Source organism: Azospirillum agricola, from assembly GCF_017876095.1.
Taxonomy (GTDB): Bacteria; Pseudomonadota; Alphaproteobacteria; order Azospirillales; family Azospirillaceae; genus Azospirillum; species Azospirillum agricola.
Genome location: NZ_JAGINM010000011.1, coordinates 164,523 through 219,190 on the forward strand (window position 1 = coordinate 164,523; position 54,668 = coordinate 219,190).

The window sequence follows — 54,668 nt, forward strand, 5'->3', positions numbered from 1 at the left end:
GCGGCTGCGCGTGCTGGTGCCGGCGGTCGAGAACGTCGTGTCGGGCGACGCCTTCAAGCCGCTCGACGTGCTGAACACCCGCAAGGGCCTCACCGTGGAGGTCGGCAACACCGACGCCGAGGGCCGCCTGATCCTGTGCGACGCGCTGGCCGAGGCGGATTCGGAGAAGCCGGCCCTGCTGATCGACTTCGCCACCCTGACGGGTGCGGCCCGCGTCGCGCTGGGCCCGGAGTTGCCGGCGCTGCTGTGCAACGACGACGCTCTCGCCGCCGATCTCCAGGCGGCCGGGGGCGAGGTGGACGACCCGCTGTGGCGCCTGCCGCTGTGGGCGCCCTACCGCAAGGGGCTCGACAGCAAGGTCGCCGACATCAACAACGTGACCAGCCACGGCTTCGCCGGGGCGATCACCGCCGGCCTGTTCCTTCAGGAGTTCGTGTCGAAGGAGACACCCTGGGCGCATCTCGACACCTACGCCTGGAACGGCTCGGCCCGTCCCGGCCGGCCGGAGGGCGGCGAGGCGCTGGGCCTGCGCGCCGCCTACGCGGTGATCGCCAAGCGCTTCGGCTGAGGCGGACAGGCGGGCCGGAGGGGGAAGGGGGCTTTTGGTTAAAATTGTCTCTTCTTTGGCCCGCCGAAGGGATGGCACGGCGAATCGGATCGTATTACAACATAAGGGGTGGGTGGTTGCCGGCCGGGCCTTGAGTCCCGGCCCGGCGGATTGGCGGAGACGGACACATGGCGCTCAAGGTTCGCGAGGACTACCGGACCCTGACCGGCCCGGAGAAGGCCGCCATCCTGATGCTGGCGCTGGGCGAGGAGCACTCGACCAAGCTCTTCTCGATGATGGACGACGAGGAGATCAAGGAGCTGTCCCAGGTGATGGCCAACCTGGGCACGGTGTCCGCCAACATCATCGAGCGCCTGTTCGTCGAGTTCGCCGAGCAGATGTCGGCGACCGGCTCGCTGGTCGGCTCCTTCGACTCGACCGAGCGGCTGCTGATGAAGACCTTGCCCAAGGACAAGGTCGACCAGATCATGGAGGAGATCCGTGGTCCCGCCGGCCGCACCATGTGGGACAAGCTGGCCAACGTCAACGAGTCGGTCCTGTCCAACTACCTGAAGAACGAATACCCGCAGACCGTCGCGGTCGTGCTGTCGAAGATCCGCCCCGAGCACGCCGGCCGGGTGTTGACCCAGTTGCCGGAGAGCTTCGCGATGGAGGTCATCATGCGCATGCTGCGCATGGAGGCCGTGCAGAAGGAGGTTCTGGACGACGTGGAGCGCACGCTGCGCACCGAGTTCATGACCAACCTCGCCCGCACCAGCCGCCGCGACAGCCACGAGATGCTGGCGGAAATCTTCAACGGCCTCGACCGCACCACCGAGCACCGCTTCATGGCGGCCCTGGAGGAACGCAACCGCGACAGCGCCGAGCGCATCAAGTCGCTGATGTTCACCTTCGAGGATCTGTCGAAGATGGACCCGAGCGGCGTGCAGACCCTGCTGCGCAGCGTCGACAAGCAGAAGCTCGGCACCGCGCTGAAGGGCGCGTCGGAGACGCTGAAGGACCTGTTCTTCTCCAACATGTCCGAACGCGCCGCGAAGATCCTGCGCGAGGACATGGCGGCGATGGGGCCGGTCCGCGTCCGCGAGGTGGACGAATCGCAGATGTACATGGTGCAGCTCGCCAAGGATCTGGCGGCGCGCGGCGAGATCGTCATTTCGGAAGGCGGCGGCGAGAACGAGCTGATCTACTGATCAGTGCACTCTGTCTCATGCAACGGGATTTAGGCGCAGATAACCCCGGTGACGCATGTCTTGACGTGTGCTTAGTAGGGTGTCGCCCTTCGCCCCAAGGACGACCTCATGCCAACCATCCATCGCCAAGACGGTTTTCGGTTCTACTTCTACAGCCACGAACCCAACGAACCCGCCCACGTTCATGTGGATCGCAGCGGGGCTTCGGCGAAAGTATGGCTGACCCCCGGTGTCCGTTGCGCATGATATGGGCCACTCGGCAAAAGACTTGGCCGAACTGTTGCGGATCGTGCGCGAGTACCGAAGTCCGCTTCCTGGAGGAGTGGCATGGCTTTTTCGATCCCCAAGACTGACCTCCGCATCAAGTCCGTCGCCTGCGACGAGCATCGCCTGACCGTCGAGCTGATGGACGGCCGCTCCATCGCCGTTCCGCTGGCTTGGTGCCTGCGCCTGTTCGACGCCAGGCCCGAGCAGCGCGACCGTTGGGAGCTTGCCGGCGGCGGTTACGGAATCCACTGGACCGATCTGGACGAGGATCTGAGCGTCGAGGGGCTTCTGAAAGGCGCTCCCGCTCCGAAAGCGCAGTTTCCTTCAGCACGGCCGGCCTGACCGCGTGATGTGGCCGCGAAAGGCTTGCCTGCATGGGGCGGCTTAAGCGACACTCGGCGCGCGTGTTCCGGTTGCGGGTCCGGGCACGGCTTGGCTGGGGGGAAGCATGGCACGGAACCTCAAGGCGCTCGGGTTGTGGCGGACCGCGCTGGTCGCCAGCGTCCGGCAGGACGGGCCCGACCTGTCGGCCCGGCAACTGGCGATTCTCCTCCAGGTCTATCTGACCGACCCGCCCCACACCGTGCGCGGCCTCGCCGCCACGCTGAACATCTCCAAGCCCGCCGTGACCCGCGCGCTCGACCGGCTGTCGGTGCTGAGCTTCGTCAAGCGCAAGCGCGATCTCGACGACAAGCGCAACGTGCTGGTCCAGCGCACCGTCAAGGGCAGCGTCTTCCTCTCCGACTTCGCCGAACTGGTGATCGCCGCCGGCGCCGTCACCGAGGAGGACATGGCCAGGGTGCGCGCGGAGGAGGCGATGGCCGCCTCCGCCAAATCCCGCCTGGAGGCCGATCTGCTGGCCGGCAAGGCGGCGGCCCCGGTGGAGCCTCCCGCCGATGGTCCCCTGGCCGGGGTGCCGGCCTGATCCATCCGGCCTTGCCCCATCCCGCCTTGACTACGCCTCAATAGCCCCGCTTGCGGTCCACCAGATTGGGCAGCGGCTCCCCGGCGCGGAAGGCGCGCACAGCCTCGGCCACCTGCGCCGCCGACAGCGACGGGTGGGTGACCGCCGCGACGTGCGGGGTGATGCGGATCTTCGGGTGGCGCCAGAAGGGATGCCCGGGGGGCAGCGGCTCGGTGACGGTCACGTCCAGGCTTGCCCCGCGCAGATGGCCGCTGTCGAGCGCCGCCAGCAAATCCGCCTCCACCAGGTGCCGGCCGCGCGCGGCGTTGATCACCACGGCGCCCGCCGGCAGGGCGGCGAACAGCGCGGCGTTCAGGATGCCCTGGGTGTCCGGCGTCAGCGGCAGCAGGCAGACCAGAGTGTTGGTCCGGGCCAGCATCGCCGCCAGCCCGTCGGGTCCGGAGAAGCTCTCCACCCCCTCGACCTGCTTGGGGCTGCGGCTCCAGCCCAGCACGTGGTAATCCATGGTCCGCAGCGTGCGCGCCGCCGCCGCTCCCAGCTCGCCGAGGCCGAGGATGCCGACCGTCACCGCCGAGGCCGGACCGTGGTCCAGCGGCTCCCAGCGCGCCTGCGCCTGGAGCGCGGCGTAATCGTCCATCTGCCGGTGCCAACGCAGAACCTGGAAGGCGACGTAGCCGGCCATGTCCAGCGTCAACCCGTCCGACACCATGCGGACCAGCGGCACGTCGGGCAGGGTGGGGTCCTCCAGCAGCGGCTCCACCCCGGCGCCGAGCGAGACGATCAGCGACAGGTTGGGCAGGCTGGCGAGAAGGCCGGCCGGCGGCTTCCACACCAGCGCCATGCGGATGTCGGCCGGGTCGCCGACGTCGGGCCAGACGCGCATCTCCAGGCCGGGCAGGCGCTTGGCGATCTCGGCGCGCCAGACGTCGGCGTTGTCGCTGGAGGAGCAGAACAGAAGCGTCACGGTCCGTCACCCTGTTATGGTGGATGGTATGGTGGAGCGAGGGCGCCGACCATAGCGCCTTTCCAATTCCCGCGTGAAGCGTCGAAAAACCTTTATTTTCCCAAGGATTATTCACCCGTGCCGCGCCTGATCCTGCTGAACAAGCCCTACGGCGTGCTGCCGCAATTCACCGACGACCAGGGGCGGCCGACGCTGGCGGCCCATGTGCCGGTGCGCGACGTCTACGCCGCCGGCCGGCTGGACCGCGACAGCGAGGGGCTGCTGGCGCTCAGCGACGACGGCGCCCTGATCGCCCGCATCGCGGCGCCGAAGAACAAGATGCCGAAGACCTACTGGGTGCAGGTGGAGGGGATTCCGACCGACGAGGCGTTGGCCGCCTTGCGCGCCGGCGTGACGCTGAAGGACGGTCCGACGCTTCCCGCCGAGGCCCGCCGCATGGAGGAGCCCGCCGGCCTGTGGCCGCGCGACCCGCCGGTGCGGTTCCGCGCCGCCATCCCGACGAGCTGGATCGCGCTGACCCTGCGCGAGGGCCGCAACCGCCAGGTACGCCGGATGACGGCGGCGGTCGGCTTCCCGACGCTGCGGCTGATCCGCTGGTCGATCGGCGACTGGACGCTCGACGGGCTGGCGCCCGGCCAATGGCGCGACGTGGCGATTCCGGGGGTGGTCCGGGCCGGCAAGGCGGCGAAAGGCCGGCGTTAGGTCCTCACCTCGGACGAGCGGACCGCCTCCAGGTTCAGCGCGGCGGCGAGCAGGGCGCGGGTGTAGGCCTCGCGCGGTTCCTCGAAGATGCGCTGGGTCGGACCCTGCTCCACGACCTTGCCGTCCTTCATCACCATGACGTGGCTGGACAGCGCCCGCACCACCCGCAGATCGTGGCTGATGAACAGGTAGGCGAGGTTGTGGCGGGCCTGGATGTCGCGCAGCAGGTCGACGATCTGCGCCTGCACCGACATGTCGAGCGCCGAGGTCGGCTCGTCGAGCACGACGAATTTCGGCTTCAGAACCAGGGCGCGGGCGATGGCGATGCGCTGGCGCTGGCCGCCGGAGAACTCGTGCGGGTAGCGGTGGCGGCTGCCCGGCTCCAGCCCGACCTCCTCCAGCGCCTTGGCGACCAATGCGTCGCGCTCCTTCTGGTCGCCGATGCCGTGGATGCCCAGCCCCTCGCCGATGATCTGGCCGACCGACAGGCGGGGCGACAGGCTGCCGTAGGGATCCTGGAAGACCACCTGCATCTGGCGGCGCAGCGGACGCAGGCGCTTGGCCTGCCAGCCCTGGATGTCGGTGCCGTCGAAGCGGATGGCGCCCTCGCTGGCGTGCAGCCGCAGCAGCGCCAGCCCCAGCGTGGTCTTGCCCGATCCCGATTCGCCGACCACCCCGACCGTGTGGCCCTGGCGGACCGAGACCGACACGCCGTCCACCGCGCGGACATGGTCCACCGTGCGGCGCAGCAGCCCCTTCTTGATCGGGAAATGCACCTTCAGCTGGTCGGCGGCCATCACCTCCGCCGCGTTCTCGGGCGGGGCGAGCGGGTTGCCGCGTGGTTCGGCCGACAGCAGCTTCTGGGTGTAGGGGTGCTTGGGGCGGACGAACAGGTCGGCGACGGTGGCCTGCTCGACGATCTCGCCCTTGTTCATCACGCAGACGCGGTCGGCCATCTTGCGCACGACGCCGAGATCGTGGGTGATCAGCAGCAGCGCCATGCCGAAGCGGCGTTGCAGATCCTTCAGCAGCTCCAGGATCTGCGCCTGGATGGTGACGTCGAGCGCCGTGGTCGGCTCGTCGGCGATCAGCAGGTCGGGCTCGTTGGCGAGCGCCATGGCGATCATCACGCGCTGGCGCTGGCCGCCCGACAGCTCGTGCGGGTAGGCGGTCAGCCGCTTCTCCGGGTCGGGCAGCCCGACCAGCCGCAGCAGCTCCAGCGTCCGCGCGCGGGCGGCGGCGCGCGACAGGCCCTTGTGCAGGAACAGCGTTTCGTTGATCTGCCGCTCGATCGAGTGGAGCGGGTTCAGCGAGGTCATCGGCTCCTGGAAGATCATGGCGATGCGGTTGCCGCGCACCTCGCGCAGCACCTTCTCCTCGGCGCGGATCAGCTCGGTGTCGCGGAAGCGGATCGAGCCGGCCGGGTGGTGCGCCATTGGGTAGGGCAGCAGTTGCAGCACCGACAGCGCGGTGACCGACTTGCCGGACCCCGATTCGCCGACCAGCGCCACGGTCTCGCCCTTGGAGATGTCGAAGGACACGCCCTTGACCGCCAGCATCGACCCGCCGGGCGAGCGGAACTCGACCTGGAGGCCACGGACGGAGAGAAGGTCGGGGTTCTGGCTCATGGGCGTTGCGGCCTTCTTGACGGGCGGGCACGGTCACGAGGTGGAGGGCGCCCGCTCATTCCGCCGCCTCCTTGCGTGCGGCCGCCGCCGCCGGCTCGCCCGGTGTCGCGGTGGACATCTGGGCGATGGTCTTGCGCGGGTCGAAGGCGTCGCGCACCGCCTCGCCGATGAAGATCAGCAGGCTCAGCATGATCGCCAGCACGAAGAAGGCGGTCAGACCCAGCCAGGGCGCCTGGAGGTTGGCCTTGCCCTGGGCCAGCAGCTCGCCCAGCGAGGGCGAGCCCGGCGGCAGGCCGAAGCCGAGGAAGTCCAGCGCCGTCAGGGTGGTGATCGAGCCGTTGAGGATGAAGGGCATGAAGGTCAGCGTCGCCACCATGGCGTTGGGCAGCACGTGCCGCACCATGATGGTGGTGTCGGTCGCCCCCAGCGCCTTGGCCGCCCGCACATAGTCGAGGTTGCGCGCCCGCAGGAACTCGGCGCGGACGACATGGACCAGCGCCGTCCAGGAGAACAGCAGCAGCAGGCCGAGCAGCCACCAGAAGGTCGGCGTCACCACGCTGGCCAGGATGATCAGCAGGAACAGGGTCGGCAGCCCCTGCCAGATCTCGATGAAGCGCTGGAACAGCAGGTCGGTCAGTCCGCCGAAATAGCCCTGGACCGCCCCCGCCATCACCCCGATGACCGAGGAGAAGGCGGTCAGCACCAGCCCGAACAGCACCGAGATGCGGAAGCCGTAGATCAGCCGCGCCACCACGTCGCGCCCCTGGTCGTCGGTGCCGAGCCAGTTGTCGGCCGACGGCGGCGCCGGGGCGGGCACCGGCAGATTGTAGTTGATGGTGCGGTAGCTGTAGGGGATCGGCGCCCAGACCATCCACCCCTTCTCCTCGATCAGGCCGCGGACGAAGGGATCGCGGTAGTCGGTCTCCGTCTCGAACTCGCCGCCGAAGGTCGTTTCCGGATAGGCGTTGAAGACCGGCCAGTAGAGCGCGTTGTCGTAGCGGATCAGCAGCGGCTTGTCGTTGGCGACGAACTCCGCCCCCAGCGAGACGACGAACAGCACCAGGAAGATCCAGAAGGACCAGAAGCCGCGCCGGTTGGCCCGGAAATTCGCCAGACGCCGCCGGGTGATGGGGGAGAGCGCCATCACACCCTCCGCGAGTCGAAGTCGATGCGGGGATCGACCATCACGTAGGTGACGTCGCCGACCAGATTCATCACCAGCCCCAGCAGGGTGAAGAAGTACAGCGTCCCGAACATCACCGGATAGTCGCGGTTGATCGCCGCCTCGAAGCCCAGCAGCCCCAGCCCGTCGAGCGAGAAGATCACCTCGATCAGCAGGGCGCCGGTGAACAGGATGCCGATGAAGGCGCCGGGGAAGCCGGCGATGACGATCAGCATGGCGTTGCGGAAGACGTGGCCGTACAGCACGCGGCGCTCGGCCAGCCCCTTGGCGCGGGCGGTGATGACGTACTGCTTGCCGATCTCCTCCAGGAAGGAGTTCTTGGTCAGCATGACCAGCCCGGCGAAGCCGCCGATGACCATCGACAGCACCGGCAGCGCCATGTGCCAGACATAATCGAGGATCTGCCTGTACCAGGGCAGGCTCGACCAGTTGTCCGACACCAGCCCGCGCAGCGGGAACCAGTCGAGGTAGCGGCCGCCGGCGAAGACGACGATCAGCAGCACCGCGAACAGGAAGCTGGGGATGGCGTAGCCGACGATGACGACGCCCGACGTCCACACGTCGAAGGGCTGGCCGTCGCGCACCGCCTTGGCGATGCCGAGCGGGATCGAGACCAGATAGACGATCAGCGTCGTCCAGATGCCGAGCGAGATCGACACCGGCATCTTCTGGATCACCAGATCGACCACCCGCTGGTCGCGGAAGTAGCTGTTGCCGAAATCGAACATGATGTAGTTCGACATCATGTGGAGGAAGCGCTCGGGCAGCGGCTTGTCGAAGCCGAACTCCTTTTCGAGCTGCTTGATGAAGGCCGGGTCGAGCCCCTGGGCGCCGTGGTAGCGGCTGCCGGTGTCGCCGCCGGCCTGCGCCTGGGTCTGGGGGCCGGCCCCGGTGTCGCCGCCGGCGGTGCCGCCGATGCGCGACGTCGCCTCCACCGCCGTGCCCTGCACGCGGGCGATCATCTGCTCGATCGGGCCGCCGGGGGCGATCTGCACGATCAGGAAATTGATGACCATGATCCCGAACAGCGTCGGGATGATCAGCAGCAGTCGGCGGATGATGTAGGCCAGCATCGCGGTCGTCCCGACCCTCCTCTATCCGAACACAAGATGGCCGAAAACGGTATCAGGGTGCCGTACGGCGGGCGCTGGAGGCAAGCCGGGCGTTCTTCTCCGCGTCGACCCACCAGGCGTCGGGGAATCCCAGCCCATACTTCGGGGCAACCGGCGGATGGGAGAAACGGTTCCAGTAGGCGACCCGGTAAACGTTGTCGTGCCAGTGCGGGATGACGTACCAACTCCACAGCAGCACGCGGTCGAGCGCGCGGGTGGCGGCGATCAGCGCCTCGCGGTCGGGGGCGGCGATCAGCTTTTCGACCAGCGTGTCGACGGCCGGATCCTTGATGCCGATGCTGTTGCGGCTGCCGGGCAGGTCGGCGCGCGAGGATTCCCAGTAGTCGCGCTGCTCGTTGCCGGGCGACAGCGATTGCGGGAACCGCTCGATGATCATGTCGTAGTCGAAATTGTCGGTGCGGTTCTGGTACTGCGCGGTGTCCACCACGCGGATCGACGCCTCGATGCCGGCGCGTTCCAGGTTGCGCAGGAAGGGCTGGACGATGCGCTCCATGTCGGCCTGCACCAGCAGGATCTCGAAGCGCAGCGGCTCGCCCTTGGCGTTGACCAGCTTGTTGTTCCTCAGCTCCCAGCCGGCCTCCTTGAACAGGCCGAGCGCGGTGCGCAGGTTGGCGCGGATGTTGCCGCTGCCGTCGGTCTTGGGCGGCTCGTAGGGCTTGGAGAAGACCTCGTCGGGGATCTTGCCGCGCAACGGCTCCAGCAGCGCCAACTCGGCGGGGGAGGGCAGGCCGGTCGCCGCCAGCTCCGAGTTGGCGAAGTAGCTCTTGGTCCGCTGGAACAGCCCGTAGGAAATGTTGGCGCGGGTCCATTCATAGTCGAACAGGTGGTTCAGCCCCTCGCGCACCCGCCGGTCCTGGAAGACCGGGCGGCGGATGTTGAAGACGAAGGCCTGCATGCCCTGCGGATCCTCGTGCTTCAGCTCCTCGCGGACGATCTGGCCGTCCTTGACCGCCGGCACGTTGTAGCCGGTGGTCCAGTTCTTCGACGAGTTCTCCAGCCGGAAATCGAAGGCGCCAGCCTTGAACGCCTCGAAGGCGACATCGAGGTCGCGGTAATAGTCGTAGCGCATCCGGTCGAAATTGTAGCGGCCCCGGTTGATCGGCAGATCCTTGCCCCACCAGTCGGCGACGCGCTGGTAGGTGATGGAGCGGCCGGGCTGCACCTCGGCCACCGTATAGGGACCGCTGCCGACCAGCGGCTCCAGCGTCGTCGATTCGAAGGGGCGGCTGTCGAACACATGCCTGGGCAGCACCGGGAGCTGGCCCATGATGATCGGAAGCTCGGCGTTGTCGGTGGACTTGAAGGTGAACTTCACCGTCCGCTCGCCGGTCTTCTCGGCCTTCACCACGTCGGCGTAGTAGGTCCGGTAGTGCGGGTGGCCCTTTTCCTTCAACGTCTGGAAGCTCCACAGCACGTCGTCGGCGGTGACCGGCTTGCCGTCGCTGAAGCGGGCCTGCGGGCGCAGGGTGAAGGACACCCAGCTGCGGTCGTCGGCCAGCGCGATGCTCTCGGCGAGCAGGCCGTATTCGGTGATCGCCTCGTCGCCGCTGGGGGTGGTCAGCGTTTCGAACACCAGACCGGCCCCGGCGGCGGTCTGGCCGCGCAGGATGAAGGGGTTCAGGTTGTCGAAGCCGCCGAAGGCCATCAGCTTGACCTCGCCGCCCTTGGGGGCGTTCGGGTCGGCGTGATCGAGATGCTGGAAGTCCGGCCCGTATTTCGGCTTTCCGTGAAGCGCGATGGCGTGGGAGCCGCCTTCCTGCGCGGCGAGCGGACCCGTCAGCAGCAGCGCGCCGACCAGACCGGCCATCCCGGCCATCAGGATGCGTGCGCTTCCTTTCGTGCGTCCCCTCATGCCCGATCCTTTCTTGCTTCGTGAGCCGGTCTGTCGGAAGTAGACCGGCAATGAGTCGACATCAAGGCCGCGCCCCGTCCCTTGCGCCATCCTTCGCCGGATCGACCCACCAGGAGGCCGGGAAATTGGTGTTGCGGTAGTCCTGGTCGTATTTCGGCGGGGTGGCGGGGAAGGCCAGCCGGGTCTTGTAGGCGACCCAGCTCCCCGGATTGTACCATTGCGGGACCATGTAGAAGCCCCACAGCAGCACGCGGTCGAGCGCGCGGGTCGCCGCCTGCACGGTCTCCAGATCCCTGGCGGCCAGCGCCTTCTCGATCAACTCGTCGGCTACCGGATCCTGGATGCCGGCGTAGTTCGCCGAGCCCTGCGTCCTGGCGGCGGCGGAGCCGAAATAGCCGCGCAGCTCGCTGCCTGGCGGGGTGAAGAAGTTCATGTTGGTGATGACGACGTCGAAGTCGAACTCGTCGATGCGCGCCTGGTACTGGGCGGTGTCGACGATGCGCAGGCTGGCGTCGACGCCGATCCGGCGCAGCGCCTCGACATAGGGCTGGATCACGCGGGACAGCGAGCCGGTGCCGTCGAGGAACTCGACGGACAGCACCTCGCCGTTCCTCACGTTGGTCAGCTTGCCGTTGCGGGTCTCCCAGCCGGCCTCCTTGAACAGGCGGGTGGCTTCGCGGACCTGGGCGCGGTTGTTGCCGCTGCCGTCGGTCTTCGGCGGCTCGTAGGGGGCGGTGAAGACGCGCTCCGGGATGCGGCCGCGGTAGGGCTCCAGCAGCGCCAGCTCGGCCGGTGTGGGCAGCCCCTTGGCCCCGAAGTCGGAGTTGGGGAAGTTCGAGGTCGTGCGGTGGTACTGGCCGTACAGGATGTTCTTGCGGATCCACTCGAAGTCGTAGAGCTGGGCCAGCGCCTCGCGCACCCTGGGGTCGGCGAACTTGGCGCGCCGGGTGTTCAGGCGGAAGCCCTGGGCGCCCAGCGGCAGCTCGCTCGGCACCTCCATCTTGGCGATCCGCCCGTCCTTGACGGCGGGGAAGTCGTAGCCGGTGGTCCAGCGCTGCGCCCGGTACTCGCCCCGGAAGTCGTAGCCGCCGGCCTTGAACGCCTCGAACATCACGTCGTCGTCGCGGAAGAAGTCGATCTTCACGCTGTCGAAATTGAAGAAGCCGCGATGGACCGGCAGATCCTTGCCCCACCAGTCGGCGACCCGCTCGTAGGTGATCGAGCGTCCGGCATCCACCGCCTTGATCCGGTAGGGGCCGTTGCCGAGCGGCGGTTCCAGCGTCGTCTTGGAGATGTCTCGGCCGTTCGCCGTCCACCAGTGCCTGGGCTGCGGCGTCAGGGAGACGGCGAAGTCGATGATCGGCTTGATCTCGCCGCTGCCGGCCAGGGCGATGCGGACGTGGCGGTCGTCGGCCGCCTCGACCTTGGCGATCTGGTCGAGGAAGGATTTCAGGAAGGGCGAGCCGTGCGCCTGGAGCATGTCCCAGGTGAAGGCGAAATCCTGCGCCGTCACCGGCACGCCGTCGTGCCAGCGCGCCTCCGGCCGCAGGGTGAAGACGGCCCAGCTCTGGTCGTCGGCGACCTCGACGCTCTCGGCCAGCGCGCCGTAGGCGGCGTCCAGCTCCCAGCCCGACCCGACCATCAGCGTGTCGGAGATCAGCCCCAGCGTGCGCGGCTTGACCCCGCGCAGGATCAGCCCGTTCAGGCTGTCGAAGCTGCCCGGCTCGGCCAGCGTCACCGCGCCGCCCTTGGGCGCGTCGGGGTTGGCGTGGGGGAAATGGGTGAAGCCGGACTTGAACCGCGGCTCGCCGAACTGTTTCAGGGCCGGACCGCTCACGCTGGCGGCCCAGGCCGGGGAGAGGGCCGGGACGGCGAGGGTGACGAGCGTGGCGGCGACAGCGAGAACTCGGCGCATCGGCGGGGCCTGTGGCTGGTCGAGGTGCCTTCGATAGATTGCCACGCTCACGCCGGGGTCAAGGTTTAATCGCGCCCCGGCAACAGGTTAGGCGATGTTTCCCGCGACGGGGGATACTTGGCGGTCCTGGCGCCAGTGGTCGGCCATGCGGTCCATCAACTGGCGATAGCGGCGGTCGGCGCGCATCAGCTTGCGCACCGCCTTGCCGTGGCGCGGGTCGGCCAGCATCCAGCGTTCGGCCGCCGCCTGATGCTCCGGATGGATCGACAGCAGATAGATCGCGGCCTGCTCCGGCCCCGTCATCTCCGTCTCGTCCAGCCCTTCCAGGATGGCGCCGACATAGAGCGGCAGGACCTTGCGGAAGTCGGCCGGGCCGCCGTCGCCCTCCGTTTCGGGCGCGCCGCCGTCGGCCAGCAGCGCCTGCCGATCCGCCGCCGGCAGCGCGAAGAAGGCGTCGAGCCCGAGCAGAAGGTCGCAGACCGTCTTCTTGCGCACCATCCAGTTGGCGCCGCCGGCCACCCGCGCCGCCAGCCCCTCCAGGAAGGGCCGCAGCTTGTCGGGCGAGGTTTCGAAGACGGAGCGGGCGGGCTTGTCGATGGGTGTCACGGCGGCGGTCATGTCGGTGTCCAAACGATCGTTGGTCGGCGGTCAGCCGGCGAGCGCGGCCAGCGCCTCGCGGTGGGTGCGCGGGTCGCCGGCGGCGACGACCTGGCCCGTCGAGTTGGCGTCGAGCGGGTTGCCCTGCCAGTCGGTCATCAGCCCGCCGGCCCCGGTCACCACCGGCACCAGCGCCGCGAAGTCGTACAGCTTCAGCCCCGACTCGACGACGAGGTCGTAATAGCCCGACGCCAGCAGCCCGTAGGTGTAGCAGTCGCCGCCATAGGCGGAGGTCTTCACCTGCGCCGCGACGCGGCGGTAGGCCTCGTAATCCCCGCCGGGGAACAGGTCGGGCGAGGTGGTGCCGAACATCGACGCCGCCAGCCCGCCGGGGCAGGGGCGGACGCGGACCGTCTGGCCGTTGTGCGTCGTCGGGCGGCCGGCGACGCCGACCCAGCGGTCGCCGACGATCGGCTGGTCGATCACGCCCAGCACCGGGCGGCCGTGGCGCAGCAGGGCGATCAGCGTGCCGAAGATCGGCCGGCCGGCGATGAAGGATTTGGTGCCGTCGATCGGGTCGATCACCCACACCCATTCGGCGTCGAGATTCTTGGTGCCGTGCTCCTCGCCGTAAATGCCGTCGTCGGGGCGCTGGGCCTCGATGATGGTGCGGATGATGCGCTCGGCCTCGCGGTCGGCGATGGTGACGGGGGAGGCGTCGGCCTTGTCGTCGATGGAGAAGGGGGTGCGGAAGTAACGGCGGATCACGCTGGCGCTGGAGTCGGCCAACCGTTGGGCAAGCGCCACCAGATGGGCGGGGCAGGTCTCGGTCATGGTCGCTCCTTGGTTGTGGTACTCTGGCGTCATGGAAGTGCGATTGCGCGCATCCTAACGGGGTGGGCCGCCCGCGCAAACCCGAAAGGTCATGGCGGAATGTCCCGATGCCCTGGGGCCGACGCCTTGGGGTCGACGCCTTGGGGCCGATGGTGGGGCTTTGCGGCGGGCCGGGCTTGTGGCAGCCTGCGTGCCATGTCCGACCGACCCAATGTTTACGCGGGCGTTCCGCTGGACCGCGCCGCGCTCCGCCGCAAGAACGAGGCCTGGCTGACCGAGGCTTGGCACTCCCCCGACGCCCGTATCCTGCCGGTCTGGCAGTCCCGCAGCTTCGTCACCGGCCCGGCCGACGCCGCCCGCGTGGTGCTGGTGCCGGCCGGTGCCGCGCTGGAGGCGGTGCCGATCTTCCTCGGCCTGCTGGATGAGGCGCCGATCTTCGCCGTCGATCTGTCGATCCTCGAGTCGCCGGAAACGCTTCCGGCTCTCCAGGATCTCGGGCGCTTCGAGGATCTGCGCAGCGTCGGCCCGCTGATGCCGGAGGACGAGGCGGCGCTCTGCGCCTACGCGCGCGGGATGGCGTGGTGGAACGCCCGCCACCGCTTCTGCGGCGTCTGCGGCGCCCCGGCGGCGAGTGCGGAGGCCGGGCATGTCCGCATCTGCACCGACCCGGCCTGCGCCACCCACCATTTCCCGCGCACCGACCCGGCGGTCATCATGCTGGTGCATGACGGCGGCGACCGGATGGTGCTGGGCCGGCAATCGCGCTTCCCACCCGGCATGCATTCGGTGCTGGCCGGCTTCGTCGAGCCAGGCGAGAGCCTGGAGGAGGCCGTCATCCGCGAGGTGCGGGAGGAGGTCGGCCTGACCGTGACCGACGTCCGCTACCAGTCCTCGCAGCCCTGGCCCTTCCCGTCGTCGCTGATGCTGGGCTTCACGGCGCGCGCCACCAGCTTCGACATCGAGACCGGGCAGGACGAGCTGGAGAGCGCCCACTGGTACGACCGCGCCATGCTGCGCGATCTGGTCCCCAGCGAGGAGTTCCGGCTGCCCCGCCGCGACTCGATCGCCCACCGTCTGGTCGCGGAGTGGATCGCCGCCGGGTGAACAAGCAGGGTGGGCGGCGCGATGAGCGCCGCCGCCGGAGCCGCCGCCCTCAATCCTCGCCGATGCGCTGGCTTTCCTGGTAGCGGAAGGGGTTGGCCGGGTAGACGCCGAGGATCTTCACCTCGCGGGCGAAGAAGTCCAGCTCCTCCAGGGCGAGGCGCAGCGGGCGCTCGTCGGGGTGGCCCTCGACGTCGGCGTAGAACTGGGTCTGGGTGAAGCGGCCGCCGACCATGTAGCTTTCCAGCTTGGTCATGTTGACGCCGTTGGTGGCGAAGCCGCCCAGCGCCTTGTACAGCGCCGCCGGGACGCTGCGGACGCTGAACACGAAGGTGGTGATGGTCTTGCAGGAATCCAGCGCCGGCAGCTTCGGTTCGCGCGCCATGATGAGGAAGCGGGTGGTGTTGTGCGCCGCGTCCTCGATGCCGCTCTTCAGGATGTCGAGGTTGTAGATCTCGGCGGCCAGCGACGAGGCGATGGCGGCGTGGGCCGGGTCGTTCAGCGCGGCGATCTCGCGGGCCGCGCCCGCCGTGTCGGCGTGGTTGATCGCCTCCAGCCCGAGCGAGCGGGTCATCGTCTGGCATTGCGACAGCGCCTGGATGTGGCTGCGCACCGTCCTGAGGCCGTCGAGCGTCGCCCCCTTCGGCGCCAGCAGCATGTGGTTCACGCGCTGGAAATGCTCGCCGATGATGTGCAGGCCGCCCTCGGGCAGCAGATGGTGGTTGTCGGCGACGCGACCGGCGATGGAGTTCTCCACCGGGATCATCGCCAGCGAGGCGCGGCCCTCGCGCACGGCGGCGAAGGCGGCGTCGAAGGTCGGGCAGGGCAGCGTCGTCATGGTCGGCCGCGCGTTGCGGCAGGCCAGATCGGAATAGGCTCCCGGGAAGCCCTGGAAGGCGATGACGTTCGAATTCGACATGGTGATGACCGGCTCCGCTGGCGTGCGTGGGTGGGGCGTTCGTCGCGCGGACGTCAAGGGGCAGGGGAAATGTGGGAGGAGCGGCCCGACAGCAGCGCGCGGGCGCGCTCCAGGTCGTCCGGAGTATCGACGCCGAGCGGAACCGCGTCAACGACCGCCGCGTCGATCCGCATGCCGTTCGACAGCGCCCGCAGCTGCTCCAGCCGCTCGCGCTGTTCCAGCATCGAGGGGGGCAGGCCGACGAAGCGTTCCAGCGCCGCGCGCCGGTAGGCGTAGAGCCCGATGTGGTGGAACAGCTCGCCCTCGCCCCACGGCGCGGTGGCGCGGGTGAAATAGAGCGCGCGTCCCTTTGCCGCACCGGGCCGCAGTTCCAGCACAGCCTTGACGACGTTGGGATCCGCGCGCTCCGCCTCCCGGGTGATCGGCACCACCAGCGTGGCGATGTCGACCCCCGGATCGGACAGGGTCGCGAAGGCGGCGCGCACGGCGGCGGCCTCGACGGTCGGCAGGTCGCCCTGCACGTTCACGATCGCGTCGTGCCGGCCCTCCGGGTCGATCAGGCCGACCGCCTCGAAGATGCGGTCGGAGCCCGACGGGTGGTCGGGCCGGGTCAGCACCGCGGTGCCGCCGGCGGCCTCGACCGCGCGGGCGATCTCGGGCTCGGCGCAGGCGACGACGACCGGGCCGATGCCGGCCTCGACCGCGCGGCGCAGGACCTGGACGATCATCGGCACGCCGAGGATGTCGGCCAGCGGCTTTCCGGGCAGCCGGGTGGACGCCATGCGCGCCGGGATCACCACGATGGGGTTGGACGGCGGCGGAAGGGTCGGATCGGTCATGGCGCGGGCGCTCGGGATGACGGCTTCGAGGATGGGGCGGGTGAAACACGGATCCGTCGGCGGCGTCAAGCATCCCCGCTTTCCGCAGGGTGCGATTCGGTTGTGCCGGCCGGTGACAAGCCTGTGTCCGCACGGTATTGTGCGACCCGGCACCTCTGCCAAGGGCGGGAGCAAACCCCAGGGAACCGAGATAAGGACTGAGTGACTCACATGAGCATGGAGTTGAACAAGATTTTCGGTGCCGTGCTGCTGGCGGGGTTGATCGCCATGCTGACCGGCTTTGCCTCCGAGGTGCTCGTCCACCCGAAGAAGACGGAAAAGAACGCCTTCGTGGTCGCGACGCCGGAAGGCCAGAGCGCGGGCGGCGCTCCGAAGGGCGGCGCTCCCGCCGGCCCGGCCCCCATCGCTCCGCTGATGGCCTCGGCCGACCCGGCCGCCGGCCAGAACGCGGCCAAGGCCTGCGCGGCCTGCCACAGCTTCGACAAGGGCGGCGCCAACAAGGTCGGCCCGAACCTGTTCAACGTCCTCGGCGGTCCGAAGGGGCACATGGCCGGCTTCGGCTATTCCGACGCGCTGGTCAAGACCGGCGGCCAGTGGAGCTACGACGAGCTGAACAAGTTCCTCTACGACCCGAAGGCCTACGCGCCGGGCACCAAGATGAGCTTTGCCGGCATCAAGAAGGACAACGACCGCGCCAACGTCATCGCCTATCTCCGTTCGCTGTCCGACAGCCCGCAGCCGCTGCCGCAGTAACGCCGGCAGCGGCGCCGGGCCGGCGACGTCCCCAGGCATTCCGCTGTGAAGAAGGCCCCGTCCCGGAAAGGGACGGGGCCTTTTTCGTGGCCTCAGCGGAGGGGCTTGCTTCCCTCAGAGCGGCCGGCGGGCCTTCAGCGCGGCGGTCAGCGTGCCGTCGTCGAGATAGTCGAGTTCGCCGCCGACCGGCACGCCGTGCGCCAGCCGCGACACCGCCACCTCGGCGCCGGCCAGCCGGTCGGTCACCACATGGGCGGTGGTCTGCCCGTCCACGGTGGCGTTCAGCGCCAGGATGACCTCGCGCACCGCCGGATCCTTGGCGCGTTCGGCCAGGGCCGCGAGGTTGAGGTCGTCGGGCCCGACGCCCTGCAACGCCGAGAGCAGGCCGCCGAGCACATGATAGGTGCCGCGGAAGGCGCGGGTGCGCTCCAGGGCCCACAGGTCGCCGGCGTCCTCGACCACGCAGATCACCGAGCGGTCGCGGGCGGGGTCGGAGCAGACGGTGCAGGGATCGCGGCTGTCCAGGTTGCCGCAGACCGAGCAGGCGCGGATCGATTCGCCGGCCAGCGCCATGGCTTCGGACAGCGGGACCAGCAGGCTGTCCCGCCGCTTCATCAGATGCAGCGCCGCCCGCCGCGCCGACCGGGGCCCCAGCCCCGGCAGCTTGGACAGCAGCTGGATCAGGCGTTCGATTTCAGGTCCGATCATGGCGACGCGAATCCGCCTCTCCCCCGGGGAGAGGTTGGCCGGCAACGCCGGCCGGGTGAGGGGGATGCCCTCTCCTTTCGGGAGAGGGTGGCGCCGAAGGCGCCGGGTGAGGGGCGTCGCATGGCCGCAACGCCGTCGCGGCGCATCCCCCTCACCCCAACCCTCTCCCCGGGGGGGAGAGGGGGCAGGGGCTGGCGCGAGAGGGACTTGTCCTCAGAAGGGCAGCTTGATGCCCGGCGGCAGCTTCAGACCGCCCATCAGCTTGGAGGTCTCCTCGGCGACGTGCGCCTCGACCTTCTTCTTGGCGTCGTTGAAGGCCGCCAGGATCAGATCCTCCAGCACCTCGGTGTCCTCCGGATCGACGACGGACTTGTCGAGCTTGATCTTCTTCATCTCGCCCTTGCCGTTGACGGTCACCGAGACCATGCCGGCGCCGCTCTGGCCGGACATCTCGACCTGGTCGAGGCTGGCCTGCATCTCCTGCATCTTGGCCTGCATCTGCTGGGCCTGCTTCATCATGTTGCCGATATTCTTCATCGGTCAGTACTCTCCTTCGTCGTCGAGCGGGTAATAGATCCCGTCGTCCTGCTGCTGAACCATGAAATCGGGTGTCTCGCCGTCATCGGCAACCTCGGCGCTCTCCGCCGCGGCGATGGCGGCGAGGTCGCGGATGTCGATGATCCTCGCCCCGCTGAAGGCGTCGAGCACGGCGCGCACCACCGGGTTGGCCTCCGCCTCCGACTGGGCGCGGCGCTTGTCGGCCTGATCCTGCTCGGCCAGCGTCGGCTGGCCGGGGTTGTCGGAGAGCGCCACGATCCAGCGCTGTCCGGTCCATTCGGTCAGGAATTGCCCGACCTTGGCCGGCAAGGTCGACGGGGCCGACGGCTTCAGCCGCAGCTCCAGCCGGCCCGGCTCCATCCGCACCAGATGCACCGTCTCCACCAGATAGCCGTAGAGCGCGCCCTCGCGCCGTTCGGAGAAGAGCTGGGCCAGCGCGCGGAAGTCGCGCGGCATGGGGGACAGCTCCTCGCCGGCCGGAACGGGCAGGGGCGCCGGGGCGGGCCTCGCCTGCGCCTGGACGGCCTGCGCGGGCTGGGCGTGGGCGTGGGCTTGGGCCTGCACCGCCTCCAGCGGCCGGGCCACCGCGAGCGCGCCGTTCGACGCCACCGCGACGGGGCCGCCGCCAGTCCCGCCGGGGCCGCGCATCGGGGCGCCGCCGTTGGCGCCGCCAGTCCCGCCGCCGGCCTGCTGGGCCTGGAACTGGCGGATCAGCTCGCCCGGAGTCGGCAGGTCGGCGGCGTAGGACAGCCGCACGATGACCATCTCCAGCGCCTGCTGCGGCACCGGGGCCGCCTGCACCTCGCCCAGCCCCTTCAGCAGCAGCTGCCACGCGCGGGTCAGCGCCGGCATGCCGAGCCGGCCGGAGAGGGCGGCGCCGCGCGTGCGCTCGGCCTCCGGCAGGGAAGGGTCGTTGGCGGTGTCGGGCACCACCTTCAGCCGGGTCAGGTTGTGCACGAGATCCAGCAGATCCTGGAGGATCACCACCGGGTCGGCGCCGACCCGGTGCAGGTCGGACAGGATGTCCATCGCCTCGGCCGGGCGGGCCGACAGGGCGGCCTCGAACAGGTCGATCACGCGGGTGCGGTCGGCCAGCCCCAGCATGTCGCGGACCTGCTGCGCCGTCACCGTGCCGTTGGCCAGCGCGATCGCCTGGTCGAGCAGCGACAGCCCGTCGCGCACCGACCCGTCGGCGGCCCGCGCGACCAGCGACGCCGCGTCCGGCTCGATCGAGGCGCCCTCCAGCGCGGTGACGCGGGTGAAATGGTCCTTCAGCACCTGGGCGTCGACGCGGCGCAGGTCGAAGCGCTGGCAGCGCGACAGCACCGTGACCGGCACCTTGCGGATCTCGGTGGTGGCGAAGACGAACTTCACATGGCTCGGCGGTTCCTCCAGCGTCTTCAGGAGCGCGTTGAACGCGCTCTTGGAGAGCATGTGGACCTCGTCGATGATGTAGAGCTTGTAGCGCGCCGACACGGGTGCGTAGCGCACGCCGTCGATGATCTCGCGGATGTCGTCGACGCCGGTGTGGCTGGCGGCGTCCATCTCCATCACGTCGACGTGGCGGTCCTCGGCGATCGCGCGGCAATTGTCGCAGACGCCGCAGGGCGTGACGGTCGGCCCGCCGGAGCCGTCCGGCCCGGTGCAGTTCAGCGCGCGGGCGATGATTCGGGCGGTGGTGGTCTTGCCGACGCCGCGCACCCCGGTCAGCATGAAGGCCTGGGCGATGCGGCCGGAATGGATGGCGTTGGTCAGGGTGCGGACCAGCGCGTCCTGGCCGATCAGCTCGTCGAAGGTCTTCGGGCGGTATTTGCGCGCGAGCACCCGGTAGGCCAGCCCGGTCGCGGGGGCGGTCGGCGGATGGTCCAGGGTATCGGTGGTATCGGTCACGCGGCTGGCCCGTAAGACGACGAGGGAAGGACGGCGGATGATGATCGGGGCGCAGAATAGCGTCCCGGCGCCGTGCTGTCGCCGTCTGTCTTCGCTGGCGTTTTTTTGAAGGGGGATAAGGTAGGAGACTGGACGAACGACCCGAGCCGTAACTCGTTGCGGCTGCTTCCTTCCGGACCTGACCGGGTTGGCGAGGGACTCGTCCGACGCCAGTCTCCCACCGCTGTTATGGCGCTTGGCGCGCCGGGATGCAAGCCGATTCCGACAGGCGCGGGGCAATCGCCCGTGGCGGCCGTGCCGGCGCGGGACGGGGAATGGAACGTTTGGAACGTTTGAAACACCGTGGAACAGGATTCCCGGCCCTGTTCCACGTTCCATTGGCCCATGCGCCGCGGCGGGCTGGGATTGGGGGGCGCGTCGAGGACCATGGCGGGGCTCCGTAAACGGTGGGAACGGTCGGCGCCATGATTAAGGAAAAGCGGTCCCAACCGCAGAGGTTTCGGCACAATTCCCGAACGCGGCCCCCGAACATGGCCCCGAACGCACCGGATCCGCCGGGCCGGGGGAGGCGCCGGGCCTCCCCCGCCGGGCGCCCTTACTTCTTCAGCGCCGCGACGCCCGGCAGCTCCTTGCCTTCCAGCCATTCCAGGAAGGCGCCGCCGGCGGCCGACACGTAGGTGAACTTCTCCTCCGCCCCGGCGTGGGCCAGCGCCGCCACCGTGTCGCCGCCGCCGGCCACCGACAGCAGCCCGCCCGCCTCGGTGCGCGCGGCGACGAGGCCGGCGACCGCGTTGGTGCCGGCGTCGAAGGGCGCGATCTCGAAGGCGCCGAGCGGGCCGTTCCACACGATGGTCTTGGCGCCCTGGAGCTTCAGCCCCAGGAACTCCACCGTGGCCGGGCCGACGTCCAGCGCCATCTCGTCGGCGCCGATGGCGTCGAAGGCCACCACGCGGTTCTCCGCGCCGGCCTTGAACTCCTTGGCGACGACGAAATCCTTGGGCAGCAGGATCTCGCAGTTGCTCTCCTTGGCGGTCGCCATGATGGCGCGGGCCTGGTCGGCCATGTCCTTCTCGCACAGCGAGGCGCCGACATCGACGCCCTGCGCGAACAGGAAGGTGTTGGCCATGCCGCCGCCCAGCGCCAGCAGGTCCACCTTGCGGACCATGTTGCCGAGCAGCTCCAGCTTGGTCGAGATCTTGGCCCCGCCGACGACGGCGGCGACCGGGCGCTCCGGCTTCTCCAGCGCCAGCGTCAGCGCCTTCAGCTCGGCCTCCATCAGGCGGCCGGCGGCGCTGGGCAGCAGGCGGGCGACGCCCTCGGTCGAGGCGTGGGCGCGGTGCGCGGCGGAGAAGGCGTCGTTGACGTACAGGTCGCCCAGCTCGGCGATCTGTTTCGCGAAGGCGGGGTCGTTCTTCTCCTCCTCCGCGTGGAAGCGGGTGTTCTCCAACAGGACGATGGCGCCCTCATGCACCTTGGCGATGGCGTCCTTGGCGGGCTGGCCGACGCAATCCTCGGCGAAGGCGACCTTCTGGCCGACGGCGGCGCTCAGCGCGTCCAGCACGTTGCGCAGCGAGTTCTTGGCGTCCGGCCCGTTCTTCGGGCGGCCGAAATGCGACAGCACGACGACCTTGGCGCCCTTTTGCGACAGCTCCCTCAGGGTCGGGGCCAGACGGTCGATGCGGGTGGTGTCGGACACCTTGCCGTCCTGCATCGGCACGTTCAGGTCGGCGCGCACCAGCACCGTCTTCCCGCTCACCTCAAGGTCGTCGATCGTGTTGAAATCGGTCATCGTCGCGCTTCCCCAATGTATGACAAGCCAATGCTTTGGCAGGGTGTGGAGATTTTGAGCGCACCCAAGCACAGCGCCTGCCGCTTTGCAACGCCTCCAACCGGGTGAGGGCAGCGGCGAATCGGCCATGGGCGGGCCGGGCGCGCTCCGTCCGGGTTCCACAACCGCAATGATAGTCTTTTTACCGTAACTTGACCCTGGCGGGGGGCTGTGCAAACACCCACCTTGTGGGCCTGTATGGCCGTGGAACGGGGGTTCGAGGCGCAAGCGATGGCTGAAGCGGACACCAACCGCGAGACGGAACTGAAGCTGGCCGCGAGGCCCGAGGATCTGGAAACCCTGCGTGCCGCCCCGTCCATCGCCGCGCGGGCCACCGCCCCGGCGGTGACGCGGACCCTGGAAAGCACCTATTACGACACGGAGGACGGGCGTCTCGCCGACCGCCGCGTCACCCTGCGGGTGCGCCGGACCGGCGAGGGATTCGTCCAGACCGTGAAGTCGGCGCCGGACGGCGACGGGCTCGGCCGTGGCGAATGGGAATGCGCGGTGACCGCCGCCGAACCCGACCTGACGCTGATCACCGACGGCGAGGCGCTGGATCTGCTCGGCCCGCTCGGCGAGTCGGAGCTGCGGCCGGTCTTCACCTCGGTCGTCGAGCGCACCAGCCTCGACGTCACGTTCGGCAAGGGCGACGGCGCCTCCTCCATCGAGATCGCCTTCGACCGGGGCGAGGTGCGGCTGCCCGGCGGCGGCGCCACCACCCCGCTGTCGGAGGTCGAACTCGAACTGAAGAGCGGTTCGCCCGCCGACCTCTACGATCTGGCGCTGGAGCTGTCCAGGCTGGCGCCGCTGCGGCTGGAGACACGGACCAAGGCGGCGCGCGGCTACGCGCTGGCCGCCGGCGAGGCCGACGCCGCGGTGAAGGCCGACAAGCTGCGGCTCGATTCCGACACCACGGTCGAGGGCGCCGTCGGCCGCATCGTGCGCGCCTGCCTCGCCCATCTCGCCGCCAACGAGGCGGCGACGCTGAAGGGCGACGACCCCGAGGGCGTCCACCAGATGCGGGTGGCGCTGCGCCGCCTGCGCTCGGCCATCGCGCTGTTCCGGCCCTTCGTGCCGGGCCCGCAGTATCTCTGGCTGGTCGGCGAGATCAAGTGGCTGGCCGGCAGCCTCGGCCCGGCGCGCGACTGGGACGTCTTCGCGACCGAGCTGCTGGCCCCGGTGCGCGACGCCTTCCACCGCGCCGACGGGCACGGCCGCTCGGCGGTCGAGGACATCGACGCGCTGGCCGCCGCCGCCGAGGCGCGCCGCCTGCGCGCCTACGAGACCGTCCGCGCCGCCATCGGGTCGGAGCGCTACACCGCCTTCCTGCTCGGGCTCGGCGCCTGGGTGGAGAAGCGCGGCTGGCGCGACCAGCCGGTCAGCGAGGATTCGGTGCGGCTGTTCGGGCCGGTCACCGGCCTGGCCGACCATCTGCTGGAGAAGCGCCACAAGAAGGCCAAGCGGGCCGGCCACGGCTTCGCCCATCTGCCGGTGGCGCAGCGCCACCAGCTGCGCATCGCCCTGAAGAAGCTGCGCTACGCCGCCGAGTTCTTCCGCAGCCTCTACGACGACAAGCCGGTGCGCCGCTATCTTCAGGAGCTGGCGGGGTTCCAGGACGCGCTCGGCCATCTGAACGACGTGGCGACGGCGACCCGGCTGCTGCACGAGCTGCACGAGGACGGCAGCCGCTCCGCCCCCGGCGAGCCGCGCGCCGCCGGCATCGTCATCGGCTGGCACGCCCGCGGCGTGTCGGACGGCGAGGCGGAGCTCGTCGCCCGCTGGCACGATTTCCTCGACACCAAGCGCTTCTGGTCGAAGCACGACGGCGTGGTGTAGACTCGACCGCATGCTCACGATCCTCGTCGCCAACATCAAGGGCGGTTGTGGCAAGACCACGATCGCCACCCACCTTGCGGCCGCCTCCGCCGTGGCCGGGCTGCCCACCGTCCTCGCCGACGTCGACCGCCAGCGCTCGTCGCTCGGCTGGCTGGAGCGTCGTCCGGAAAAGGCGCCGTCGCTGATCGGCATGGATTGGGCGAAGGATTTCGACAGCGCGCCGCGCGGCACCAAGCGTCTGGTGATCGACGCGCCGGCCGCCTTGAAGACGAGGCAGATCGAGGATCTGGTGAAGATGGCGGACGTCGTCGTCCTGCCGGTGCTGCCCGGCGCCTTCGACGAGCAGGCGACCCAGCGCTTCCTCGGCAAGCTGGAGGAGCTGAAGTCGATCGCCAGGCACCGGAAGGCGGTGGCGGTGGTCGGCAACCGGATGCGGGCGCGCACCAAGGCGGCGGACCGGCTGGACCAGTTCCTCGGCGGGATCGGGCACCGGGTGGTGACGCGGCTGCGCGACAGCCAGATCTACGCCGACGCGGCGGCGACCGGCCTCAGCCTGTTCGACATGCCCGGCAAGCGTGCCGGCGAACACCGCGCCGACTGGGCGCCGCTGCTGACCTACATCGACGGGGTGTAGGCATCGACGGGGTGTAGGCATCGACGCGGCGTAGGAAGCGGCTTTTTTCCCTGTCGGCCTGTCTCTTCGTCATGCCCGTGCTCGGCACGGGCATCCACGAGCGAATCTCAAGGTTCCACATGGATGACCGGGCCAGGCCCGGTCATGACCAAGGAAGTTGGCGGCGCAACGGCCGCCGCGCCGATCCTCAGTGGGCTTCGGCCTGGTCGAAATGACGGCCGATGGCCGAGAAGATGTAGACGACGCAGCCCAGGAACACGAGCAGCCCGCCCACCTCGAAGGCGCTGTCGGCGGCGCGCGAGGAGGCGAGCAGGCCGATAAAGGCCATGATTCCGGCGAGGATGGGCGACGTCCAGTTGCCGAGTGCTTTCACGTCAAAGGTCCTTTCGAAAAGAAAGCCGCGCCAAGCGCTCCGGGCTATTCCGAACGGGATAGGACAAACGCTTGCGATTTGCCGGGACTTTGCGGCAGCGCAGCGTGAAAATCAATGCGGCAGATCAATGCGGCACGAATGACTTTCGCGGTGCCGGGCGCGCCGCGCCGGGACCCGCCACGGGCAGGTCGAGGGCGAAGACGCTGCCCTCGCCGGTGCTCTCCACCAGCCGCAGCTCGCCGCCATGGGCGCGCAGCACCTCGCGCGCGATGGCGAGTCCGAGTCCGATGCCGCCGGCCCGCGCCGACCCGGCGAAGGGCTGGAACAGATGGTCGCGCGCCCGTGGCGGCAGGCCCGGCCCGTTGTCGGCGACGGTGACGGTCAGCGGGGCGTCCGCCGTTCCGGCGCGCGGCGCGATGGCGACCCGCAGCTCGTCGGCCCCGGCCTGCACGGCGTTCCGGGTGAGATTGGCCAGCGCCCTCGACAGTTGCCCGGCGTCGGCCTGGATGACGGTCCCCGCCGGAACATCGTTGATCCAGCGCGCCTCGACGCGCTCGCCGTCCGGCCGCAGCGTGTCGAGCGCCTGCGCGCCGGCCTCCTCGGCGAGGGCGCGCAGGTCGATTGGGCCGAGCCGCAAGGGGAGGGCGCCGTCGCGGGTGAAGGACAGGGTCTGCCCGCACAGCTCGACCGCGCGGTCGAGCGAGGCCATCAGGCGCGGCGTCACCCGCCGCACCTCCGGGTCGGCGCTCTCGCCCAGCCGCTCCGACAGCAGCGACGCGGTGGACAGGATGCCGCGCAGGTCGTGGTTGATCTTGGCGACGGCGGTGCCGAGCGCCGCCAGCCGCTCGCGCTGGCGCAGCGCGGCGCGCACGGTGCCCTGCATGGCGGCCAGCTCGCGCCCGGCGACGCCGATCTCGTCGCCGCGAGTCTCCGGCACCAGCGGCGGGGCGCCGTCGGGATCGCGGCGGAAGGCGACGACCCCGGCGGTCAGCCGCCGCATCGGGCGCACCAGCAGGGCGTGCAGCGTCACGAACACCAGCCCGGCGGCGATCAGCGAGATCGCCACCGACACCGCCAGGATGCTGCGCGAGAAATCCAGCATCGCGTCGATCATCGGCCGCTCGTCCATCGTCACCTCGACCCGCTGGGCGCGGTCCTTGGGCGAGCGGTCGATGACGCGGATCACCCGGTCGCGCGGCTCGGTCAGCGCGCGGAAGGCGTCGCGCACCAGCGCCCAGTTGCCGGCGGCGCGCAGGTCGAAGGTCTCGTCCACCTCCGGCGGCATCGGCCGCGACAGCATGTAGACCCGCGCGTCGGGCTGGATCAGGTCGATGACGTGGGCGCCGGCGTAGGACAGCAGCTTGGCCTGGAGCTGCTTCGTGACCATGAGGTCGGGGGCGGCCTCCACCGACAGCGCCGCGATGTGGGCGGCGGCCAGCCGCTCCTCCAGATAGGTCATGCGGAAGCGGGCGATGAAGGGCGTGTAGATCAGCACCTCGGCCAGCAGCACGAACAGGATCGTGAGCACCAGCAGCTTGGCCGACAGGCTGTTCGCGGCGGAGGGGACGGGCATGGAGGGGCGGACGAACGGAGAGAATGGGAGGACAGCTTATCCGCCGCCGTGCGGGTTGCCTACGGATCCTCTAGAATGGAGATGTCGGACACTGCCCGGAGGCTCCATGCGCGCGTTTGTCAGATTCGATGCCGTCGTCGCGACGGACCGCCATCAGGCGCTGACGGCGGTCGCCGAGGCGCTCGGCGCGTCGGGCGGCTGGATCGAGGACCACACCCTGTTTTCGGACGTCATGGCGGTGGTCCGCTTTTCCCTGCCCGGCGACCGGCTCGGCGATCTCGGCCGCGCGCTCGCCGCCGCCGGCCTGGTCCTGGACCCGCCGGCCGCGTCGGTGGCGGCGGTCTCCGGCGCGGAGCTGTCCGGCCAGCTCACGTTGACCTTCAGCCGGGGAACCGGCGACCTGCGCCGGGCGGTGCCGGCCTTTTCCTGAGCTTCCGGCGCAGGGCCGGCCGCCGGCTTTGGGCTCTGGCGTCCACGCACGCGGATTGGTATGACAGGCGCCATGAGCGACCTTGCCCGTCATATCGACACCCTGTCCCGCGCCAACGTGCTGTGCCTTGGCGACGTGATGCTCGACCGTTTCGTCTATGGCTCGGTGGAGCGGGTGTCGCCCGAGGCGCCGATTCCCGTGCTGCGCATCGAGCGCGAGCTTCCCAAGCTGGGCGGCGCCGGCAACGTGGCGGCCAATCTGGTGGCGCTCGACGCCGCCTGCCGCTTCGTGTCGGTGGTCGGCGGCGACGGGGTGGGCGGCGACCTGCTGGCCCTGCTGAAGCGGGAGGGGGTCAGCGACGGCGCCTCCATCATCGTCGAGGCCGGGCGCCAGACCACGGTCAAGACACGCTTCATCGCCGGCCAGCAGCAGCTTCTGCGCACCGACGTCGAGACGGTCGCCCCGATCACCGTCGCCGGCCGCGTGCTGGAGCAGGTCCGGCGCGACCTGCCCGAGGTCGGCGGCGTCATCCTCTCCGACTACGGCAAGGGCGTGCTGACCGATGAGCTGGTCGCCCAGGTCATCGCGGCGGCCAACGCGGCCGGCAAGCCGGTCGTCGTCGATCCCAAGGGGCGCGACTACCGCCGCTACCGCGGCGCCGACATCGTCACCCCCAACCGCAAGGAGCTGATGGAGGCGACCGGCCTTCCCGCCCGCACCGACGCGGAGGTCGTGACCGCTGCCCGCAACCTGATCGAAACCTGCGGCATCGGCGCGGTCGTCGCCACCCGCAGCGAGCAGGGCCTGTCGGTGGTCACCCGCGACGGCGTGGTGCATCTGCCGGCCGAGGCGCGCGAGGTGTTCGACGTGTCGGGCGCCGGCGACACCGTGGTGGCGACTCTGGCCGCCGCGCTGGCGGTCGGGGTCGGGCTGGCCGACGCGGCGCGGCTGGCCAACCTCGCGGCCGGCATCGTGGTGGGGAAGGTCGGCACCGCCGTCGTCCGCACCGCCGAGCTGCTGTCGGCCCTGCACGAGCAGGAATGGCGCCACGGCGAGGAGAAGGTGGCGACCCGCGACGAGGCGGCGGAGCGGGCGGAGCGCTGGCGGCTGCGCGGCAAGCGCGTCGGCTTCACCAACGGCTGCTTCGACCTGCTGCACCCCGGCCACATCTCGCTGCTGAAACAGGCGCGCGCGGCGTGCGACGTGCTGGTGGTCGGGCTGAACAGCGACGAATCGGTGAAGCGGCTGAAGGGCGACTCGCGCCCGGTGCAGAACGAGACGGCGCGCGCCACGGTGCTGGCGTCGCTCGGCTGCGTCGATCTGGTGGTGATCTTCGGCGAGGACACGCCGGAAACGCTGATCCGCGCGCTCAGGCCCGACACGCTGGTCAAGGGCGCCGACTACACCGTCGCGACGGTGGTGGGAGCGGAGTTCGTCATGGGCTACGGCGGCAAGGTGGTGCTGGCCGAGCTGGTCCAGGGACAGAGCACGACCAACACCATCAAGCGGCTGAAGGGCTGACGGCCGGGGGACTGACGGGGCCGCCCGCGCCTCACATCTTCTTCTGGACGTTGTCGGCCGAACGCTCGATGGCGCGACCGCCGGCCTGCACGTCCTGGCCGGCGCCCTCGACGGTGTTGCAGGCGGTCAGCGAGGTGCCGAGCAGCGTGCCGAGGATGGCGAACAGGGCGAACTTCTTGATGCTGGTCATTGGGGAACTCCCGTTGCGGTGCGATCCGATGGCTGAAAGAACGCAAGCGGAGCCGTGAAGGTTTCCCAGCCCGGTTGGATTTCCCGCTGCGCAAAAGGGGTGCCCTTCGCAAGCCGCTCCACATCCCTTACATTCTAGGGCGATGGTCGGATCGGGAGGTTGTCATGTCGCGGGCCCTGCGCATCACGCCAATGGTGACGGTCGATGAATTCCTCGCCATGCCGTTCGGCGGGGATGTCCGCTGCGAGCTGATCGACGGCGCGGTCGTCGCCCAGGCGCACCCCAGCCGCGCCCACAGCACCCTGCAAGGCGCCCTGGCCCGGCACCTCGGCAACGCGCTGGCGGAGCGAAACCGGCGCAGCGGGCAGTCCTGCGCCGCCCTGACCGAGGCCGGCATCCGCCCGCATTTCGACCCGACGCACAATTACCGGGTCGCCGATCTGGCGGTGACCTGCGAGCCCTTCGACCCGGACGTTCCCTACACCACCGCGCCCTCCCTGCTGGTCGAGATCCTCTCGCCGACCGAGGAGAAGGCGCAGCGGGCCAAGCTGCACGTCTACGCCGCCATGCCGTCGGTGCGGGAAATCCTGTTCCTCGATTCGCGGACCGTCCGCGCCGAGCTGCACCGCCGCGACGCCGACAACCTTTGGCCGGCCGCCCCGCAGGTGCTGGAGGGCGACGCCGTTCTCACCCTGGAGACGGCCGGGCTGGAGCTGCCCCTGGCCGAGCTTTACCGCGATCTCGGCTTCTGACCCCGGCCGGCAAGCCCCTCCGCCCGCAACCCGGTCCGGACGAAGTGTCTCGTTGCCAGCCGGCTGAAGCGCGGGCATAAATCGCCGCGCGGCCCTCCCCGCTGGACGGGACGGCTTTTGGCAACGAGCAAGAATGGCGGAAGGAAAGCCTCTCATGGCTGAAAGCACTTTTGACGTCGTCGTGGTCGGCGGCGGTCCCGGCGGGTATGTCTGCGCGATCCGTGCGGCGCAGCTCGGCTTCAAGGTCGCCTGCGTGGAGAAGCGCGGCACGCTCGGCGGCACCTGCCTGAACGTCGGCTGCATCCCCTCCAAGGCCCTGCTGGCGGCGTCGGAGAAGTACGAGGAGGCCGCGCACGGCCTCGCCAAGTTCGGCATCAAGGTCGGCAGCGTCGAACTCGACCTGCCCGGCATGCTCGCCCACAAGGACAAGGTCGTCAAAGACAACGTCGGCGGCATCGAGTTCCTGTTCAAGAAGAACAAGATCACCTGGCTGAAGGGCGCCGGCACCATCACGTCCGGCACCACCGTCGAGGTCGAGGGCGTCGGCGCCGTCACCGCGTCGAAGGCCATCGTCATCGCCACCGGTTCGGACGTCACCCCGCTGCCCGGCCTGACCATCGACGAGAAGAAAATCGTCTCCTCCACCGGCGCCCTGGAGCTGCCGGAGGTGCCGAAGCGTCTCGTCGTCATCGGCGGCGGCGTCATCGGCCTGGAGCTGGGCTCGGTCTGGGGCCGCCTTGGCGCCCAGGTCACGGTGATCGAGTATCTCGACCGCGTCCTGCCGACGATGGACGGCGAGATCTCCAAGCAGGCCCAGCGCATCTTCGCCAAGCAGGGCATGACCTTCAAGCTGGGCGCCAAGGTGACCGGCGCCAACGTCTCGGAAACCGGCGTGTCGCTGTCGGTCGAGCCCGCCGCCGGCGGCGCCGCCGAGACGGTCGAGGCCGACGTCGTGCTGGTCGCCATCGGGCGGCGCGCCTACACCCAGGGCCTCGGGCTCGACGCGGTGGGCGTGGCGCTGGACGAGCGCGGCCGGGTCAAGGTCGGCCATCATTTCGAGACCAACGTGCCGGGCATCTACGCCATCGGCGACGTGATCGAAGGCCCGATGCTGGCCCACAAGGCGGAGGAGGACGGCGTCGCGCTGGCCGAGCTGCTGGCCGGCCAGAAGGGCCACGTCAACTACGACCTCGTTCCCGGCGTCGTCTACACCTGGCCGGAAGTGGCCGCCGTCGGCAAGACGGAAGAGGAGCTGAAGGCCGCGGGCGTCGCCTACAAGACCGGCAAGTTCCCCTTCACCGCCAACGGCCGCGCGCGGGCCAGCGGCACCACCGACGGCTTCGTGAAGATCCTGGCCGACGCCACCACCGACAAGGTGCTGGGCGTCCATCTGCTGGGGCCGAACGTGTCGGAGATGGTGGCCGAGCTGGTGCTCGCCATGGAGTTCAGCGCGTCCGCCGAGGACATCGCCCGCACCTGCCACGCCCACCCGACCCTGTCGGAGGCGACCAAGGAAGCGGCGCTGGCGGTGGACGGCCGTCCGCTGCACATCTGATCGCCTGACGCTCGTCCTAAGAGCGCCTAACAGAAGCTTGGGTCGTCTCTCGACTCGTCATCCCCGCCTTCGCGGGGATGACGGTTCCATTGGGCACCGATGGCGAAAACGGAATTCTGTTCGGCGCTCTAAGAAAAACGCCGCCTCTTCCGGACCGGAAGGGGCGGCGTTTTGCCGTGCGCTGGTCACTGTGAAACCGGGTGGGCCGGCGCCGCTGCTCCCGATCCGGAAGGGGCGGCGCCGGCCGCTGCGGCGGCTTACGACGCTTTCTTGCGCGCCGTGGTCTTTTCCGGTTTGGCGCCCTCCGCCTTGGCTTCGGCCGCGTCCTTCGCCTTGGTGGCCTTGGCGGCGGCGGTCTTGGTCGCGGCCGCCTTCGCCGGGGCCTTGGCGGCGGCCTTCCTGGCCGGCGCCTTCTTCTCCTTCACGGGAGCTTCGCCCTCGGCGGTGGCCGGCTCGGCCTCCTTCGGGGCCTTGCCCTTCTTGGCGGCGTCCTTGGCGACCTTCGCCTCGATCAGCTCCAGCGCCTGCTCCAGCGTCACGCTGTCCGGCTCGGTCGCCTTGGGGATCGAGGCGTAGACGCTGCCGTGCTTCACGTAGGGGCCGAAGCGGCCCGAGCCCATGGTGATCGGCTTGCCGGTCTTGGGGTGGTCGCCCAGCGTCTTGGCCGGGGCCGACGCCTTCTTGGCCGCGCCCGCCAGCAGGTCGACGGCCCGGTTGATGCCGATGGTCAGCACGTCGTCGTCGGGCGTCAGCGACTTGTAGACGCTGCCGTGCTTCAGGTAGGGACCGAAGCGGCCGATGCCGGCGCTGATTTCCTCATTCGTTTCCGGGTGGTTGCCGATGGCGCGCGGCAGCGCCAGCAGGCGCAGCGCGGTGTCGAGATCGACGTCGGCCGCCGCCATGCCCTTGGGCAGCGACACCCGCTTGGGCTTGGGCGTGTCGTCCTTGGGCTTCTTCTTGGCCTTGACCTTCTTGCCGCCAGCCTTGTCGTCGGCCGGCGCTTCCTCGACCGGCGGCGGGGGAGGCGGGGCGGCGGTCGCCGGAGCCGGGCCGAGCTGGATGTAGGCACCGTAGGGGCCGCGACGCACGCTCACCGGCAGGCCGGTCTCGGGATCGTTGCCCAGCTCGCGCGGGCCCTCCTGGACCTCGCCGTTCTCGTCGTTGGCGACGGCGAGCGGACGGGTGTAGCGGCACTCCGGGTAGCGCGAGCAGCCGATGAAGGCGCCCATCTTGCCCAGCTTCAGCCCCAGCCGGCCCTCGCGGCAGACCGGGCAGACGCGCGGGTCGTGCCCGCCCTCGACCGGCGCCGGGAAGAAGTGGGAGCCCAGCTCCTCGTCCAGCGTGGTCAGCACCTGGGTGATCGTCAGGTCCTTGGTGCCGTTGACCGCGACGTCGAAGGCGGTCCAGAAGTCGCGCAGCACCGTCTTCCAGTCGATCTTGCCGTCGGAGATCTCGTCGAGCTGGTTCTCCAGCTCGGCCGTGAAGTTGTACTCGACGTAGCGGTGGAAGAAATTCTCCAGGAAGGCCGTCACCAGCCGGCCGCGATCCTCGGGAATGAAGCGCCGCTTGTCGAGCCGCACGTAGTTGCGGTCCTGGAGCACTTGCAGGATCGAGGCGTAGGTGGAGGGCCGGCCGATGCCCAGCTCCTCCAGCCGCTTGACGAGGCTGGCTTCGGAGTAGCGCGGCGGCGGCTGGGTGAAATGCTGCTCCGGCGCGATCTCGCCCTGGGTGAGATCGTTGCCCTCCTCCATGGCGGGCAGGCGGCGGTCCTGCTGGTCGTCCTCGGCGTCGTCGCGCCCCTCCTGGTAGACCTTCAGGAAGCCGTCGAACACGACCACCGAGCCGGTGGCGCGCAGCACCACGTCCTTCGACGGGCTGGCGATGTCGACCGCGACCTGGTCCAGGACGGCGCTTTCCATCTGGCTGGCCAGCGTGCGCTTCCAGACCAGCTCGTAGAGCCGCAGCTCGTCCGGCTCCAGATGGGAGGCGACGCTTTCCGGGCGGCGGTGCAGGTCGGTCGGCCGGATGGCCTCGTGGGCCTCCTGGGCGTTCTTGGCGGCGGTCTTGTAGACGCGCGGCTGCTCCGGCACGTAGCGCTCGCCGTAATGCGAGCCGATCAGGCCGCGCGCCGACTCGATGGCCTCCTGCGACAGGCTGACGCCGTCGGTACGCATGTAGGTGATGAGGCCGACCGTCTCGCCGCCGATGTCGACGCCCTCGTACAGCCGCTGCGCGGTGCGCATGGTGCGGGTGGCGCCGAAGCCGAGCTTGCGCGAGGCCTCCTGCTGGAGGGTCGAGGTGGTGAAGGGCGGCGACGGGTTGCGGCGGCTCTGCTTGCGCTCGACCGAGGCGACGGCGAAGGCCTGCGGGCGGATGCGCGCCACGGCGGCCTCGGCGGCCTCGCGGTTGGGCAGGCCGAACTTGTCGAGCTTCTTGCCGTCGAGCTGGGTCAGCGAGGCGGTGAAGGCCGCCCCGCCCGGCGTGGTGAAGCCGACGCCGATCGACCAGTATTCCTGCGGCTTGAAGATCTCGATCTCGGATTCGCGCTCGCAGATCAGGCGCAGCGCCACCGACTGGACGCGGCCGGCCGATTTGGAGCCCGGCAGCTTGCGCCACAGCACCGGCGACAGGGTAAAGCCGACCAGATAGTCGAGCGCCCGGCGCGCCAGATAGGCGTCGACCAGCTCCTTCGACACCGCGCGCGGGTTGGCCATGGCGGTCTGGACGGCCGACTTGGTGATCTCGTTGAAGGTGACGCGCTGGACCTCGCGGTTGTCGGACAGGCGCTTCTCGCGCAGCAGTTCGGACAAATGCCAGGCGATGGCCTCCCCCTCGCGATCCGGGTCGGTTGCGAGGTAGACGCGGTCGGCCGTCTTCACCGCCTTGGCGATCTCGTCGATGTGGCGCTTGGAGCGGTCGCCCAGCTCCCACTCCATCGCGAAATCCTCGTCGGGGCGCACCGACCCGTCGCGCGCCGGAAGGTCGCGCACATGGCCGAAGCTGGCGATGACGGTGTAATCGTCGCCCAGGTATTTGTTGATGGTCTTCGCCTTGGCCGGCGATTCGACGATGACGACGTTGCTGCCCGGCAAGAGACTGCCCTTCGCGTGTGCCTATACCCGAAACCGGAATGTGCCGATCAGGCGAGAGAGACCTGATGACCGGGATGCCGCTGGACTCGGCCGGCAAGCTCGAGTTCCAACACCACGGTCAGCACCACCGGAGCGGACAATTGGCACCCGCGGACGAGTTCGTCAATGGTGACGGGGGAGGGGCCGAGGTTTTCCAGAACCACGGCGCGGGCGCGGGCGAGGTCGGATTCGTCGGGTTCGGCGGGCTTGCGGGTCTCGAACAGGTCGCGCCGGCGCTCCGCCAGGGAGGGCGGGCGCAGGCTCTCCAGGGCGCGCAGCACGTCCTCGGCGCTCTCCACCAGGGCGGCGCCCTGGCGGATCAGGTTGTTGGTGCCGTGGCAGCGCGGGTCGAGCGGCGAGCCCGGCACCGCCATCACCTCGCGCCCCTGCTCCAGCGCCATGCGGGCGGTGATCAGCGAGCCCGACCGCAGCGCCGCCTCCACCACCAGGATGCCGAGCGACAGGCCGGAGATCAGCCGGTTGCGGCGCGGGAAATGCCGGGCCTGCGGCTGGGTGCCGACCGGGCTCTCGGCCACCACCACGCCCTGCGCCACGATGTCGCGGTACAGATCCTCGTTCTCCGGCGGGTAGACGACGTCGATGCCGCCGGCCACCACGGCGGCGGTGCCGCTGGCGAGCGATCCCCGGTGGGCGGCGGTGTCGATGCCGCGCGCCAGCCCGGAGACGACCAGCAGCCCGGCGGCCCCCAGGTCGCGGGCCAGCGATTCGGCGAATTTCTTGCCGTTCAGGGAGGCGTTGCGGGCGCCGACGATGGCGACGGCGCGCTTCTGGAGCAGATGCGCGTGGCCGAGGACGGAGACGACCGGCGGCGCGTCGTCCACGGCGGCGAGCGGTTCGGGATAGTCGGGCTCGCAGGCGCAGAGCAGCCGGGCGCCGAGCCTGCGGTTGGCCGCCAGCTCGCGCTCGGCCTCGGCCTTGGAGGCGACGCGGAGCGGCTTGACCCGCCCGCCGCGCCGGGCCAGTTCCGGCAGCCGGTCGAGCGCCTCCCGGACGCCGCCATACTGGTCGAGCAGGCGGTGGAAGGTGATCGGCCCGACATTCTCGGTGCGGATCAGGCGGAGCCAGTCGAGCCGTTCGGCGTCGGAGAGGATGCGGCGCGGTTGTGTCATGCCGCAGGTTTCTACAACCGATGGCGATCCTTGTTCAACACGCAATCGTAGGCGGGGCGCGTGAGGGTGGGGAACTGCCCGGCATGGTGGTTCCGGGGCATCCGGGTGGTTGCCGGGAGGACGGTTGTGTCCTATCTTCGGGGAAGGCGTGCCGGGTCTGCTTTCCCCGGCACGCCCACCCGATCCTAGTGAAGAAGGTCAAGCAACCGCTTGACGATCTCCAGCACCAGGATCAGGAGAGTGAGGATTTTGTCCATCCTCTTGCCCTCCGGTAGTGCGGCGCGGGCGGTGGCCGTTCCACCGCCCCGACCGCCCGGACAATTCAGCAAATTCGCGGAACAGGCTCAAGGAAGCGCGCTGTCGCACGCCGCGGCAAAAACGCTTCATCAAACCGCAGCTACAAGTTGTTTCACCGTTTGTGGAAGACCGGCGGGCGCTTGTCGAAGAAGGCGGTGATGCCCTCCTTGGCCTCGCCATGGTGCAGGGCCTCGACGAACAGGTCGCTTTCGCGGGCGAGCTGCGTCGCGAAGCTGCCATAGGCCAGCTCCATCAGCTTCTTCGCCCGGCCCATGGCGCCGCTCGGGCCGTCGGCGATGGTCTGCGCCCAGGCGACGGCCTCGGACAGCGCGCGGCCGGGGGCGGTCACGCGGTTGACCACGCCCGCCATGTGCAGGCGCTGCGGATCGACCGGGCCGCCGGTCAGCATCAGCTCGGCGTAGAGCTGCGGCGGCAGCGCGCGGGCCAGCGAGGCCGAGGCGCCGCCGTCGGCCGTCAGGCCGACCTTCACGTAGGCGGTGAGGAAGGAGGCGTCCTCCGCCGCGACGATCAGGTCGCAGGCCAGCGCCAGCGAGAAGCCGGCCCCGGCCGCCGGCCCCTCGACGGCGGCGACGATCGGCTTGGGGCATTCGCGCATCGCCCGGACCCAGCCATGGAAGCGCTCGATCCCGTCGCGGTTCTCCGAGCGCGACTTGCTGCCGTGGTGGTAGAGGTTGGTCAGGTGCCCGCCCGAGCTGAAGGCCCGGCCGTCGCCGGCCAGCACGATGGCGCCGATGCCGCTGTCGTGGACGGCCTCGTCGAGCGCGTCGCGGCCCCGCGCCATCATCGGCAGGCTGAGCGCGTTGCGGGTCGCCGGGTCGCTCATGGTCATCACCATCACCCGGCCCTGCCGCTCGACCCGCATGGGGGTATCCTGGGCGGAGTTGTGGGCGGTGTCCTGGGCGGTGTTTTGGGATTCGGTCATTGGTCGTTTGCTCCCCCGGAGGTTTCGGCTGCCGCCCCTTGTTGTGCGGTGGGGCGGAGTCTCGCCGAATGGTGGAGGCAGTGTGCCAGCCGCCGGCTCGCGCTCCAATCCGTCCGAGGGGCATAGGGCACGCTCAAAAGGCTGACTTCGGGGGTTGCCGCACCCACATTGGAGTGGGACGGATCGACGCGGGGAAAGGGGCGGCATGGCGCTCGCGCTGGGAGAGGGAAGGGGGCGGACGGCGGTGGCCGGCGCGCCGGCCCACGTCACCCGCGCGGTGATCCTCGCCTGCGTGTTCGCGTTCGTCTTTCAGTTGCCGCCGGAATCCTTCGCCTTCGTGCCGGCCTACTTCTTCGGGACGGTCGAACTGGCCGGGCCGCTGCCGACATCGGCGTTGTGGCGCGGGCTGTTCGGCCATGTGCTGATCCATGGCGACCCCGTGCATCTGCTGACCAACATGGCGGTGCTCTGGCCCCTGGGCGCCTCGGTGGAACGGGTGGTCGGGCATGGACGCTTCGCGCTGCTGTTCGCCGCCGGGACCGTCGCCGGGGCCCTGACCGAGGGCGCGCTGGCGGCCGACCGCATGGCGCCGCTGGTCGGGGCGAGCGGGGCGATCTGCGCCCTGATGGGGGCCTGGCTGTGGCTGCGCCCGCCGGAGCGCTCGCCGCTGCGGCGCTGGCTGGACCGGACGCTGCGGGTGGCGGTGGCGCTGTTCGCCGCGTTGAACCTTGCGATGGTGGTGGTGCCGCCGGCCCCGGACTCGCCCTTGGCCGAGGTCGGCTGGGGCGCCCATGTCGGCGGGCTGCTCGCCGGGTTGCTGCTGGCTCCGCTGCTGCGCCCCCGGCGCCCCCGGCGCCGCTGATCCGCCGGCGACGGGCGTTGCCTTTGCCGTGGGACGCCGGGATACTGCGGCCGGTTTCTTTATGCAACGGAGCTTCGGAACATGGCGGGCGGCGGAACGGCGGCGGTGCTGGGCGTGATCGGCGGCAGCGGCGTCTACGACATCGACGGGTTGGCGAACAAGCGCTGGGTAACGGTCGGCACCCCGTTCGGCGAGCCGTCGGACCAGCTGCTGACCGGCGACCTCGACGGGCAGAGGCTGGTCTTCCTGCCGCGCCACGGCCGGGGCCACCGCATCCCGCCGTCGGAGCTGAACTTCCGCGCCAACATCCACGCGCTGAAACAGCTCGGCGTCACCGAGATCCTGTCGGTGTCGGCGGTCGGCTCGCTGAAGGAGGATCTGCCGCCCGGCACCTTCGTGGTGATCGACCAGTTCATCGACCGCACCTTCGCCCGCGAGAAGAGCTTCTTCGGGACCGGGCTGGTGGCGCATGTGGCGCTCGGCCACCCGGTGTGCAACCGGCTGGGCGACCTGATCGAGGAGGCGCTCCGCGAACTCGACGTGCCGCACCGGCGGCGCGGCACCTACATGGTGATGGAGGGGCCGCAATTCTCCACCATCGCCGAGTCCGAGCTGTACCGGAGCTGGGGCTGCGACGTCATCGGCATGACCAACATGCCGGAGGCCAAGCTCGCCCGCGAGGCTGAGATCTGCTACGCGACCGTCGCCATGGTGACGGATTACGACTGCTGGCACACCGACCACGCCCATGTGACGGTGGACGCGGTGATCAAGGTGGTGGTCGCCAACGCCGGCAAGGCGCGCTCGCTGGTGTCGGCGCTGGCCCCCAAGGTCGCCGGGCGCGGCGACGCCTGCGCCCAGGGCTGCCACACCGCGCTGGACAACGCGATCATGACCGCCCCGGACCGCCGCGACCCGGCGATGCTGGCCAAGCTGGACGTCATCGTGAAGCGGGTGCTGGGCTGACGCGGCGGCGGCGCGGTCCCGCCGCGCTCAGCGGCTGAGCCGCATGTCGATGTGCGGGATGCCGACGTCGTCGTAGACGTCGCTGTCCCGCCGGAAGCCGAAGCTTCCATAGAAACGCTCCAGATAGAGCTGGGCGCCGATGACGACGTCGTGGTCCGGCCACCGTTCGGTCAGCAGGGCCAGCGAGGCGGCGACCAGTTCGCGGCCCAGGCCGGTGCCCCGCTCGGCGGGCAGCACCGCCAGCCGACCGAAGGCGGTCGTGGCGCCGGGCTCCGCGCCGGGGCCGAAGCAGCGGGCGCAGCCGACCGGCGCCGGGCACCCCGAATCCGCATCCTCCGGCCGGGTGGCGATCAGGTGGAGCGCCTCGGGATCGCGGCCGTCGAGGTCGGGGTAGGGCGAGGCCTGCTCGACGATCAGCACGCTCTGCCGCATGTGGAGCAGGGCGTGCAGCTCGCGGGTCGTCAGTTCGTCGAAGCGGGCAAGGCGGATCGGCATCGGATGGACTCGTCGGGACGGGGATCAGAAGGAAGTGGCGCCGCCGGGCGGCGCGGCGTGCAGATGCTCCACCGTGAAGCCGAAGCGCGCGGTCAGCGCCTCGGCGACGCGCAGGCGGTGGCAGACATGGGGTTCGGCCTCGAAACAGAGCAGGCAGGCGGGCGCCGGGGCGGCGATCCCGGCGGCGCGGACCAGATCATGCTCGGCCTCCGGCGTTGCCATCTTCTCGGCGACGATGGTCCAGAAGCGGTCCATCCGGCCGAGATGCGCGGCGACCCGGCCCTCCTTGGGCGTGCCGAGCCCCTTGAGATGGACGTAGCCGATCCCGGCCTCGGCCAGCCCGGCCGACAGCGGCGTCTTGGAAAAGCCGGCCCGCCGCGACAGCGGCAGCTCGCGCACGTCCAGCACGGTGGCGACGCCGCGCGCCCTCAGCGCCGCGATCACCGCGTCGAGCGAGGCGCGCTCGTAGCCGATGGTGTAGAGCGGCGCGGGGCGGGGCGGCGGGGTCATCACGCGATCGCGTTGCGGATCATGTAGTCGGCGATGTCCTTGGGCTTGACCTTGACCTCGACCAGCGGCTCGTCGGCGGTCATCGCCTTGGCGACCAGCAGGCTGTTCTGCACGTTGGTCAGGGCGATGCGGAAGATTCCGGCGGCGCCCTTCAGGCGGGGGTAGTAGGTCGGGTCGATGGTCTTCTCGCGGCGGCCGAGCCGGGCCAGCGCCTGTTCCTCGTCCAGCCCCTCGACCTCCTGGGACTGGACCAGCTTCCAGTCGGTCTCGCCGCCCCAGCCGGCGTCGGCGGCGGCCTTCGCGTCGGCGGCGTCATCGGCGACGCCCAGCTTGTAGGTGTGCTTGCCCTGCCCGACGTCGGACGCCCATTTCGTCAGGGCGGCGCTGCGCGCCACATAGATCACGGCCATCGGCCTTGCCCTCCCTCTGTCGGCACGGAGCCTTCGGGGGGACTCTACCGGAACGCGGGCGCCTATTGGAACGAGGATTGGCGCGCCAGCGGCGTGATCAGGATGCGGGTGATGACGTTCTTGCCGAACAGGGCGCTGGCGGCGTCGTCGATCCGCCGGCGCAGGGCCGGGATGTTGGCGATGTTGCCGCGGACGATCCAGCCCTCGTCGATGCCCTTGTAGACGGCGGTGAGGATGGCGTCGTGCAGGCGGGGGATGCTGAGCTGGACCTCGCCGAGCCGCAGGGCGTCGCCGACCTCCAGATTGACCTCGATCTGCGTGTACTTCTCGATGCGGCCCTGGGTGTTCACCACCGGGACCATCAGCGGCCGGATGCGGACCGAGGGCGGCAGAGCGCCGGGCGCGCCTTCCGCCGCGGCGGCCGGATGGGCCATGGCGAGGCCGACGAGAAGACAGAGTGCCAGCAAAGGGCCGCGCATGAAGGAACACCGCGAGAACCGGTCGGGACGGAAAGCCTACCCGGTTCGTCGCGGTGCTTTCAACACTGTCCCCCTCAGGGGAAACCCGGGTGCCGAAACGGTCACGGCGCCGGGTTCGTCATCGGCCTTTCCTTGCCGGCCCCTTGCGGCGCCTTGCGGCCTCGGGCCGCTGTTTTAAGCCGTCTTACGGCCTCCGGCCGCCGCTATGCCGCTATGCCGCTTTGCGGCCTCCGGCCACTATGCCGCTTTGCGGCCTCCGGCCGCGATGGCCTTCTTGTTCACGTCGCCGATGGCGAGCTGGTTCAGCTTCAGGTCGGTCTCCTTCTCTTCCTTCAGGGTCTCCTCCAGAAGCTGGGCGACCTTGGTCAGGCCGCAGGCCGTGGCGTAGGCGTGCACGGTGCCGTAGCTGGCGATCTCGTAATGCTCCACCTTCTGCGCGGCGGCGATGAGCGCGGCGTCCTGGACTTCGGGGGCGAGGCCCATCTCCAGTATTTCGTGGGCTTCGCTGATCAGCCCTTCCATCGCGTCGCAGCGCTTGCCGCGCTTGACCACGTCCAGCTCGTCGAAGACCTGCTCCAGCCGCTCGATCTGGCCGTTGGTCTCCTCCAGATGACGTTCGAAGGCCTGGCGGAGCTGGGGGGAATGGGCGGCCTTCGCCAGCTTGGGCAGGGCCTTCGTGATCTGCTTTTCCGCGTGGTAGATGTCGCGGATGTCCTCGACCAGCAGATCCTGCATCGTCTTGGCAGCCATGATGGATGCTTCCTTCTTCCACACGATGGGTTTGGGGTGGTTTTGACGGTTGGATGTCGATGGCGTTCCGGGCAGAGTGGAACGGTGCCCATCAGAACAGGGGGGCGCCGCCGGTGTTCCACGGCGCGTGCCCTGGCCATAGGGTGATGACCCTCTGGAATGGGTGGCGTTTCGCGCAGCGTCCCATGCGCGGTCCTTGGGGTTCAATCATCGGGAGGGGTGCCGCATGACCGGTCCTGGCGGCGAGGTGTTGTTCGAGTTCCACCGCGTCGGGAGTTACATGAAGGTGACGGCCATCGACGCGCAGACAGGGGTCGAGGTGTCGGTGGCCGGCCCGGCCAGCGGCAGCGTCGAGCTGCTCAAGCGCACGGCGATGAACAAGCTGCGCTACGTCCAGACCCGCGACGCGCCCAAGCCCGGCGCCAAGCCTGGCCGCTGACGCGGTGCCCGGCGGGTGGGGCGGGCAAGAAGACGCGCCGTCGGGGAGTGCCGGCGGCGCGCTCGGAAGTCTGGCTTCTGCTGATGGTGAGCGCTGGCATGCCCGACCGGCGGCCTTGCGGCACGCCTGGCTGCCGGTCGTAGAGCGAACCGCTCGACCCGGACTGTAGACCTATGCATGCCCGTTGGCACTGGTGCAGGGGGTGTAACGCTTGTAGAAACGCGCTCGACGAACGAACGACGGGCCGGGACGCCGGCGGGAGAGCGCGGCGGATCGCAACCGCCGCCCAATCGGGGATTGCAGCATGTTTCGTATGACGTCCGGCCTGCGCGCGGCCATCGCCGCCCTGGGCATCCTGGCGGGAACGCCGGTCCTGGCCGCCGCTCCGGCCTCGCCCCAAGCGGGCGGCCAGCCGCCGATGAGCGTTCCGGCGAACCCGGCCTCCGGCTGCTTCAAGCCGGGCGTGCCGCTGTGCATGGACGACGGGACGACCTTCGTCAGCGCCGACAAGATGTCCGGCTGCCAGTTCGAGGTGAAGGAGTACGTCGACAAGACGATGGCGTATTTGAAATGCCTGAACGACGAGAACATCGCGACCGGGCAGGATCTGACGCGCAACGTCGAGCGTTTCAACTGCCGACTGTCTGGGCGCAAGGGCTGCTGATCGTCAGCGCCTGCCTGGTCCGGTCGCGGCGCGCGGCCGGTTGACGCGAGGGCCCGGACCGGAAGGGGCCGGGCGGCAGCCGATGGTTTCAACCATGGGGCGTGCCGTGCAATCAAAAGGAAATGTCGTCCGTCGAAGAAACGCGCGCGGGCCGGCTCCCTTCGGGACGGCCCGCTCTACGCCACGGACACTGTGCGATCAACCGACCTTGCGGCGGGTCTGCCGGCCGGAGCTGCGCCCCAGCCCGATTCGCTTGGCGAATTCAGAACGTTGCGCCGCGTAGTTCGGCGCGACCATCGGGTAGTCGGGCGGAAGGCCCCAGCGCGCCCGGTATTCGTCCGGCGACATGTTGTAGGTCGAGCGAAGGTGCCGCTTGAGCATCTTCAACTTCTTTCCGTCTTCCAGGCAGACGATGTATTCGGGAGTGACCGACTTGCGGATCGGCACCGCCGGCTTCAGCGGCTCCGCCGGGGTTTCGCGGGGCTGGCCGTTAAGTCCGGTCAGCGACGAGTAGACCGTATTGATCACCTCGGGGATTTGCTGAGCGGGCAAAACATTCTTGCTGACATACGCCGATACGATGTCGGCCGTCATCCGCAGCAGCGCGTTGTCGGGTACATCGGCGCGAAGCTGGTCGCTCATTGCACAGTGTCCTGGCTTTTCATTTGTCCGTAGCAACCAAGTTGCATACCGTGATTTGGGTGTCAATATAATTTCGGCAAGAAGCAAATTAGTTGCTTTTGGCCGTCAGAACTGATGACGCCGGCTTAAATCAGGCAACGCTGAAAATCGTTTCCAGGCTGCTGCCGACACCCGGCTTTAAGGATCGTCTAGTAAGGTCCAGCTTTAAATCGACGGCGGACTTGGTTGCGGCAATTGCGCCGGGCCGGGTGCCTATAACGAATCGGCTAACTCCCTTGCTTGGTGGGCGCGACAACGCTGAGGCGAAATGCGCTCGCGAACTTTCAAGCATTTGGCGGGTTTCCGGCGGGCGCCTCGACGTGAGGCTGCGATTCCCGCGCCCCGCGCGGGGACGGGCCTCGACGCTGGCCCGGCGGCTGCGCCCCGCTCCGTCGCTGGACGCCATGCGTCCCCGTCATGGTGTGGTGGTGGCGGCTGGCGTCGATATCTGGTAGGGTGCGGCCGCTTTCCGCCGCACTGGAGTTTTCCGTCGCCATGACCGCCCGCACCGTAGCGCTCGCCTCCGACCATGCCGGTTACGAGCTGAAGGCTCAGATCGCCGCGTCGCTGGCGGACGCCGGCTACACCGTCCTCGATTTCGGCACCGACGGTCCGGCCTCGGTGGACTATCCGGACTTCGCCGCCGCGGTCGCCGCCGCCGTCACCGACGGCCGGGCCGAGCGCGGCGTGCTGGTCTGCGGCAGCGGCATCGGCATCAGCATCGCGGCCAACCGCCATCCGGGCGTCCGCGCGGCGCTGGTCCACGACGTGACCACCGCGCGCCTCAGCCGCGAGCACAACGACGCCAACGTCATCGCGCTGGGCGCCCGCATCGTCGGGCCGGAGATCGCCAAGGATTGCGTGACCACCTTCCTGAACACGGCGTTCGAGGGCGGGGAGCGGCACAGCCGCCGCATCGCCAAGATGGGCTGAAGGCCAGCGGCCTTTGAGGAATTGGGCCTGATCAAGGCCAGCCGGCCGGGGACCGTCGCCGTGTCCGGCCGGACGAGCAAGCATTCGACGATTTGAGGAGCCTTCCGCCATGACCAGCACCAACGCCGCCGAGATCGGCCGCTTCTTCGCCGCCTCGCTCGCCGAGACCGATCCCGAACTGGCCCGCGCGGTGCGCGACGAGCTGGTCCGCCAGCAGGAGCAGATCGAGCTGATCGCCTCCGAGAACATCGTCTCCCAGGCGGTGCTGGAGGCCCAGGGCTCGGTCCTCACCAACAAGTACGCGGAAGGCTATCCCGGCAAGCGCTACTACGGCGGCTGCGAGTTCGTCGACGTGGCTGAGAATCTCGCCATCGAGCGCGCCTGCAAGCTGTTCGGCTGCGAGTTCGCCAACGTCCAGCCGAACTCCGGCTCCCAGGCCAACCAGGCGGTGCTGCTGGCGCTGTTGCAGCCGGGCGACTGCGTGCTCGGCATGTCGCTGGCCGCCGGCGGCCACCTCACCCACGGCGCCGCTCCCAACATGTCCGGCAAGTGGTTCAAGTCCGTGCAGTACGGCGTGCGCAAGGACGACCACCTGATCGACTTCGACCAGGTCGAGGCGCTGGCCCGCGAGCACAAGCCGAAGCTGATCATCGCCGGCGGCTCCGCCTACCCGCGAGTCCTCGACTATGAGCGCTTCCGCGCCATCGCGGACGAGGTCGGCGCCTACTTCATGGTCGACATCGCCCACTACGCCGGCCTGATCGCCGGCGGCGTCTACCCGAACCCGTTCCCCTACGCCGACGTCGCCACCACCACCACCCACAAGACGCTGCGCGGTCCGCGCGGCGGCATGGTGATGACCAACCGCGAGGACATCGCCAAGAAGATCAACTCGGCGGTCTTCCCCGGCCTCCAGGGCGGCCCGCTCATGCACGTCATCGCCGCCAAGGCGGTCGCCTTCGCCGAGGCGCTGCGTCCGGAGTTCAAGACCTACGCGCAAGCCGTCCTGGACAACGCCCGCGTGCTGTCGAAGACGCTGATCGACGGCGGCCTCGACATCGTGTCGGGCGGCACCGACAGCCACATCGTGCTGGTCGACCTGCGTCCGAAGAACCTGACCGGCAAGGCGGCGGAAGCCAGCCTGGAGCATGCCGGCATGACCTGCAACAAGAACGGCGTGCCGTTCGACCCGCAGAAGCCGATGATCACCTCGGGCGTCCGCCTCGGCAGCCCGGCGGCGACCACGCGCGGCTTCGGCACCGCCGAGTTCAAGCAGGTGGGCGAGATGATCGTCGAGACGCTGGACGGTCTGGCCGCCAGCAACTCGGGCGACAATTCGGCGGTGGAGGCGGCGATGCGCGAGCGCGTGCGCGGCCTGTGCCGCCAGTTCCCGATCTACCCGACGCTCTGACGCGCCCTTAAAGAAGAAGGGGAGGGGACAAGGAATGCGCTGCCCGTTCTGTGGAAACGAGGACACCCAGGTCAAGGACTCGCGACCGACGGAGGACAACTCGGCCATCCGGCGGCGGCGCTTCTGTCCCAGTTGCAGCGCGCGCTTCACCACCTTCGAGCGCGTGCAGCTGCGCGAGCTGACGGTGGTGAAGAGCACCGGGCAGCGCGAGCCCTTCGACCGTGACAAGCTGCTGCGGTCGATGAAGATCGCGCTGCGCAAGCGCCCGATCGACGCCGACCGCATCGACCGGGTGGTGAACAGCTTGGTCCGCCAGCTCGAATCCTCCGGCGAGAGCGAGATCCCCTCCAAGCAGATCGGCGAGCGGATCATGGAGGCGTTGCAGACGCTGGATCAGGTCGCCTACATCCGCTACGCCTCGGTCTACAAGGACTTCCGCGAGGCGTCGGACTTCAACGAGTTCGTCGAGCAGCTGGCGCCGGAAGCCCAGCCGGGCTGATGGCCGCCGATACCGACACCGACCTCCGCCACATGCGGGCCGCCCTGTCGCTCGCCGCGCGCGGGCTCGGGCGGACATGGCCCAACCCGTCGGTCGGCTGCGTGCTGGTGCGCGACGGCGCCGTGGTCGGCCGTGGCTGGACCCAGCCCGGAGGGCGTCCCCACGCGGAGACCGAGGCGCTCGCCCGCGCCGGCGCCCTGGCGAAGGGCGCCACCGCCTACGTCACGCTGGAACCCTGCAACCATTACGGCAAGACGCCGCCTTGCAGCCTTGCGTTGATCGGCGCCGAGGTCGCCCGCGTCGTCGTCGCCTGCCAGGACCCCGACCCGCGCGTCGCCGGCGGCGGGCTGGCGCGTCTGAGGGATGCCGGCGTCGCCGTGACCTTCGGTGTGTGCGAGGCCGAGGCGCTCGCCCTCAACGAGGGCTTCTTCAACCGCATCCAGCACGCCCGCCCGCTGGTCACGCTGAAGCTGGCGACGACGCTCGACGGCCGCATCGCGACGCGCACCGGCCATTCGCAGTGGATCACCGGCCCGACCGCGCGCGCCTGGGGACACCGGCTGCGGGCGACCAACGACGCGATCATGGTCGGGATCGGCACCGCCTTGGCCGACGACCCCGAACTGACCTGCCGCCTGCCGGGGCTGGAGGAGCGCAGCCCGGTCCGGATCGTGCTCGACGGCAGCCTGCGCCTGTCCCCGGACTCGAGGCTGGCGGCGACGGCGCGGATCCTTCCGACCTGGGTGGTGACGCGCGACGATCACGACCCGGCCAAGGCTGCCGCACTCACCGCCCAGGGTGTCGAAATCCTGCCGGTGCCCGCCGATCCCACCGGCCGTCCGGATCCGGCCGCCGCGCTGGCGGCGCTCGCCGGGCGCGGCGTCACCCGCCTGCTGGTCGAGGGCGGCGCCACCCTGGCCGGCGCCCTGATGGGGGCCGGGCTGGTCGACCGGCTGGAATGGTTCCGCGCCGCCTCGCTGATCGGCGGCGACGGGCTGTCGGCCGTCACCGGCTTCGGCGTCGACCGGCTCGACGGCATGGCGCGTTTCGAGCGCACCGCCGTCCGTGTCGCCGGGAGCGATCTGGCGGAGAGCTACCGGCGCCTTTGAGCGCTCACGCCGTTTCGTCTCGCGGAGGGCTGTGGAACACGGATGCGGGCTTTGCCCGCCCACGGATGAATGGGATGGCGGTCATCCGTGTTCATCCGTGTCTCCCCTGGCCTTCCACACGACCTTGGCTGTTGATCCTGCCGGTTTTCCCGACCGCCGCGCGCCGCGCAACAGTCCGTTGCGGCGCCCGCGTCGTCGTCCGCGCTTCCCCTCGGCGCGAAACCTGCTAAATTCGCCGCCATGTTCACCGGAATCATCACCGATGTCGGGCGCGTCCGGGCCGTGGAGCGGCAGGGCGACACCCGGTTCACCATCGAGACCGCCTTCGACACGGAGACGATCGCGATCGGGGCGTCCATCGCCCACAACGGCGTTTGCCTGACGGTCATCGAGAAGGGGCCGGGGTGGTACGTCATCCAGGCGTCGGGCGAGACGCTGTCCAAGACGACGCTCGGCGGCTGGGAAGCCGGCACCCGCGTCAACCTGGAGCGCGCGCTGAAGGTCGGCGACGAACTGGGCGGGCACATCGTGTCCGGCCATGTCGACGGCGTCGGCCGGCTGGTCGCCCTGCGGCCGGAGGGTGAATCGATCCGCCTGACCTTCGAGGCGCCGGAGACCCTCGCCAAATACATCGCCTCCAAGGGGTCGGTCGCCATCGACGGCGTGTCGCTGACCGTCAACGAGGTCGCCGGTTCGCGTTTCGGCGTGAACATCATCCCGCACACCCAGACCGCGACCACCTTCGGTGGCCTGCGCGAGGGCGACGCGGTCAATCTGGAAATCGACATGCTCGCGCGCTACGTCGCGCGGCTCGCGGGGCAGGAATGACGTCCGAATTCCACAAGTATCTGTCGTCGGCCGAGGAGATCCTCGAGGAGGCGCGGCAGGGCCGGATGTTCATCCTGGTCGACGACGAGGACCGCGAGAACGAGGGCGACCTCGTCATCCCCGCCTCCTGCGCCACGCCGGAAGCGGTCAACTTCATGGCCAAGCACGGGCGCGGCCTGATCTGCCTGACCATGGACCAGCCGAACATCGAGCGGCTGCGCCTGCCGCTGATGGCCCAGCAGAACGCGTCCCGCCACCAGACCGCCTTCACCGTCTCGATCGAGGCGCGCGAGGGCGTGACGACCGGCATCTCGGCCGCCGACCGCGCCCGCACCATCGAGGTCGCCATCGACCCGAAATCCGGGCCGCACGACATCGCCACGCCGGGCCACATCTTCCCGCTGCTGGCGCGCGACGGCGGCGTGCTGGTCCGCGCCGGCCACACCGAGGCGTCGGTCGACATCGCCCGGCTGTCCGGCCATTCCCCGGCCGCCGTGATCTGCGAGATCATGAACGACGACGGCACCATGGCCCGCCTGCCGGACCTCGTGCAGTTCGCCCAGTTCCACGGGCTGAAGGTCGGCACCATCGCCGACCTGATCGCCTACCGCCGCCGCACCGAGACGATCGTCGAGCAGCGTCTGGCCGGCACGCTGGACAGCCGTTTTGGCGGCCGTTTCCAGACCTACGTCTACACCAACAAGATCCATTACGCGGAGCACATCGCCCTGGTGCGCGGCGACATCTCCGGCGACGAGCCGGTGCTGGTCCGCATGCACGCCCTGTCGGTGCTCGACGACGTGCTGGGCGACCGCAACTCCGGCCGCGCCGACGAGTTGCAGGCGTCGATGGAGCTGATCGCCAAGGAGAACCGCGGCGTCATCGTGCTGCTGCGCGAGCCGCAGCCGAACGGTCTGTCGTCGGTGCTGAAGGCCCGGCTGGAAGGGCAGGCGGGCAGCGCGCCCGAACTGCGCGACTATGGCGTCGGCGCGCAGATCCTGCTGGATCTCGGCGTGCGCTCGATGGTTCTGCTGTCCAACCGCAAGAAGTCGATCATCGGGCTGGAGGGCTACGGCCTGACGGTGGTCGGCCACCGCGCCATCCACCCGGCCTGCGCCGAAAAGGGCGCCGACTGATGGACGCGCGCGCCGCCGGATGACCGACACGCCCCACATCATGGTCGTGGACGCCCGCGTCCACGAGGACATCGCCGAGGAGCTGGCGCGCGGCGCCGTCGCGGAACTGGACCGCGCCGGCGCCACGCACATCCGCTACGGCGTGCCCGGCTGTCTGGAGATCCCGGCGGCGATCCTCTACGCCATCCGCTCGATGGATTTCTTCACGGCGCGCAAGCGCTTCGACGGCTATGTCGCGCTCGGCTGCGTGATCCGCGGCGAGACGACGCGCTACGACACCATCTGCGCGGAAAGCGCGCGCGGCCTCCAGGAACTGGCGCTGCGCTACGCCCTGGCGGTCGGCAACGGCATCCTGACCGTCGAGAATCGCGAGCAGGCCTGGGTCCGCGCCACCGTCGGATCGAAGAACATGGGCGGGGTCGCGGCGCGGGCCTGCCTTGACATGATTGACCTGAAGCGCAAATTCCGCCTCTATCCGCGCTGATCCCGGCATTTCCTCTTTTAGCGACTGCAAAACGACCATGAGCAACGACGACGCGGCCCCCCCCGCGAAACCCAAGCGCGCCAACGGCAAATCCGGGGGCCGCAAGACCGGCGGCGGGTCCGCCAAGGCCCGGCGCAAGGCCGGCCGTCTGGGCGCCGTCCAGGCGCTGTACCAGATCGACCTGACCGGCACCCCCGTCGAAACCGTGGTCGGCGAGTTCGTCGCCCATCGCCTGGGCGAGGAGATCGACGGCGCCAAGTTCGTGGCCGGCGACCCGCAGCTCTTCGCCGACATCGTGCGCGGCGCCATCCACCGCCGGGCCGAGGTCGACAGCGTGCTGACGGCGGCGCTCGACCCGCGTTTCCCGCTCGACCGGCTGGAGCTGCTGCTGCGCGCCATCCTGCGCGCCGGCGCCTACGAGATCGCGGTCCATCTCGACACCCACCCGCGCATCCTGATCAGCGAGTATGTCGACGTCGCCCACGCCTTCTTCGCCGGCCGCGAGCCGGCGATGGTGAACGGCGTGCTCGACCATGTCGCCCGCGCGCTGCGCGCCGAGGATCTGGCCAGGCCCGATCCGTCCCGCACCCCCTCCCAGGGATAACCGCGTGCCGGCCGGGCTGTCCCTTCTTCCGCATGTCTCTCCCTCTCCCCCCGGGGAGAGGGGGCATAACGGAGGGGGAGTGCCATGACCACCCCGGACACCCCGCCGCTCGGCGAGTTCGGCCGCATCACCCGTTTCTTCAAGCCGCTCGCCGCCGGCTTTCCCGGCGCGCGGGGGCTGCGCGACGACGCCGCCGTCTTCGCGGTGCCGCAGGGGCGCGAGCTGGTCGTCACCACCGACGCCCTGGTCGCCGGCGTGCATTTCTTCCCCGACGACCATCCCGGCGACATCGCCGCCAAGCTGCTGCGCACCAACCTGTCCGACCTCGCCGCCATGGGCGCCGAGCCGCTGGCCTATTCGCTGGTCACCGCCCTGCCGCGCGGCATCGACGAGGCGTGGCTGACCGCCTTCGCCGCCAGCCTCGGCGAGGACCAGGAGCGCTTCGGCATCAAGCTGGCCGGCGGCGATTCGGTGTTCACCAGCGGCCCGGTCACCCTGTCGGTCACCGCCTTCGGCCTGGTGCCGGCCGGCCGCGCGCTGCCGCGCTGGGGCGGCCGGCCCGGCGACGGGCTCTACGTCACCGGGAGCATCGGCGACGCGGCGCTCGGCCTCCAGGTCGCCCTCGGCAGGCTCGACATCCCCGACGAGGCCACGCGCGGCCATCTGCTGCGCCGCCTGCGCCGGCCCGACCCGCGCACCACCATCGGCCCGCGCCTGATCGGTCTGGCGAGCGGCGCGCTCGACGTCTCGGATGGGCTGGTCGCCGACCTCGGCCATCTCTGCGAGGAGTCCGGCTGCGCCGCCGTGCTGGAGTCGGCCCTGGTGCCGCTGTCCGACGCCGCGCGCGGCGCCATCGACGGCGACCCCGAGCGGCTGGTGCTGGCGCTCACCGGCGGCGACGATTACGAGCTGCTGTTCTCCGCCCCCGATTCGGCGCGCGCGGCGCTGGCCGCGCTGGCGCGCGACACCGGCGTGCCGATCACCGGCATCGGCCGGTTGACCGAGGGCGCCGCCGGAACCGTCGCCGTGCTGGACGGGCAGGGCGCCCCGCTGCCCATCCGCCGGCCGGGCTGGGATCATTTCTGACCGGGTGCGGCAACCGCCGCCTCTCCTCGCACAAGGACGCCGCCCATGGTCAAGGCCCTGATCGTGCTGGTGCTGGGCATCGTGCTGCTGGGCGGCGCCGGCTTCGGCGGCTGGTTCGTCTACAACAAGTACCTCGTCCCCCAGGAGGGGGCCGAGCCGAAGAAGGTCGAGCCGCCGCCCAAGCCGCCGACCGGCTTCGTGCGCCTGCCGCCGCTGGTCGTCCCGATGCTGGGCGCCTCCCGGGTCGAGCAGTTCGTCACCGTCGTCGTGACGGTGGAGGTGCTGCTGGAGAAGCAGCCGATGGTCCAGGCCAACCAGACCCGCATGACCGACGCCTTCCTGACGGCGCTCTATGGCGGGGTCGCCGACAAGTCGATGATGAATGGCGGCTTGGTCAACCTCCCTGCCATAAAAGAAAAACTCGCCGAGGCCGGCACCAAGGTTCTTGGCCCCGGCGTGGTGCAGAATGTCCTGATCCAGGCGGTGACGCAGCGCAATCTTTGACGCCCTTTTGCGCCGCATCAAAAGGGGGCTGGCCGAAAGTCAGCTATGACCAAGGCGAAATGCTTGGCCATTTCGCCGCGCCCGCGACGACATGGTGGCGGTTGCCAAGCCGCTGATCCTTCGGCATGCTTTTGTGGAGAATACTTGCGCCCGACTTCTCCCCTTACTTTCGGGAGTCGGCTTTCGCGGGCGGACCCATAAAAATCGGGGGATGCGATGGCTTTAGCGTTCATCGTCATCATTGCCAGCGGGCTTCTTGCGCTGGCGTACGGATATCGCGCCGGAAAGGAGGTCATGGCCGCGTCGCCGGGGTCGGAGCGGATGCAGGCCATCGCCGCCGCGGTCCAGGAGGGCGCGCGCGCCTACCTGAACCGCCAGTACACCACCATCGCCGTGGCCGGCGTCGTGCTGCTGCTGATCCTCGGGCTGACGCTGGGGCTGCCGGTGGCGGTCGGTTTCCTGATCGGCGCCCTGCTGTCGGGAGCGGCCGGCTACATCGGCATGAACGTGTCGGTGCGGGCCAACGTCCGCACCGCGCAGGCGGCGACCCAGGGGCTGGCCCCGGCGCTCGACATCGCCTTCAAGGCCGGCGCCATCACCGGCATGCTGGTGGTCGGGCTCGGGCTGCTCGGAGTCGGCGTCTATTACGGGATCCTGACCACCATCTACCGCGTCACCGACCCGGTGCAGGTCCGCACGGTGCTGGAGGCGCTGGTGGCGCTGAGCTTCGGCGCCTCGCTGATCTCGATCTTCGCGCGGCTCGGCGGCGGCATCTTCACCAAGGGGGCCGACGTCGGCGCCGATCTGGTCGGCAAGGTCGAGGCCGGCATCCCGGAGGACGATCCCCGCAACCCGGCGGTCATCGCCGACAATGTCGGCGACAACGTCGGCGACTGCGCCGGAATGGCCGCCGACCTGTTCGAGACCTACGCCGTCACCATCGTCGCCACCATGCTGCTGGCGGCGATTTTCTTTTCCGGCGACGTCGTCCGGCTGCTGCTGGTCTACCCGCTGGTGATCGGCGCGGTGTGCATCGTCGCCTCGGTCGCCGGGACCTTCGCGGTCAAGCTGGGCGCCAGCAACAACATCATGGCGGCTCTCTACAAGGGGCTGGCGGCGACGGCCGGCATCTCGCTGGTGCTGATCCTGATCGTCACCGCCATCATGTTCGGCTTCAACCGCGCGCTGGTGATGACCAACGGCCTGTCGATCACCGGGCTGAACCTGTTCGTCTCCTCGCTGGTCGGGTTGGGCGTCACCGGTCTGCTGGTGTGGATCACGGAATTCTACACCTCGACCGTCTTCCGTCCGGTGCGCAGCATCGCCAAATCGTCGGAGACCGGGCATGGCACCAACGTCATCCAGGGGCTGGCGGTGTCGATGGAGGCGACCGCCCTGCCGGTGCTGGTGATCTGCGCCGGCATCCTGATCGCCTACGGGCAGGCCGGCATCTTCGGCATCGGCATCGCCGCGACGACGATGCTGGCGCTGGCCGGCATGGTGGTGGCGCTCGACGCCTACGGGCCGGTGACCGACAACGCCGGCGGCATCGCCGAGATGTCGGAGATGCCGAAGGACATCCGCGTCACCACCGACGCGCTCGACGCCGTCGGCAACACCACCAAGGCGGTGACCAAGGGCTATGCCATCGGCTCGGCCGGTCTGGCGGCGCTGGTGCTGTTCGCGGCCTACGTCCAGGATCTCGGGCATTACTTTCCGAACGTCGTGGTCGAGTTCCGGCTGAACGACCCCTACGTCGTCGTCGGGCTGCTGATCGGCGGGCTGCTGCCCTATCTGTTCGGCTCGATGGGCATGACCGCTGTGGGCCGCGCCGCCGGCTCGGTGGTGGTCGAGGTGCGGCGTCAGTTCCGCGAGATCCCCGGCATCATGGAGGGCACCGCCAAGCCCGACTACGGCCGCGCGGTCGACATGCTGACCAAGGCGGCGATCCGCGAGATGGTGATCCCGTCGCTGTTGCCGGTGCTGGCCCCGGTGGTGCTCTATCTGGTCATCGCCGCCATCGGCGGACAGGCGGCCGGCTTCGCGGCGCTCGGCGCCATGCTGCTCGGCACCATCGTGACCGGCATCTTCGTCGCCATCTCGATGACGTCGGGCGGCGGCGCCTGGGACAACGCCAAGAAATACATCGAGGAGGGCAACCACGGCGGCAAGGGGTCCGACGCCCACAAGGCGGCGGTGACCGGCGACACGGTCGGCGACCCCTACAAGGACACCGCCGGCCCGGCGGTCAACCCGATGATCAAGATCACCAACATCGTGGCGATCCTGCTGCTGGCGATCCTGGCGCAATTCTCGTAGGAAGCCGGCACGGAAAAGGGCGGGACCGTCAGGTTCCCGCCCTTCGTCATTCGGAGCCGGTGGAGCCGGTGGAGGCGGTCAGGAGCCGGGGCCCTTGCCCTTGGCGTCCTTGGCCGAGAAGCGGCCGACGTTGCCCATCATCTGTTCGAGGAAGCCCATCTCGCGGCCGGCGGTCGGCGTGCTGCGGTCGACCATCTCGATGTCCTGGCCGTTGCTCTGGTCGAGCTTCCTGATCTCGCGCACCGTGCCGGCCTCGTCGAAGCGGACGATGACGACGCGGCGGTCGACGACCTCCGGCTGGAAGAAGGCGGTCTTCTCCGTCTTCTGCCCGATGTAGTACCAGACGTTCGGATCGAAGGTGCCGACCGAGGTCGGCGTGCCGAGGACGGCGGCGACGTCGTCGCGCCGGCTCTGGCCGGGCTGAAGCTCGGCCACCAGCTCGGGATCGGTCAGGTTGCCGCGCGTGGCGACGACCGGCGAGCAGCCCGCCGCGACGAGCCCGGTGGACAGGACGGCGCCCAGCAAGGCGACGGTGCGAAGCGCGGAAGGAATCGATCTCGTCATGGTGCTCGGGCTATGATGGAGCCAGCGAAGGGGCGCAAAAGGCGCGGTCCCCCTTCCACAGTGCGGGACAATCGCATTGGGGCCTTCTTCCTGTCAACGAGACTCCGAATTTCGCGAGAGTGACCTTTCCGTGTCAGACAATCTTCTTGGCCGTCTGTTTTCCGGGGGCCTGTTCGCCCGGCTGTCCGGCGGGCGCCTGGGCTCCGGTCCGGT

General features: G+C 69.7%; 57 protein-coding genes and 1 other RNA gene (2 of these 58 cut by a window edge). 30 read left to right on the plus strand and 28 right to left on the minus strand.

All coding sequences use genetic code 11. From position 1 onward, the window contains the following. The 5 genes from J2847_RS17950 to J2847_RS17970 all read left to right on the plus strand — a co-directional run. Positions 1-568: the 3' portion of a leucyl aminopeptidase family protein gene (locus J2847_RS17950; protein WP_209780258.1), read on the plus strand. 809 nt of this gene lie to the left of the window's left edge; only the last 568 of its 1,377 coding nucleotides appear in the window; its start codon lies off the left edge, out of view; its stop codon occupies positions 566-568. Positions 569-735: 167 nt separating this feature from the next. Further along, a complete protein-coding gene (gene fliG, locus J2847_RS17955; protein ID WP_085554937.1) occupies positions 736-1,758 on the plus strand; it encodes a flagellar motor switch protein FliG in 1,023 nt (340 codons plus the stop codon). A gap of 108 nt (positions 1,759-1,866) precedes the next feature. Continuing rightward, a complete protein-coding gene (locus tag J2847_RS34950) occupies positions 1,867-2,004 on the plus strand; it encodes a DUF4160 domain-containing protein (RefSeq protein ID WP_209780259.1) in 138 nt (45 codons plus the stop codon). A gap of 81 nt (positions 2,005-2,085) precedes the next feature. Next, positions 2,086-2,367 carry a DUF2442 domain-containing protein gene (locus J2847_RS17965; RefSeq protein ID WP_209780260.1) on the plus strand — a complete coding sequence of 94 codons (282 nt, stop codon included), beginning with the start codon at positions 2,086-2,088 and terminating at the stop codon, positions 2,365-2,367. 106 nt (positions 2,368-2,473) lie between these two features. After that, positions 2,474-2,950: a MarR family transcriptional regulator gene (locus J2847_RS17970; RefSeq protein ID WP_209780261.1), complete on the plus strand. Its 477-nt coding sequence runs from the start codon at positions 2,474-2,476 to the stop codon at positions 2,948-2,950. Between the two features lie 37 nt (positions 2,951-2,987). On the opposite strand, the gene J2847_RS17975 is transcribed toward J2847_RS17970, so the two are convergent. Beyond that, entirely contained in the window at positions 2,988-3,914 is a 927-nt protein-coding gene (locus J2847_RS17975; RefSeq protein ID WP_209780262.1) for a 2-hydroxyacid dehydrogenase, read from the minus strand. Positions 3,915-4,031: 117 nt separating this feature from the next. Here J2847_RS17975 and J2847_RS17980 point away from each other — a divergent pair, with 117 nt between their 5' ends. Then, on the plus strand, positions 4,032-4,616 hold the full coding sequence (locus J2847_RS17980; protein ID WP_209780263.1) for a pseudouridine synthase: 585 nt from the start codon (positions 4,032-4,034) through the stop codon (positions 4,614-4,616). Here the strand turns inward: J2847_RS17980 and J2847_RS17985 are convergent. The 7 genes from J2847_RS17985 to hisN all read right to left on the minus strand — a co-directional run bounded on the left by J2847_RS17985 (position 4,613) and on the right by hisN (position 13,758). Continuing rightward, positions 4,613-6,244 carry an ABC transporter ATP-binding protein gene (locus tag J2847_RS17985; RefSeq protein WP_209780264.1) on the minus strand — a complete coding sequence of 544 codons (1,632 nt, stop codon included), beginning with the start codon at positions 6,242-6,244 and terminating at the stop codon, positions 4,613-4,615. The two genes, J2847_RS17980 and J2847_RS17985, sit on opposite strands and share 4 nt — an antisense overlap. A gap of 55 nt (positions 6,245-6,299) precedes the next feature. Beyond that, complete coding sequence (locus J2847_RS17990; protein WP_209780265.1) at positions 6,300-7,388, minus strand: ABC transporter permease; 1,089 nt, start codon at positions 7,386-7,388, stop codon at positions 6,300-6,302. After that, on the minus strand, positions 7,388-8,500 hold the full coding sequence (locus J2847_RS17995) for a microcin C ABC transporter permease YejB (RefSeq protein ID WP_209780266.1): 1,113 nt from the start codon (positions 8,498-8,500) through the stop codon (positions 7,388-7,390). Before J2847_RS17995 ends, J2847_RS17990 begins: the two co-directional genes overlap by 1 nt. A 52-nt stretch (positions 8,501-8,552) precedes the next feature. Then, positions 8,553-10,367: an extracellular solute-binding protein gene (locus J2847_RS18000; RefSeq protein ID WP_209780342.1), complete on the minus strand. Its 1,815-nt coding sequence runs from the start codon at positions 10,365-10,367 to the stop codon at positions 8,553-8,555. 106 nt (positions 10,368-10,473) lie between these two features. Then, entirely contained in the window at positions 10,474-12,327 is a 1,854-nt protein-coding gene (locus tag J2847_RS18005; protein ID WP_209780267.1) for an extracellular solute-binding protein, read from the minus strand. Positions 12,328-12,414: 87 nt separating this feature from the next. After that, positions 12,415-12,945, minus strand: a complete 531-nt coding sequence (locus J2847_RS18010) for a hypothetical protein (RefSeq protein ID WP_211114771.1) — start codon at positions 12,943-12,945, stop codon at positions 12,415-12,417. 30 nt (positions 12,946-12,975) lie between these two features. Then, positions 12,976-13,758, minus strand: coding sequence for a histidinol-phosphatase (gene hisN / locus J2847_RS18015; protein WP_209780268.1), 783 nt, complete (start codon positions 13,756-13,758; stop codon positions 12,976-12,978). 195 nt (positions 13,759-13,953) lie between these two features. Between hisN and nudC the strand changes: the two genes are divergently transcribed. Then, entirely contained in the window at positions 13,954-14,862 is a 909-nt protein-coding gene (nudC, locus tag J2847_RS18020) for an NAD(+) diphosphatase (protein WP_209780269.1), read from the plus strand. 49 nt (positions 14,863-14,911) lie between these two features. Here the strand turns inward: nudC and J2847_RS18025 are convergent, their stop codons facing one another. Both J2847_RS18025 and J2847_RS18030 read right to left on the minus strand, forming a co-directional pair. Continuing rightward, entirely contained in the window at positions 14,912-15,778 is an 867-nt protein-coding gene (locus tag J2847_RS18025; protein ID WP_209780270.1) for a prephenate dehydratase, read from the minus strand. Between the two features lie 53 nt (positions 15,779-15,831). Further along, complete coding sequence (locus J2847_RS18030; protein WP_209780271.1) at positions 15,832-16,617, minus strand: 3-deoxy-manno-octulosonate cytidylyltransferase; 786 nt, start codon at positions 16,615-16,617, stop codon at positions 15,832-15,834. Positions 16,618-16,827: 210 nt separating this feature from the next. Between J2847_RS18030 and J2847_RS18035 the strand changes: the two genes are divergently transcribed. Then, entirely contained in the window at positions 16,828-17,370 is a 543-nt protein-coding gene (locus J2847_RS18035; protein WP_209780272.1) for a c-type cytochrome, read from the plus strand. Between the two features lie 114 nt (positions 17,371-17,484). Here the strand turns inward: J2847_RS18035 and recR are convergent, their stop codons facing one another. The 5 genes from recR to J2847_RS18060 all read right to left on the minus strand — a co-directional run bounded on the left by recR (position 17,485) and on the right by J2847_RS18060 (position 22,315). After that, the gene (gene recR, locus J2847_RS18040; RefSeq protein WP_209780273.1) at positions 17,485-18,078 is read right to left on the minus strand and encodes a recombination mediator RecR; all 594 of its coding nucleotides are present in this window, start codon (positions 18,076-18,078) and stop codon (positions 17,485-17,487) included. A gap of 213 nt (positions 18,079-18,291) precedes the next feature. Beyond that, entirely contained in the window at positions 18,292-18,615 is a 324-nt protein-coding gene (locus J2847_RS18045) for a YbaB/EbfC family nucleoid-associated protein (protein WP_085554920.1), read from the minus strand. A 3-nt stretch (positions 18,616-18,618) separates the two neighbouring features. Continuing rightward, on the minus strand, positions 18,619-20,526 hold the full coding sequence (locus tag J2847_RS18050; RefSeq protein ID WP_209780274.1) for a DNA polymerase III subunit gamma/tau: 1,908 nt from the start codon (positions 20,524-20,526) through the stop codon (positions 18,619-18,621). Between the two features lie 120 nt (positions 20,527-20,646). Then, positions 20,647-20,744: signal recognition particle sRNA small type (gene ffs, locus J2847_RS18055), an RNA gene on the minus strand. A gap of 377 nt (positions 20,745-21,121) precedes the next feature. Beyond that, the gene (locus J2847_RS18060; RefSeq protein WP_209780275.1) at positions 21,122-22,315 is read right to left on the minus strand and encodes a phosphoglycerate kinase; all 1,194 of its coding nucleotides are present in this window, start codon (positions 22,313-22,315) and stop codon (positions 21,122-21,124) included. A 270-nt stretch (positions 22,316-22,585) separates the two neighbouring features. Here J2847_RS18060 and J2847_RS18065 point away from each other — a divergent pair, with 270 nt between their 5' ends. Both J2847_RS18065 and J2847_RS18070 read left to right on the plus strand, forming a co-directional pair. Then, positions 22,586-24,193, plus strand: a complete 1,608-nt coding sequence (locus tag J2847_RS18065; protein WP_209780276.1) for a CYTH and CHAD domain-containing protein — start codon at positions 22,586-22,588, stop codon at positions 24,191-24,193. A gap of 10 nt (positions 24,194-24,203) precedes the next feature. After that, positions 24,204-24,827 (plus strand): ParA family protein, encoded by a 624-nt coding sequence (locus J2847_RS18070; RefSeq protein WP_209780277.1) that lies wholly within the window; start codon positions 24,204-24,206, stop codon positions 24,825-24,827. A gap of 187 nt (positions 24,828-25,014) precedes the next feature. Here J2847_RS18070 and J2847_RS18075 read toward each other — a convergent pair whose 3' ends face one another. Next, the gene (locus J2847_RS18075; RefSeq protein ID WP_209780278.1) at positions 25,015-25,200 is read right to left on the minus strand and encodes a hypothetical protein; all 186 of its coding nucleotides are present in this window, start codon (positions 25,198-25,200) and stop codon (positions 25,015-25,017) included. A 124-nt stretch (positions 25,201-25,324) separates the two neighbouring features. Next, on the minus strand, positions 25,325-26,773 hold the full coding sequence (locus J2847_RS18080; RefSeq protein ID WP_209780279.1) for a sensor histidine kinase: 1,449 nt from the start codon (positions 26,771-26,773) through the stop codon (positions 25,325-25,327). 106 nt (positions 26,774-26,879) lie between these two features. Between J2847_RS18080 and J2847_RS18085 the strand changes: the two genes are divergently transcribed. Continuing rightward, a complete protein-coding gene (locus tag J2847_RS18085) occupies positions 26,880-27,203 on the plus strand; it encodes a hypothetical protein (protein ID WP_209780280.1) in 324 nt (107 codons plus the stop codon). Positions 27,204-27,275: 72 nt separating this feature from the next. Further along, positions 27,276-28,724 (plus strand): D-glycero-beta-D-manno-heptose-7-phosphate kinase, encoded by a 1,449-nt coding sequence (gene rfaE1 / locus J2847_RS18090; RefSeq protein WP_411800598.1) that lies wholly within the window; start codon positions 27,276-27,278, stop codon positions 28,722-28,724. A 31-nt stretch (positions 28,725-28,755) separates the two neighbouring features. Here the strand turns inward: rfaE1 and J2847_RS18095 are convergent, their stop codons facing one another. Further along, on the minus strand, positions 28,756-28,914 hold the full coding sequence (locus J2847_RS18095) for an entericidin A/B family lipoprotein (protein WP_209780282.1): 159 nt from the start codon (positions 28,912-28,914) through the stop codon (positions 28,756-28,758). Positions 28,915-29,078: 164 nt separating this feature from the next. On the opposite strand from J2847_RS18095, the gene J2847_RS18100 reads away from it, so the two are divergent. Next, positions 29,079-29,666: a Uma2 family endonuclease gene (locus J2847_RS18100; RefSeq protein WP_209780283.1), complete on the plus strand. Its 588-nt coding sequence runs from the start codon at positions 29,079-29,081 to the stop codon at positions 29,664-29,666. Positions 29,667-29,820: 154 nt separating this feature from the next. Continuing rightward, on the plus strand, positions 29,821-31,221 hold the full coding sequence (lpdA, locus tag J2847_RS18105) for a dihydrolipoyl dehydrogenase (RefSeq protein WP_209780284.1): 1,401 nt from the start codon (positions 29,821-29,823) through the stop codon (positions 31,219-31,221). Positions 31,222-31,478: 257 nt separating this feature from the next. On the opposite strand, the gene topA is transcribed toward lpdA, so the two are convergent. The 3 genes from topA to J2847_RS18120 form a co-directional block, all read right to left on the minus strand. Beyond that, positions 31,479-34,313 (minus strand): type I DNA topoisomerase, encoded by a 2,835-nt coding sequence (topA, locus tag J2847_RS18110; protein WP_209780285.1) that lies wholly within the window; start codon positions 34,311-34,313, stop codon positions 31,479-31,481. Between the two features lie 47 nt (positions 34,314-34,360). Further along, positions 34,361-35,482 carry a DNA-processing protein DprA gene (gene dprA / locus J2847_RS18115; RefSeq protein WP_209780286.1) on the minus strand — a complete coding sequence of 374 codons (1,122 nt, stop codon included), beginning with the start codon at positions 35,480-35,482 and terminating at the stop codon, positions 34,361-34,363. A 409-nt stretch (positions 35,483-35,891) separates the two neighbouring features. Continuing rightward, on the minus strand, positions 35,892-36,722 hold the full coding sequence (locus J2847_RS18120; protein ID WP_209780287.1) for an oxepin-CoA hydrolase, alternative type: 831 nt from the start codon (positions 36,720-36,722) through the stop codon (positions 35,892-35,894). Between the two features lie 205 nt (positions 36,723-36,927). Between J2847_RS18120 and J2847_RS18125 the strand changes: the two genes are divergently transcribed. Both J2847_RS18125 and J2847_RS18130 read left to right on the plus strand, forming a co-directional pair. After that, a complete protein-coding gene (locus J2847_RS18125) occupies positions 36,928-37,584 on the plus strand; it encodes a rhomboid family intramembrane serine protease (protein ID WP_209780288.1) in 657 nt (218 codons plus the stop codon). Between the two features lie 81 nt (positions 37,585-37,665). Beyond that, positions 37,666-38,550 (plus strand): S-methyl-5'-thioadenosine phosphorylase, encoded by an 885-nt coding sequence (locus tag J2847_RS18130; RefSeq protein ID WP_209780289.1) that lies wholly within the window; start codon positions 37,666-37,668, stop codon positions 38,548-38,550. Between the two features lie 27 nt (positions 38,551-38,577). On the opposite strand, the gene J2847_RS18135 is transcribed toward J2847_RS18130, so the two are convergent. From J2847_RS18135 to J2847_RS18155, 5 genes are all read right to left on the minus strand, one after another. Next, on the minus strand, positions 38,578-39,045 hold the full coding sequence (locus J2847_RS18135) for a GNAT family N-acetyltransferase (RefSeq protein ID WP_209780290.1): 468 nt from the start codon (positions 39,043-39,045) through the stop codon (positions 38,578-38,580). 24 nt (positions 39,046-39,069) lie between these two features. Then, complete coding sequence (locus tag J2847_RS18140; protein WP_209780291.1) at positions 39,070-39,555, minus strand: DUF488 domain-containing protein; 486 nt, start codon at positions 39,553-39,555, stop codon at positions 39,070-39,072. Then, entirely contained in the window at positions 39,555-39,965 is a 411-nt protein-coding gene (locus J2847_RS18145; protein WP_209780292.1) for a hypothetical protein, read from the minus strand. The genes J2847_RS18140 and J2847_RS18145 overlap by 1 nt, the downstream gene beginning before the upstream one ends. 62 nt (positions 39,966-40,027) lie before the next feature. Beyond that, on the minus strand, positions 40,028-40,444 hold the full coding sequence (locus tag J2847_RS18150; protein ID WP_085554899.1) for a hypothetical protein: 417 nt from the start codon (positions 40,442-40,444) through the stop codon (positions 40,028-40,030). A 237-nt stretch (positions 40,445-40,681) separates the two neighbouring features. Next, positions 40,682-41,194 (minus strand): YciE/YciF ferroxidase family protein, encoded by a 513-nt coding sequence (locus J2847_RS18155; protein ID WP_209780293.1) that lies wholly within the window; start codon positions 41,192-41,194, stop codon positions 40,682-40,684. A 226-nt stretch (positions 41,195-41,420) separates the two neighbouring features. Between J2847_RS18155 and J2847_RS18160 the strand changes: the two genes are divergently transcribed. Together J2847_RS18160 and J2847_RS18165 are read left to right on the plus strand one after the other, a co-directional pair. Beyond that, a complete protein-coding gene (locus tag J2847_RS18160) occupies positions 41,421-41,633 on the plus strand; it encodes a DUF6898 family protein (protein WP_085554897.1) in 213 nt (70 codons plus the stop codon). Between the two features lie 304 nt (positions 41,634-41,937). Then, a complete protein-coding gene (locus tag J2847_RS18165; RefSeq protein ID WP_209780294.1) occupies positions 41,938-42,297 on the plus strand; it encodes a hypothetical protein in 360 nt (119 codons plus the stop codon). A 198-nt stretch (positions 42,298-42,495) separates the two neighbouring features. On the opposite strand, the gene J2847_RS18170 is transcribed toward J2847_RS18165, so the two are convergent. Beyond that, positions 42,496-42,939, minus strand: coding sequence for a Ros/MucR family transcriptional regulator (locus J2847_RS18170; RefSeq protein ID WP_085554895.1), 444 nt, complete (start codon positions 42,937-42,939; stop codon positions 42,496-42,498). 534 nt (positions 42,940-43,473) lie between these two features. On the opposite strand from J2847_RS18170, the gene rpiB reads away from it, so the two are divergent. From rpiB to J2847_RS18225, 11 genes are all read left to right on the plus strand, one after another. After that, a complete protein-coding gene (rpiB, locus tag J2847_RS18175; protein WP_209780295.1) occupies positions 43,474-43,911 on the plus strand; it encodes a ribose 5-phosphate isomerase B in 438 nt (145 codons plus the stop codon). A gap of 109 nt (positions 43,912-44,020) precedes the next feature. Continuing rightward, on the plus strand, positions 44,021-45,322 hold the full coding sequence (glyA, locus tag J2847_RS18180; RefSeq protein ID WP_085554894.1) for a serine hydroxymethyltransferase: 1,302 nt from the start codon (positions 44,021-44,023) through the stop codon (positions 45,320-45,322). Positions 45,323-45,356: 34 nt separating this feature from the next. Then, the gene (nrdR, locus tag J2847_RS18185; RefSeq protein WP_085554893.1) at positions 45,357-45,821 is read left to right on the plus strand and encodes a transcriptional regulator NrdR; all 465 of its coding nucleotides are present in this window, start codon (positions 45,357-45,359) and stop codon (positions 45,819-45,821) included. Continuing rightward, a complete protein-coding gene (ribD, locus tag J2847_RS18190; RefSeq protein WP_233474604.1) occupies positions 45,821-46,930 on the plus strand; it encodes a bifunctional diaminohydroxyphosphoribosylaminopyrimidine deaminase/5-amino-6-(5-phosphoribosylamino)uracil reductase RibD in 1,110 nt (369 codons plus the stop codon). The genes nrdR and ribD overlap by 1 nt, the downstream gene beginning before the upstream one ends. A gap of 240 nt (positions 46,931-47,170) precedes the next feature. Next, positions 47,171-47,758 (plus strand): riboflavin synthase, encoded by a 588-nt coding sequence (locus tag J2847_RS18195; RefSeq protein WP_209780296.1) that lies wholly within the window; start codon positions 47,171-47,173, stop codon positions 47,756-47,758. Then, a complete protein-coding gene (gene ribB / locus J2847_RS18200; protein WP_085554891.1) occupies positions 47,755-48,894 on the plus strand; it encodes a 3,4-dihydroxy-2-butanone-4-phosphate synthase in 1,140 nt (379 codons plus the stop codon). The genes J2847_RS18195 and ribB overlap by 4 nt, the downstream gene beginning before the upstream one ends. A gap of 19 nt (positions 48,895-48,913) precedes the next feature. Further along, positions 48,914-49,378, plus strand: a complete 465-nt coding sequence (locus tag J2847_RS18205; protein WP_085554890.1) for a 6,7-dimethyl-8-ribityllumazine synthase — start codon at positions 48,914-48,916, stop codon at positions 49,376-49,378. Positions 49,379-49,415: 37 nt separating this feature from the next. Next, positions 49,416-49,982: a transcription antitermination factor NusB gene (gene nusB, locus J2847_RS18210; protein ID WP_209780297.1), complete on the plus strand. Its 567-nt coding sequence runs from the start codon at positions 49,416-49,418 to the stop codon at positions 49,980-49,982. Positions 49,983-50,066: 84 nt separating this feature from the next. After that, complete coding sequence (gene thiL, locus J2847_RS18215) at positions 50,067-51,068, plus strand: thiamine-phosphate kinase (RefSeq protein WP_209780298.1); 1,002 nt, start codon at positions 50,067-50,069, stop codon at positions 51,066-51,068. A 45-nt stretch (positions 51,069-51,113) separates the two neighbouring features. Further along, positions 51,114-51,572: a hypothetical protein gene (locus J2847_RS18220; protein ID WP_085554887.1), complete on the plus strand. Its 459-nt coding sequence runs from the start codon at positions 51,114-51,116 to the stop codon at positions 51,570-51,572. Positions 51,573-51,788: 216 nt separating this feature from the next. After that, on the plus strand, positions 51,789-53,891 hold the full coding sequence (locus tag J2847_RS18225; RefSeq protein WP_209780299.1) for a sodium-translocating pyrophosphatase: 2,103 nt from the start codon (positions 51,789-51,791) through the stop codon (positions 53,889-53,891). Positions 53,892-53,969: 78 nt separating this feature from the next. On the opposite strand, the gene J2847_RS18230 is transcribed toward J2847_RS18225, so the two are convergent. After that, positions 53,970-54,455 carry an outer membrane protein assembly factor BamE gene (locus J2847_RS18230; protein ID WP_085554885.1) on the minus strand — a complete coding sequence of 162 codons (486 nt, stop codon included), beginning with the start codon at positions 54,453-54,455 and terminating at the stop codon, positions 53,970-53,972. Positions 54,456-54,585: 130 nt separating this feature from the next. On the opposite strand from J2847_RS18230, the gene J2847_RS18235 reads away from it, so the two are divergent. Beyond that, a protein-coding gene (locus J2847_RS18235; RefSeq protein ID WP_325169439.1) for a ubiquinol-cytochrome C chaperone family protein crosses the window boundary here: on the plus strand, positions 54,586-54,668 show its start. 511 nt of this gene lie beyond the right edge of the window; the window shows 83 of its 594 coding nt (coding positions 1-83); the start codon lies at positions 54,586-54,588; the stop codon falls past the right edge of the window.

Coding starts and splice junctions, on each gene's coding strand:
- fliG (WP_085554937.1), top strand. CDS start 736: ATGGCGCTCAAGGTTCGCGAGGACTACCGGACCCTGACCGGCCCGGAG.
- J2847_RS34950 (WP_209780259.1), top strand. CDS start 1,867: ATGCCAACCATCCATCGCCAAGACGGTTTTCGGTTCTACTTCTACAGC.
- J2847_RS17965 (WP_209780260.1), top strand. CDS start 2,086: ATGGCTTTTTCGATCCCCAAGACTGACCTCCGCATCAAGTCCGTCGCC.
- J2847_RS17970 (WP_209780261.1), top strand. CDS start 2,474: ATGGCACGGAACCTCAAGGCGCTCGGGTTGTGGCGGACCGCGCTGGTC.
- J2847_RS17985 (WP_209780264.1), bottom strand. CDS start 6,244: ATGAGCCAGAACCCCGACCTTCTCTCCGTCCGTGGCCTCCAGGTCGAG.
- J2847_RS17990 (WP_209780265.1), bottom strand. CDS start 7,388: ATGGCGCTCTCCCCCATCACCCGGCGGCGTCTGGCGAATTTCCGGGCC.
- J2847_RS17995 (WP_209780266.1), bottom strand. CDS start 8,500: ATGCTGGCCTACATCATCCGCCGACTGCTGCTGATCATCCCGACGCTG.
- J2847_RS18000 (WP_209780342.1), bottom strand. CDS start 10,367: ATGGCCGGTCTGGTCGGCGCGCTGCTGCTGACGGGTCCGCTCGCCGCG.
- J2847_RS18005 (WP_209780267.1), bottom strand. CDS start 12,327: ATGCGCCGAGTTCTCGCTGTCGCCGCCACGCTCGTCACCCTCGCCGTC.
- J2847_RS18010 (WP_211114771.1), bottom strand. CDS start 12,945: ATGACCGCCGCCGTGACACCCATCGACAAGCCCGCCCGCTCCGTCTTC.
- hisN (WP_209780268.1), bottom strand. CDS start 13,758: ATGACCGAGACCTGCCCCGCCCATCTGGTGGCGCTTGCCCAACGGTTG.
- nudC (WP_209780269.1), top strand. CDS start 13,954: ATGTCCGACCGACCCAATGTTTACGCGGGCGTTCCGCTGGACCGCGCC.
- J2847_RS18025 (WP_209780270.1), bottom strand. CDS start 15,778: ATGTCGAATTCGAACGTCATCGCCTTCCAGGGCTTCCCGGGAGCCTAT.
- J2847_RS18030 (WP_209780271.1), bottom strand. CDS start 16,617: ATGACCGATCCGACCCTTCCGCCGCCGTCCAACCCCATCGTGGTGATC.
- J2847_RS18035 (WP_209780272.1), top strand. CDS start 16,828: ATGAGCATGGAGTTGAACAAGATTTTCGGTGCCGTGCTGCTGGCGGGG.
- recR (WP_209780273.1), bottom strand. CDS start 18,078: ATGATCGGACCTGAAATCGAACGCCTGATCCAGCTGCTGTCCAAGCTG.
- J2847_RS18045 (WP_085554920.1), bottom strand. CDS start 18,615: ATGAAGAATATCGGCAACATGATGAAGCAGGCCCAGCAGATGCAGGCC.
- J2847_RS18060 (WP_209780275.1), bottom strand. CDS start 22,315: ATGACCGATTTCAACACGATCGACGACCTTGAGGTGAGCGGGAAGACG.
- J2847_RS18065 (WP_209780276.1), top strand. CDS start 22,586: ATGGCTGAAGCGGACACCAACCGCGAGACGGAACTGAAGCTGGCCGCG.
- J2847_RS18070 (WP_209780277.1), top strand. CDS start 24,204: ATGCTCACGATCCTCGTCGCCAACATCAAGGGCGGTTGTGGCAAGACC.
- J2847_RS18080 (WP_209780279.1), bottom strand. CDS start 26,773: ATGCCCGTCCCCTCCGCCGCGAACAGCCTGTCGGCCAAGCTGCTGGTG.
- J2847_RS18085 (WP_209780280.1), top strand. CDS start 26,880: ATGCGCGCGTTTGTCAGATTCGATGCCGTCGTCGCGACGGACCGCCAT.
- rfaE1 (WP_411800598.1), top strand. CDS start 27,276: ATGAGCGACCTTGCCCGTCATATCGACACCCTGTCCCGCGCCAACGTG.
- J2847_RS18095 (WP_209780282.1), bottom strand. CDS start 28,914: ATGACCAGCATCAAGAAGTTCGCCCTGTTCGCCATCCTCGGCACGCTG.
- J2847_RS18100 (WP_209780283.1), top strand. CDS start 29,079: ATGTCGCGGGCCCTGCGCATCACGCCAATGGTGACGGTCGATGAATTC.
- lpdA (WP_209780284.1), top strand. CDS start 29,821: ATGGCTGAAAGCACTTTTGACGTCGTCGTGGTCGGCGGCGGTCCCGGC.
- dprA (WP_209780286.1), bottom strand. CDS start 35,482: ATGACACAACCGCGCCGCATCCTCTCCGACGCCGAACGGCTCGACTGG.
- J2847_RS18120 (WP_209780287.1), bottom strand. CDS start 36,722: ATGACCGAATCCCAAAACACCGCCCAGGACACCGCCCACAACTCCGCC.
- J2847_RS18125 (WP_209780288.1), top strand. CDS start 36,928: ATGGCGCTCGCGCTGGGAGAGGGAAGGGGGCGGACGGCGGTGGCCGGC.
- J2847_RS18130 (WP_209780289.1), top strand. CDS start 37,666: ATGGCGGGCGGCGGAACGGCGGCGGTGCTGGGCGTGATCGGCGGCAGC.
- J2847_RS18135 (WP_209780290.1), bottom strand. CDS start 39,045: ATGCCGATCCGCCTTGCCCGCTTCGACGAACTGACGACCCGCGAGCTG.
- J2847_RS18140 (WP_209780291.1), bottom strand. CDS start 39,555: ATGACCCCGCCGCCCCGCCCCGCGCCGCTCTACACCATCGGCTACGAG.
- J2847_RS18145 (WP_209780292.1), bottom strand. CDS start 39,965: ATGGCCGTGATCTATGTGGCGCGCAGCGCCGCCCTGACGAAATGGGCG.
- J2847_RS18150 (WP_085554899.1), bottom strand. CDS start 40,444: ATGCGCGGCCCTTTGCTGGCACTCTGTCTTCTCGTCGGCCTCGCCATG.
- J2847_RS18155 (WP_209780293.1), bottom strand. CDS start 41,194: ATGGCTGCCAAGACGATGCAGGATCTGCTGGTCGAGGACATCCGCGAC.
- J2847_RS18160 (WP_085554897.1), top strand. CDS start 41,421: ATGACCGGTCCTGGCGGCGAGGTGTTGTTCGAGTTCCACCGCGTCGGG.
- J2847_RS18165 (WP_209780294.1), top strand. CDS start 41,938: ATGTTTCGTATGACGTCCGGCCTGCGCGCGGCCATCGCCGCCCTGGGC.
- J2847_RS18170 (WP_085554895.1), bottom strand. CDS start 42,939: ATGAGCGACCAGCTTCGCGCCGATGTACCCGACAACGCGCTGCTGCGG.
- rpiB (WP_209780295.1), top strand. CDS start 43,474: ATGACCGCCCGCACCGTAGCGCTCGCCTCCGACCATGCCGGTTACGAG.
- glyA (WP_085554894.1), top strand. CDS start 44,021: ATGACCAGCACCAACGCCGCCGAGATCGGCCGCTTCTTCGCCGCCTCG.
- nrdR (WP_085554893.1), top strand. CDS start 45,357: ATGCGCTGCCCGTTCTGTGGAAACGAGGACACCCAGGTCAAGGACTCG.
- ribD (WP_233474604.1), top strand. CDS start 45,821: ATGGCCGCCGATACCGACACCGACCTCCGCCACATGCGGGCCGCCCTG.
- J2847_RS18195 (WP_209780296.1), top strand. CDS start 47,171: ATGTTCACCGGAATCATCACCGATGTCGGGCGCGTCCGGGCCGTGGAG.
- ribB (WP_085554891.1), top strand. CDS start 47,755: ATGACGTCCGAATTCCACAAGTATCTGTCGTCGGCCGAGGAGATCCTC.
- J2847_RS18205 (WP_085554890.1), top strand. CDS start 48,914: ATGACCGACACGCCCCACATCATGGTCGTGGACGCCCGCGTCCACGAG.
- nusB (WP_209780297.1), top strand. CDS start 49,416: ATGAGCAACGACGACGCGGCCCCCCCCGCGAAACCCAAGCGCGCCAAC.
- thiL (WP_209780298.1), top strand. CDS start 50,067: ATGACCACCCCGGACACCCCGCCGCTCGGCGAGTTCGGCCGCATCACC.
- J2847_RS18220 (WP_085554887.1), top strand. CDS start 51,114: ATGGTCAAGGCCCTGATCGTGCTGGTGCTGGGCATCGTGCTGCTGGGC.
- J2847_RS18225 (WP_209780299.1), top strand. CDS start 51,789: ATGGCTTTAGCGTTCATCGTCATCATTGCCAGCGGGCTTCTTGCGCTG.
- J2847_RS18230 (WP_085554885.1), bottom strand. CDS start 54,455: ATGACGAGATCGATTCCTTCCGCGCTTCGCACCGTCGCCTTGCTGGGC.